The following is a 57,214-nucleotide window of genomic DNA, read 5'->3' as shown; positions in this document are numbered from 1 at the left end:
TTTGGGGATTACTATAAATAATCTTTACAATATCTATTATGAAAATATAGCATTGCGTCCAATGCCAAACAGAAACATTCAAACACAATTAATATTAAATTTTTAAAAATGAAATTCAAACACTTTATGTTAACAGCGGCTATGGCCACATTATTATTTGCATCTTGTAGTGATGATGATGAGCAAGTGCCAGGAACGGTAGGAATATCTACAGTAGAAGATTCTTATGAAGAAGGAGCGGGTACGGTTGCAGTGACTATTACAACTACTGAGGCCTATGATATGGATGTAACCGTTAATTATGAGGTTTCTGGTACAGCTACGTCTGGAGAAGATTTTACTGCTTTATCTGGTTCCGCTATTTTACTTGCAGGAGAAACAACGATAGAGCAAAGTTTAGTTCTTATAGATGATGAAGATGTAGAACCATCAGAAGCGCTTATTTTAACAATTACATCTACTAGTAACACACAAGATGTTATAGGTTCTAATAGTTCGGTGACCTTAACAATTACGGATAATGATTCTTATCCTTTTGAGAATGGAATACTAGTAAGTCATGAAGGTAACTTTGGACAGGGAAATGCTTCTGTGTCTTTTATATCTAACGATTTATCTGATGTACAAAATGGCATTTTTAAATCTGTAAATGGAGTAACTGCGTGGGGAGATAATGCACAAAGTATGGCTTTTAATGGTGATTATGCTTATATAGTAATGAATGGGTCTCAAAAAGTAGAAGTGGTTAATCGCTATACTTTTGAATCTGTTGCTACTATAGGAGGACCAAGTAAGGCCGATTTTTTAAACCCACGTTATATGGCTATTGCTAATGGAAAAGGGTATGTTACTAACTGGGGAGATGGGTCTAATCCTGATGATGATTATGTTGCTGTAATTAATTTAGAAAGTAACACAGTTGAAACTACAATTTCTGTTGTAGAAGGACCAGAGCGTATTGTAGTAAAAGATAATATGGTTTATGTTGCGCAACAGGGAGGTTATAACCAAAATAATGTGGTTTCTGTTATTGATGCAACTACTAATGCGGTTACGACTACTATTGCTGTTGGTGATCGTCCAAATTCATTACAATTAGATGCGGATGGTAATCTTTGGGTTATTTCTGGAGGAAACCCTTCTTGGACAGGAAGTGAGACAGCTGGGCAAATGGATAAAATTAATACAACAAATAATACTGTTGCTAGTACCTTGAACTTTGCAGAAACAGAGCATCCTGGAAGCTTAGAAGTAGATGGAGCAAATCTTTATTATTATATGTCTGGTTCTGTTTATGCTATGGATGCAAAAAGTACAGCATTACCAACTACTTCAGAAATTACGGGACTTAGTTTTTACGACATGGCAGTTATTGACGGAAAGCTTTACGGTGTAGATGCTAAAAATTACGTTAGTAATGGTTCTTTAGAAGTATATGATCTTACAGATAATTCTTTATTAACTTCTAAAGAAGTTTCTATTATACCAGGAGGAATTTATTATAACGGAATAGCGGAAAGATAGTATACTCGTTCTTAATATGCGGAATACTATAAAAACAAAGAGGGCTCTATAGATATAGAGCCCTCTTTTATATTTAAATACTTTTCTTATTGCATACTGCTACCAATATTCAATGGCTTATCTAAGAACATATTGTCTTTTAAAACGCTAAACATTTTAGAATCGGTAAGAACCTTAGCAGGCATTTTTACAGTAAAATCTCTTTTGCCAGATACACCAGTAATTTCTTGAATAGCTCTTGCTAATAAAGGTTCGTTTTGCTCTCCTAATACACCTAAATTTGCTAGATCTTCTTCTAGTTCAATATCTGGTACTAAGCCAGTAGTATAATCAGAGAAGCCATCGGCATTTTCGTTTCTACCAACTAATGGTTGAATAGCCCATCTGTTTTTTGTGTTAATTTTATTTTCTCTTGCTTTACTATAGATATAATTGTTACCAGAATCATCTACCATAGTAATAGAGAATTCATTTTTTCCTTTTGTTTTCTCACCAATATGTACAACATCAATATACGGAGCTAAACCATTCATTACTAATTCACTTGAAGAAGCAGAGCCATTGGTTGCAAGTACATATACTTTAGATAAATTTAGCCTGTTTAAAGCTGCTCCGTTGCTTGTTTTGTCTCCAAATTTATCTACCAATTGATTTTCTGAAAATTCCGATTGCAATTTATTATTCCAGCGTTGTCTTAAAAATACATCGGTAGTATTCGTACCATGAATCATACTAGATAGTAAGCGAGCAGTATTTACAGAGCCACCAGGATTGTATCGTAAATCTAAAACCAAATTGGTAACTCCAGCAGTTTTAAAATCTCCAAAGACATTGTTTAGGCCTTCATCATATTCATTAGTAAACCCATTATAAACTAGGTACCCTATTTTTTCACCGTTAATCTCAAAAGTTTTAGATAGGAATACTGGGTTTTCAGCAAGGCCTTCTAATTTAGTTAAAGTAACCTCTTTGTCGTTAGGCTCAACTTCGTTATTGGTATTAATAGAAGCCATATTCAGTGTATAGGTATCTGCATCTCCAAAAAGTAGATCTACATAATTTGTTCTAGTAAGTGTTGTTCCATTTACTCCAGTAAATAATTCACCCCTATTAATATCTTTTGTAGCGGCATCAGAATTTGGAATTATATAGCGAACATATCCAAAGATATTTTCTCCTTCACTAAAGGCTACAAGTCCAAATTCTAAGCCGTTGCTTTTAGAAATACCAGAAAGGGCTTGTGTAAGTTCTGTATAATCGTCAGAGTAAAAACTAAAACGATCTTCAGAGAAAGATAGTTTGTTATCGAAGAAGTTTCCTGGATCAGTTTCACTAGCTAAAAAATCTAGATAAGCCTGGTCATTTCCTGTGTTAGAAAATTTATCATCTGCCAAATTAGCTACATCTGCTTGCCAAAAATACCAGTAATTCATTGCTTTCCACATAAAATCTTGTACAACAATCTCGTCTGGGGCGAAATTATCATCATCATTGTTGCATGAGGTAAATAGGAGCCCTACAGAAAGGAATAGTAAAAAATACTTTTTCATAGTTTTTATTTTATCATAAAAATACCTTCAAATACTATTCCAACAATGTAATAAGCAGATGTGGAGGCACTTTTTTATTTGTATACTTACGTATATATAGGTGTAAATAGTTGTCCAAAATAGGCACATAAATAGAAATAAAAAATTTTTTGTAACAAAAATCGTTGTACTTCGTCTTCCTTATGTAGACCAATTAATAGGTTTGCAACCAACCAGCTAAAATGAAACAGTCAGAATTTACTAATCTGGTAATGCCTTTTAAAGACAAGTTATTTAGACTTGCTAAGCGTTTACTAGTATCTACAGAGGAAGCAGAAGATGCTACTCAAGAAGTACTATTAAAGCTTTGGTCTAAAAAAGCTAAGATGGAGAACTATAATAATGTAGAGGCTTTTGCCATGACTATGACTAAGAATTTCTGTTTGGATAGATTAAAATCGAAACAGGCGTCGAATTTAAAGTTGGTGCATAGTAATTATGGAGATGATAATAACTCGCTTCAAAAGAATATTGAAGCTAAAGACAGTGTTAATTGGGTAGAGAAAATAATGAATGAATTACCCGAGCAACAAAAAATGGTATTGCAGTTGAGAGATGTAGAGCAATATACCTTTGAAGAAATAGAAAAATTATTAGATATGAAGCCAACAGCAATACGAGTGGCGTTATCTAGAGCAAGAAAAACAGTTAGAGAAAGATTAACACAAAAGCATAACTATGGAATTAAATAACATAGAAAAATTATTAGAAAAGTATTTTGATGCTACCACAACGGTTGCAGAAGAAGAAACATTACGAACGTATTTCTCTCAAGAAAGTGTAGCTACACATCTGGAGCAATACAGACCCATGTTTCAATATTTTTCTACTACCAAAGAAGAGCAGTTTACCAAGCAGCTAGCATTAAAACCTAGAAATAACTATAGTAAATGGATTAGCGTTGCAGCAGTAGCAGTTATTGCCTTTGGTCTTTATTTTGGGAATACATACCAAGAACAGAAATTAGCGGAGCAAAAAGAGGCTCAATATGCTTATAATGAAACAAAAAAAGCATTAGACCTTTTAGCGCAAAACTTTAGTAAGGGTACCCAAAAAGTAGCTTACTTAAATGAATTTGAAGCAACAAAACAAAAAATTTACAATTACAAATAATAATAAATCATGAAAAAGTTCCTAATAATAGCAGTAATAGCACTAATACCTTTAACAGGTTTCTCACAATCTTTGTTTGATAAATACGAAGATTTAGATAACGTAAGTGCTGTAGTAGTTAATAAGAGTATGTTTAACCTATTAAGTAAAATAGATGTTGAAGTAGATGATCCCGAAGCGAAAGACTTTATGGATATAGCTAAAAGTCTTAATAATTTAAAAGTATTTATTACAGAAGACAAAGCAGTATCAGCAGACATGCTTAAATCTATGAATGCGTATTTAAAATCAGCAAAGCTAGAAGAGTTAATGCGTATAAAGGATAAAGATGCTAATATTAAGTTCTACATTAAGGAAGGTAAGGATGAGGATCATGTAAGTGAATTGCTAATGTTCGTAACTGGTATGAAGAATGTAGATGTAGATGTAAACGGCAGAAAATTTGAAACCGTATTATTATCTCTTACCGGAGATATAGATTTAAACAAAATAGGTTCATTAACAAATAAAATGAATTTACCTCAAGAATTAAATAAAGCAGGGAAAAAGCAGTAATTAAATAATCATCAATCAATTAATTAATAATTCATCCTATAAAGTCCCCTTATTAATCAAAGGGGCTAGGATAAAAACAGAAAAGTCATGAGAAAATTTAGTTTAGTAGTAGCAATTGCCTTATTACCTGTATTTGGGTTTTCGCAATCTATCTTCGATAAGTATGAGGATATGGATAATGTAGGTACCGTAGTCGTTAATAAAGGAATGATTGATTTGGTCAGTAAGATAGGAAGTATGACCGATGATCAAGAGGCAAAAGATTTTGCCGATGTTGCGAAGGGTATTAAAGGAATTAAAGTATTTATAACTGAAGACAAAGGGGTTTCCGCAAATATGGCTTCTACGGTTAAAAAATATTTAAAATCATCTTCCATGGAAGAATTAATGCGCGTTAAAGACAAAGATGTTAACGTAAAATTTTATATTAAAAGTGGTAAAGACGAAGATCATGTAAAGGAGCTTTTAATGTTTGTTTCTGGTATAAAAAATGTAGATGTGGATGTAAACGGCAGAAAATTTGAAACGGTTTTGGTTTCCATGACTGGGGATATAGATTTAAACAAGATAGGAGCGATTACCAATAAGATGAATCTTCCAAAAGAATTAAACAAAGCAGGAAGGAAATAATAAAAATAGAATTGCAGTTATCCGTTTTAAAAGGATAACTGCTTTTTTTTAATCAATCAAAAAAAATGATAGCGATAATAAAAAATATATTAGCTTTTGGGATTCTTTTTTTATTGGGTGCATGCGCATCAACACAAAGCCTTCAAGAATACTATGTGGACAATTATGAGAACCCTAATTTTATTTCTTTTGATGTGCCAACTAGTGTGCTAAATTTAGAAGAAGCAGATTTATCAGCTACTCAAAAAGAGGCTGTTAGCTCTTTAAAGAAATTGAATATTTTGGCTTTTAAAAAAACTCCCGAAAATATAGCAGACTATGCAGCTGAGAAATTAAATGTAAAGGGGATTTTAAAAAATAAAAAGTATACCGAGTTAATGAAGATGAATACAAGCTTTGGAAAGGCAACCATAAAGTATTTAGGCCATGAAGATGCTATTGATGAGGTTATTATATATGGAGCTAATGATGAAAAAGGGTTTGCTTTAATCCGAGTTTTAGGAAATAATATGAATCCGGCACATTTGGTACAAGTAATAAAAGCTATGGAGAAATCTAATTATAATGGGGAAGGTTTAGGGCAACTGAAAGATTTTCTTAAATAGTTGGTAAGTTTTCGTGTAAAATATATCCTGTTATGATGTAAATCGTAATGGGATTTTTTCATTTTATATAAAATAGTTTAGTGACCTTCTATTTATATTCGTGTCTAAATTACTAAACACTAAAAATTTTAAAATTATTATGGAGAACACAGATGTAAACTCATGGTTGAGTAAAGGAATGGATTTTATTATGGATTATGGACCTAAGGTAATAGGTGCAATATTAATCTATATCATTGGTTCATGGGTTATAGGGAAAATAGTAAAGCTTGCTGGTAAGGCTATGAGTAAGAAAGATTATGATGAGTCTCTTCAGAAATTTCTTTTGAATCTAATTTCTTGGGCATTAAAGATTTTCTTGATAATTACAGTTATTTCTACGTTAGGTGTAGAAACTACAAGTCTTGCAGCAGTAATAGCAGCGGCAGGTTTGGCAATTGGTTTGGCTTTACAAGGGTCATTATCTAATTTTGCTGGAGGAGTTTTATTAATCATATTTAAGCCATACAAAATTGGGGATTTAATTGAAGCTCAAGGAACATTAGGAGTGGTTAAGGAGATTGAAATTTTCACTACTAAACTAGTTACGCCAGATAATAAATTAGCAATTGTACCTAATGGACCAATGGCTAACGGAAACATTGTTAATTATACGGCAGAAGGTAAAATGCGTGTAGATCTTACTATTGGTGTAGGTTACGGTGAAGATATTAAAAAAGCAAAAGAAGTTTTAATGCGTGTTTTAACTTCAGATCCAAAGGTATTAAAGGATCCAGCTCCATCTGTAAATGTATCCGATTTGGCAGATAGTTCTGTGAATTTTGCTGTACGTCCATATGCTACACCAGATGATTACTGGGATGTTTATTTTGGAACCTTAGAGAATTGTAAAATAGCATTAGATAATGCAGGTATTGAAATTCCTTATCCACATTCTGTTGAAATTCATAAAGAAGGATAGGTTATAAGTTAGTTCTTATATAACACAAAAAAGCCTTTGAAGTAAAACCTCAAAGGCTTTTTTGTGTTATATAAATAAGAATTGATGAATTAAATACCAGTGTAGTTACTAGGTGTTATCGCTTTTAATTCTGCTTTAATAGCATTAGACACTTCTAAGGAATCTATGAAGTTAGCCATAGAATCTTGTGTTATTTTTTCATTGGTACGTGTTAAGCCTTTTAAAGCTTCATATGGGTTAGGATATGCTTCGCGTCTTAAAATGGTTTGTATTGCTTCTGCAACAACAGCCCAATTGTTTTCTAAATCCTGCTCAAATTTTGCTTTGTTTAGTAGTAACTTATTCAATCCTTTTAAAGTAGATTGAAAAGCAATTAAAGTATGTGCAAAAGGAACACCAACGTTTCTAAGAACCGTACTATCTGTTAAATCTCGTTGTAGTCTAGAAACAGGAAGTTTGGCAGATAAGTGCTCAAAAATGGCATTTGCAATGCCTAAGTTGCCTTCAGAGTTTTCAAAATCAATTGGGTTTACTTTATGCGGCATAGCAGAAGAACCAACTTCTCCTTTTTTTATTTTTTGTTTAAAATAGTCCATGGAAACATAGGTCCAGAAATCTCTATCTAAATCTAATAAAATAGTATTTATTCTTTTTAAGTTATCGAACAAAGCAGCCATATGGTCATAATGCTCAATTTGGGTGGTAGGGAAAGAATGGTGAAGCCCTAGCTTGTCGTGTACAAATTTTTCTCCAAAAGATTTCCAATCAATAGATGGGTAAGCAACTACATGGGCATTATAATTACCAGTAGCGCCACCAAATTTTGCGGCACTTGGGATATCGTTTAGTAAATTAAATTGTTCTTTTAAGCGAGTTACATAAACATTAATTTCTTTTCCTAATCGAGTAGGGGAAGCAGGTTGTCCGTGCGTTCTTGCTAACAATGGAATAGCGTCCCATTCTTTAACCAATACTTTAAGTTTATCTACTACCTCAAGGTATTGCGGCACATAAACTTCGTTCATGGCTTCTTTTATAGAAAGAGGGATTGCGGTGTTATTTATATCTTGAGAGGTTAATCCAAAATGGATAAACTCTTTATGCGCGCTAAGACCTAAAGTATCAAAAGCTTTTTTAATAAAGTATTCTACCGCTTTAACATCGTGGTTGGTTACTTTTTCTATATCTTTTATTTCTTGCGCATCTTTGGCGTCAAAATTTTCATAGATGTCTCTTAAGGCTCCAAATTTAGAAGTGTCAAAATTTGCTAATTGTGGTAGTGGAATTTCGCATAAAGCAATGAAGTATTCAATTTCTACTCGTACTCTATATTTAATTAGTGCTTCTTCGGAAAAAAAAGGAGATAAAGAATTGGTTTTACTACTATATCTTCCGTCTATAGGAGAAATTGCATTTAGTTGCGTAAGTGACATTTGCTTAAGAATTGATTAGTAATTAACAAGCCGCAAATATACTTATAAGTTCAGGAGTTTAAAAGTCTATAAAAGTTTAATCTGTTTTACAATTTTTGGTATATGTTACAAGAGACAATTTACTTTATTTTTTCTAACGTCATTCTAGCTCTTGCTTTATAGGCAGTACTACCGTTGGCATAGTTTTGTTCTAAAACCATACGTAGTTCTGGGTAAATCCAATCGTATTGGCGTCCGAGTAATAATAAGGATGTCATAGAATAAGCTTGTGCAGCCACTTTGTGGTCTCCAATAAGCCAATCAAAACAATTACTTGTAATACGCTCTAAATGCGTATTTGTTAGGTGTTTTTTACAGGGTGTTTCTTTCTTAGAGAAGTAAGATTTTGTTAGATATTCACATATTTTAGCCATAGGACGTACAGAGGAATCTAAATGTACTTTATGTAAGGATATTGTAAAAGTGTTTAGATACGGGAAAATATAACTTAGATTTTCTTTAGCGGTAAACTCTAATATCCAGCAAGCTCTGGAAGAGATTGGGTTATCAACAGTAAAGGCAATAGATAGTAGTGGTTCTATTAAATGTGGATTAGTAAGAATTAAAGTAGCCATTTCTTGTCGTTTCTCTCTAGAGTGGTTCACATAATCTAATGCATTTAAAAGAGCTTCTTTATTCATAAAAAAAATGTAATTTTAAGGAAATTTGTTTCCCCAAATGAAAATACTAAAAAAAATAGCAACTGCTCTGTTGGTTGCTTTTGTAGTTGCCCAGTTTTTTAGACCAACACAAAACAAATCTCTTGGTAACCATACTAAGGTTTTTATAGCAGAGACTAATCCTCCCGAAAAGGTAAGGGTTGTTTTAGAGCAAACCTGTTACGATTGTCATAGTGATAATACGAATTATCCTTGGTATAATAATATAGCCCCAGTTTCTTTTTGGTTGTCTAAGCATGTGAGAGATGGAAAAAAACATTTAAATTTTTCCGATTGGGCTACCTATTCCGATAAGGAAAAAGACCATAAGTTAGAAGAAGTCGTAGAAACTTTAGATAATGGCGAAATGCCATTAAAAGAATATACATGGACACACGAACAAGCTAAACTTACGGAGAATCAAAAGATTTTAATAAAAGAATGGGTATTGCATTCTAGAGCATTGTATCAATTAAAGAATTTACGACAGTAGGAACTCCTTTAGTCGCGGAGTCGGCTATAATAGTTAATAAAGAATAGTCTTTCTCTGTAATACTTGGTTTAGGGTCTATAAAATAAATAGGAGTGTTTTCTGGTGTATAATCTATTAAACCAGCCGCCGGGTAAACTTGCATAGAAGTGCCAATAATTATTAAAATGTCTGCATTTTTTGTAATTTGTATGGCTTCTTCCATCATAGGAACATCTTCTCCGAACCATACAATATGTGGTCTTAATTGAGAGCCCTTACTACATAAATCTCCTAACTCTATGTTTTTATTCCAAGGGGATATTAGATTTTCATCGATAGAGCTTCTTGTTTTTAGTAACTCCCCATGTAAATGAGTAACTTGTTTGCTGCCAGATCGTTCGTGCAGGTCATCTACATTTTGGGTTATAATCTGCACATGGAAATTATCTTGTAAAGATGCCAATGCATAATGGGCAGCATTAGGTTCCACGTCTAATAATTGCTTTCTTCTTTGGTTGTAAAAGTCGAGTACTAATGCTGGGTTATTTTTAAAACCCTGTGGAGTAGCTACCTCCATAATATCATGGCCTTCCCATAATCCATCCGCATCTCTAAAAGTTTTTATGCCACTTTCGGCACTTACGCCAGCACCAGTTAGAACAACTATATTCTTTTTCATAATTATAAAAGTATACTTTTTATTATATTGGAGGCATGATAGATGAAAAGCTTTTGGCTTATTTAGAGGAAATTGTTACTCCAGAACGTATAGAGCGCTTTAAAGTAATACTAGAGGAGCGAACAAAGTATATAACGGTAGCCATTGAAGATGTTTTTCAAAGACATAACATGAGTGCCGTAATACGTAGTTGCGAGGTTTTTGGGATTCAAAATGCGCATGTAATTGAAGGTCGAAACGCTAAATGCTTGGATGAAGAAATTTCTATGGGAGCTCAAAATTGGGTAGATGTTTACGAGTATAAGGATACTATGAACTGTATAGAGAGTTTACGCAAAGAAGGGTATAAAATAATAGCAACAACACCACATAACGATTCCTGTTATTTGGATGATTTTGAGATAAACGGTAAGACAGCTCTTTTTTTTGGAACCGAAAAAGATGGTTTAAGCCAGGAAGTAATAGATAATGCGGACGGATATTTAAAAGTACCTATGGTCGGTTTTACCGAGAGTTTAAATATATCTGTTTCCGCAGCAATAATATTACAAAGTTTAACTAACAAGCTTAAGAGTAGCGACTTAGATTGGGAATTAACGGAAGGAGAAAAGTTAGATAAACGATTAGATTGGAGTAAGAAATCTATTAAAAGTATAGATGCTATTTTGGAACGTTATTCTAAAGAAGGCTAAATTTTTATTACTTTTAGGAGTAATCAACTAAAACCACCACAGAAATGAACACATTAATTTACGTAATTGTAGGGATTGTTTTGCTGCTATTAATTTTAAGTTTAATAGCGCCTAAAGGATATAATGTTTTTAGAAAAATAGAGATTAATAAGCCAATATCGGAAGTTTTTGAACATCTTAAATACTTGCAGAAACAACAAGAATGGTCTCCTTGGGCAAGGAAAGACCCGAATATGGAGAAAAAGCTAACAGGAACAGATGGTGAAGTAGGGGCAATTAGTTATTGGAATGGAAATAAAGAAGTAGGGGAGGGAGAACAAGAAATTACAAAAATCATAGACGGGAAAAGAATAGAAGGAGAGCTTCGGTTTCTTAAGCCTTGGAAATCTACTTCAGATTGTTATTTTGATGTTAAGGAGATAGGTGGCGGGAAAACTGAGGTAACTTGGGGTTTTTCAGGGAAAAATAAATTCCCAATAAGTATTATGATGCTATTTATGAATATGGATAAAGCTGTAGGGAAAGATTTTGAAGAAGGATTACGCACTTTAAAGGAACAATTAGAAAGCTAAATTGCTACATTGAAATATAAAAGAAAAAGGCTATGATTTATCATAGCCTTTTTCTTTTATACAAACCTAAGTTCGTATTGGTTCTATTGTGAAATTTTGTTTATTAAGAATGTTCAGGGCATTTAGGGCACTTGCATTTTCCCTCTTCACATGTACAATCTTTTTTGTCTTTACAAGTACAGGCAGCGTCTTTCTTAGAGTCTTTACTGTGTTTTGTGCATTCACTACTTTTTGCTCCTTTACATTCCTCTTTTTTACAATCTTTCTTCTTGCAGTCTTCTTTCTTGCAGTCTTTCTTTTCGCATTTCCCTTTATGAGGGCATTTACTTTCTTTGCAATCTTCTTTCTTGCAATCTTTCTTTCCTTTTTTACACTCTTTAGCTTTGTGAGCTACTTCTGCTAAATCCATTTTACAAACAGGACAAGAACCTTTTTCAGAGTAAGTTTTTCCCTTTTCGCAATCCATAGGACATTGGTATACAGAGGAAGATATTTCTTTTTTAGTTTCTTCTTTATCAACTTCTTTAGTTTTGTCTTTACAGGATATTGAAAGTGTAGTAAAGAGTATTAGGGTAAAGATTTTAGTGGATAGCAAGTTTAATTTCATTGTAATGGTTTAAGGTTATTTAAATTTTTATATAAAGCTATAGAACAAGGAAGAGAAAAAGAAGTTGTTATGCAATTTTATTTTCTTTTTTTACCTCTGTTGAGTACTTTAAAATCTTCGTAGCATCCGCTGATTGCATCTAAAATTTGCAAATCATTTGCTGTGGTTATAAAAGATTTAGAATAATTACAGTTGTTTAATATATCTTGTATGTCTACTTTTTCAACTTGTAGCAACTCCATTAAAGTTTCTCTATCAAATTTAGAAGCTAATAGATTTCTAATTTCATCATCTTCCTTTATTTGTCTAAGCTTCCGCATTTGGTTTGGTTTTTTACCAAACAAGTTACGGAGTAGGTCTGCGGGGTTTAAGATGGCTCCGAGTACTTTAGTTACAGCGCTAGGATTTTTGTTTCCTGCTTCATAACCAACAGATAAACCAGAAATACTATACTGATACGAATTGTTTATAGGTAGGTTTTTTACATCTATTTCTAAGTAACCTGTAAGTTGGTATGGCCTTACAATTACTTCCTCTAAGGCATAGGCCAGTTCCGTTAGGGATACTTTAGTATCCTTAAACTTAAACATGTCATTAGTTATTCTAATCTTTTGCGATTTAAAACCTAAAAAAGAGAAATATAAAGTATCATTTACTGCAGCTGTAAGTGTAAATTGTCCTTTGCCATTTGTAATGGTACCCTTTACTTGGTTTAGGTTCACAATATGAACACTTTCCATGGGGGCATCCGTCTGTGCATTTATAACAATAGCACTAATTTCTGTTTTAGCAACAATTTTTGTTTCTTCTTGGCTATAAGCAGCACTACAAACAAAACAAAAAATAATAAGTAACTCTTTTCTCATACTTCTAAAATACTGCAATATACATGCAAACAAAAAAAAAATACGCCGAAGCGTATTTTTTAATATAGGTTTAACTAAAAGAAGTCTGTATTTCTTTTTTTTGTTCTCCGTTTACCAGAGAAAGTTCCTCCGCCACCTTGCGAAGAAGAAGAGCCACTATCTCTTCTTTTACTTCTGTCTCTTCCTCCGCTACTATCCCTATCTCTTCCTCTATCACGACCGCCGCCGCCGCCAGTTCTTCTGCCGCCGCCACTGCTACCGCCGCTATTTCTTCTTCCACCACCAGGGTTTTTAGAAACTTCAACATTTACAAAACGACCATCTACTTTAAACTCAGTAAACGTAGAAAGGACTTGTTGAGTTACAGATGCATCTGTATTAAAGAAAGAAAAACTCTCTTTAACATCCACTTTAAAAACATCTTCTTGTCCTAATTGAGCTGTATCTCTAATAAAATCTTTTAGAGACATCCAATCGTAATCATCCTTTTCTCCTACGTTAATGAAATAACGGACAGAGCCACTTGTTGGTATTTCTCCGCCTCTTTCACGACGTTCATCTCTTTCCCCACGGTCAGGAGAGTTTAGGTCTTTAGATTTATTGTAATAGTCATGGAATCTAGTAAATTCTGCAGATATAATCTTTTTTATAAGATCTTCTCTCTCAATGCCTGCAAAAACATCATTTATAGCAGGAAGGTAATTTTCAACCTCTTCATTAATTTCAGCGTCTTTTATTTTATTTGCCAAATGGTATAGCTGAATTTCGCAAATTTCCATTCCTGTTGGAATAGTTTTAAGTATAAATTTTTGATTTATCTTATTTTCAATTGCTCTAATTTTTCTGGTTTCGCTTCTTGTTACAAGAACTATAGAGATTCCAGATTTACCAGCTCTACCTGTACGACCACTACGGTGTGTATACGTTTCTATTTCGTCAGGTAATTGGTAGTTAATTACGTGTGTTATATTGTCTACATCAATACCACGGGCAGCTACATCTGTAGCTACAAGCATTTGTATTTGTTTTTTACGGAAAGAGTTCATTACTAAATCTCTCTGATTTTGACTTAAATCTCCATGGAGAGCTCCAGCATTGTAACCATCCTCTATTAACATTTCTGCTACACGCTGCGTATCTCTTTTGGTTCTACAGAAAACAACAGAGAAAATACCAGGATTAGTATCTGCTAACCTTTTTAAAGCAGGGTAACGATCTCTTCCACTAACTTGGTAGTATTCATGTTGTACCGTCGATGCTCCAGAGTTTTTAGCGCCAACCGTAATTTCTTTAGGAGAGTGCATAAACTTTTTAGCAATGATAGATACTTCTTTAGGCATAGTTGCAGAAAACAACCATGTAGATTTTTCATCGGGAGTGTTAGATAAGATATCTTTAATATCCTCAAAGAAACCCATGTTAAGCATCTCATCTGCTTCATCTAAAATACAATAGTCTATTTTGGTAATGTTTACCAAACCACGACTAATCATATCTTTCATACGACCAGGAGTAGCTACTATAATTTGTGCTCCTCTTTTTATTTGTCTAGCCTGATCTGTAATACTAGCACCACCATAAATGGCTACTACATTTATATTCTTTTCGTATTTAGAATATAATTTTAGTTCATTAGTAATTTGTAAGCAAAGTTCCCGTGTAGGAGATAAAATTAATCCTTGCGTAGTTCTACTATCACTATCAATTTTTTGAATTAATGGAAAACCAAAGGCAGCAGTTTTACCCGTACCTGTTTGCGCTAAGGCAACCAAATCGGTTTCACCTTCTAATAAAATAGGAATTGCTTTTTCTTGTACTTCAGAAGGTGTTTCAAAACCTAAATCTGTAACAGCATCTAATAAGGACTGTTTTAGCCCTAATTCATTGAATTTTGTCATAATGTATAAATGTTAATCGCAAATACGAATGTTGCATAGAGCGATTAACTATTGTAACCCATTTATACTCAGCGCAACACATGCTATACCAGCGGCGTTTTATAAAGCGGCAAAGGTACTGTAATTAATTAGATTGAGGAAATACTATTTTAAATATGAGCTGTAATGTTGTAAAGTGACCGTAAATAGGGAGATTCACCTTTATTTAAGGCTATGTATTTAGGATTAATATTTTTTATTTTCTTTAGAGAAGAAGGGATTCGTTCTTTTTTAGAATATTAATGGAACAGAATATTTAAGTGTTCCATCAATTGTATCATTGCTTTTCCTCTATGGCTAATTAAATTTTTTGTTTTTATGGAGAGTTCAGCAAAGGTTTTATTATACCCTTCGGGTTTAAAAATAGGGTCATAACCAAAGCCTTCTAAGCCTTCTTTGGTTTTTGTTATTTCACCTTTTGCAATTCCTTGAAAAAGAGTTTGTGTATTGTTTATATTCAGTGCAATTACAGTTTTAAAATGCGCGGATCGATCCGTTTTGTTTTTTAATTTTTCTAAAAGGAGATTCATATTATCTTCGGAGGATTTTTGTTCTCCAGCATATCTAGCGGAATATACACCAGGTTCTCCGTTTAAGACGTTTACTAATAATCCTGTATCATCAGCAAAACAAGGTAGGTTGTATTTTTTTGTTATGTAGTTTGCTTTAAGTTGTGCATTACCTTCTAAGGTGTTTGCTGTTTCTGGTATATCTTCTGTACAGCCTATATCTTTTAAAGAAAGTAAGGTTATGTGTTCCGGAACTAAAAGTTGTACTTCTTTTAATTTATTTAAATTATTGGTAGCAAATACAAGTTTCATAAATATAAAATATTAAGAGCGATTTTTGGTTTAGATGTTATCGTCCTAATCAAAAATAGTAATTTTATAGAATGAAATTAAAAATACCACCACCAGTAGTTGTCCTTTCTGTTTCTGGATTACTAATGTATCTTCTTGCTAGATTCTTACCTTTTGGGTATTTTCATTTTTTTGGTAGAATGTATATGATGAACTTCTTATTTGTAATTGCTTTTTTTATTGGAATTCTTACAGTGGTTCAATTTTTTAAGCAAAAAACAACCGTGGATCCAAGAAAACCAGATAAAGTATCTTTTTTGGTCACAAATGGTTTGTATAAATATTCGCGTAATCCTATGTATATGGCTTTGTTATTAGTTCTTTTAGGATGGTGTATGTGGTTGGGAAATACATTTAATTATATTGTTGCTGTGCTTTTTGTGCATTATATGAATCGTTTTCAAATTTTTCCGGAGGAGAAAGCTTTATACGATAGGTTTGGTAAGGAGTATAAAACGTATTGCTCTAAGGTAAGGCGATGGTTTTAGAAAAGCTTATATTTTTATTTATTAGTAATTTTGCTTATATTTTTATATATTAGCATTATAACTTATAATTATGATTGCAATTATAACTGGTGATATCGTAAATTCTGGGAATTATAATTCAGAGGAATGGATACCTATATTAAAGAATCATTTAGCAACAATAGGAGGCACGCCTATGGATTGGGAAGTGTATCGTGGAGATGAATTTCAGGTAAAACTCCCTGTAGAAAAGGCGCTGAAGGAGGCTATTCATCTAAAAGCGTTACTTAAGCATGTTAAAAAATTAGACGTTCGCATGGGAATAGGTTTTGGTGATGAGACGTACGTTGGTAACGGAGTTACGGAGTCTAACGGATTAGCTTATCAACGTTCTGGAAGAACATTGGGGATGCTAAAACAAGCGAAAACCAATATGGCTGTTGCTACAGGAAATGCGGTAACGGATAGAACTTTGAACTTAATGTTAAAGCTAGCATTAGATTTTATGGATGATTGGAGCGTAGTTTCAGCTGAAATTGTCAGTATAGTGCTCCATAATCGAGAAATATCACAAAAGGAAATAGCAAAACAGCTGGGTATACAGCAATCCGCAGTAAGTCAGCGTTTTAAAAGAGCAAGATTAGATTTGGTTTTAGATTTACTAAACTATTATACAGAAATAAGCAAAGAAATATAAGCATGATACTTTGGATTAAATTATTCTTAGCGCATTTAATAGGAGATTTTATTTTACAACCTTCCAAATGGGTAATACATAAAGAGGCCAATAAAATAGGATCTAAATATTTGTATATACATGCATTGGTGCATTTAATAGTTACAATGCTTTTGCTATGGGATATTAGTCTTTGGTATATAGCATTAATCATAGCCTTTTCGCATTTAATAATAGATATATTAAAACTTTATATTACACCAGCATTTAAGAATAAAAGCATCCCATTTTTTGTGGACCAACTTTTTCATTTGATAGTTCTTTATGTCTGTGTTTTTTATGGAAATTTATGTAATCACACATTAAGTTTGTTTCAGGGTATAGATTGGGCCTTAATTACGGCGATGGTATTTGTTAGCTTTCCGGCAGCAATAATAATGTCTAAATTATTAGAGAGTATGTCTAGTCAGATACCCGTTGATCATAAATCTTTACCCAATGCAGGGAAGTATATTGGTATTATTGAGCGACTATTTGTATTGCTATTTATTATTTTGGGTAGATGGGAGGTTATAGGGTTATTGATAACCGCCAAATCTGTTTTTCGTTTTAACGATTTAAAGGAAAGTAATAATAGAAAGCTTACTGAATATATTCTAATAGGTACTCTAGTAAGTTTTGGGATTGCTATTTTAACGGGATTAGTTTATTTACATATAAAATAATAGCTATGAAAAGCAATGTAGCTATCGTATTTTTCTTTTTTTAATCTTTGTTTTTCAGTGTTAAACACAGTATTTATAATCGTTTGATGGAGTAAAGAACGCTTACACTAGTTTGGTAAGTCACAAGGAAATTCGGGGTGTAAAAAGGGTACAGAAATTTAGGATTTAATATCCTTAGTAAATAAGTTTGATGTAAAAAAATAGAAGACCATAGAGCATTCTAAAGGAGGTATAATTTTTATAAAATTATTAACACAAGATGAAATAATAAAAAATAGTAGATATGTTGCTCGATTTTACAAATAAAATTAAGAAAGACGTATAATGTTCCGCTTTAAAACTTACTTTTAATTTATTAATCGAAGATTCAAAAGGTTGTTTGGCTTTTGTTATGAAAATAATGAATTACAAACTTTTCTTTTAATGTGTAAACAAGCAAATCTTGTATCGTTAGTGATGGTTTTAATTAGTAACAATTAAGGATTTTTTTTATGTAAATAATATCAAACTGTAATCATTTTGTTTTATTTACCTTTTCGACTAACATCAGACAGAATTAATTTTTATTTTTACAGCTTAATTTTTTTTAAATAGATATTGCTTTGGAAAGAAAATACGTTTTCGATTTTGATAGTACTTTAACAAGGGTGGAGGCTTTGGATATTTTAGCTGAAATGACCTTAGAAGGGCAATCTAATCGGGAAGAAGTTATAGACGAAATTCAGAAAATAACCAACTTAGGAATAGATGGGGATATTTCCTTTACAGAGTCCTTAGAAAAAAGAATAAAATTACTAAACGCGCACAAGGATGATTTATCGCAGTTGGTAGAAGAATTAAAGCAGAAAATTTCAAAATCTATAGAATCTAATAAAGAGTTTTTCGAAAAATTTTCAGACGATATTTATGTGATTTCTTGTGGATTTAAAGAATTTATAGTCCCCATTGTGGCGGAATATAATATTCCAGTAGATAGGGTTTACGCCAATACGTTTAAATTTGATGAAGAAGGAAAAATAGTTGGTTTTGATAATGATAATGTATTATCACAACACAATGGGAAAATAGAATGCCTAAAGCAAATGAATTTGGAAGGAGAAGTCCAAGTTATTGGTGATGGCTATAGCGATTATGTAATGCGCGAAGCAGGTATAGCACATAAATTTTTTGCATATACCGAAAATGTGCATAGAGAAAAAGCAGCAAGTAATGCGGATTATATTACACCTAACCTAGATGAATTTTTATTTGTGAACGATTTGCCAAGAAATATATCATACCCAAAGAATAGAATTAAAATTTTATTATTAGAAAATGTGCATCCAGATGCTTTTAAAAACCTTTCGGAAGAAGGTTTTACAGTAGAATTGGTAAAGCACAGTATTCCGGAAGAAGAGTTAATAGAAAAGATAAAAGGAGTACATGTGTTAGGAATACGGTCTAAAACACAAGTTACAAAGAAGGTTATAGATGCTGCGGATAAACTATTAGTTGTTGGGGCATTTTGTATAGGTACTACGCAGATAGATTTAGATTATTGTAAAAATAATGGGGTAGTAGTATTTAATGCTCCTTATAGTAATACCCGTTCCGTGGTGGAGCTTGCAATAGGGCAAATAATAATGTTAATGCGTTCTGTTTTTCAAAGAAGTTCAGAAATACATTCTGGTCAATGGAATAAAACAGCAGCTAACTCTAGAGAAGTAAGAGGTAAAAATCTTGGAATTGTTGGTTACGGAAATATAGGCAAACAACTTTCTGTATTAGCAGAAGCTATTGGTATGCGTGTTTATTATTATGATGTAGATGATAAATTAGCCCTAGGTAATGCTGTTAAATGCAATACTTTAGAAGATTTATTATCCGTTTCAGATGTAGTTACTCTGCATATTGATGATAATAAAGCGAATAAAAATTTCATAGGGGAAAGAGAAATTAACCAAATGAAAAAAGGAGCAATGCTTATAAATCTTTCTAGAGGATTTGTACTCGATGTTAAAGCTCTGGCAGAATCTCTTAAGAGTGGTAAATTGGCTGGCGCAGCAATAGATGTTTATCCAGAAGAGCCTAGAAGCAATGGAGGGTTTCTTTCAGAGCTTCAAGGGTTGCCAAATGTAATATTAACTCCTCATGTTGGTGGTAGTACAGAAGAGGCACAACGAGATATAGCTGATTTTGTGCCAAATAAAATAATGGATTATATAAATTCAGGAAATACGGTAGATGCAGTAAATTTTCCTAATATAAGATTGCCAAAACAGAATAAGGCACATAGATTCTTGCATATTCATAAGAATGTACCTGGAATAATGGCTAAAATTAATGAGGTGTTGGCAAAGTATGAGATGAATATTTCAGCGCAATATCTATCTACGGATAATGAGGTTGGTTATGTAATTTCTGACTTAGATAAAGAATACGATAAAGAAGTGCTTAAAGCACTTAAGGATGTTGATAACACTATCAAATTTAGAGTTCTTTACTAGTATAGGTTTTCTTTCAAAATTTTTAAAATCTAAATTGCTTTAGCAATTTAGATTTTTTTTTACGCTGTTTTTTTTTCATTTAAGTGTACACCTTGAAAAAGTAGAATTATACAACATTTTCTTGTTAGAGAAATATTATCGCAATAAATTGTAGGAAAAATCCGATTACATTGAAAATAAATTTAATTACAGCTGTATTGAGAAAATTTTTTAAAAGGAATTTTAAAAAAGGATTCAATGCATATTATTTATTAGTATTAACTATAATTTTGCTAACTGTAGTAACACAGTCTATTGTGCAATATTCCTTGGCAAAACAAAGTTCAGATACTGTGGTTGTAAATATTGCAGGTAGGCAGCGCATGTTAAGTCAGAAAGCAGTAAAAGAATTTTACAATTGTAAAATGGGGAATAATTGCGAATATGGAGATTTAAAGTCAACGTTAACCACTTTGGTTAGAATAAATGAGGATTTGCAAATAGGCAATGAAAAAGTAGGAGTGTACCCTTTAGATACCAAAGAGATACAAATAAATTTTGATAAACTTCAGCCTTTTTTGGATGGTATATTTTATGCTTTGAATGATATAAAGGATATGGATAAAGTTTCCATTAAAGATTTAAAATATAATGAAGAAAATTTTTTAAAAATAATGGATAGAATTGTTGGGCAATTTCAAAAAAAATCAGAAAAGGATATAAAAAACATGATGATTTTAGAGAAGTATCTTGCTATACTTTCCGTAATTGTGGTGTTAATTGAAATTGTTTTTATAGTAAACCCAATAATAAATAGAATAGTAAAGCAGAATAAAAAACTAGAAGAAATAGCTTGGCACCAATCGCATGCATTTGCAAACCATGTAAAAAATATTAAGGACCATCAATATGTTTTACGAGTAGAGAAAAATCCGGAAAGGCAAAAAGAAATAATAAAGTTCGTGGTTGAAGAATTAGATGGTATAGAGGAGGTTTCTCAGTTTATGGTAAAGGCATTAAAAAAGCCTTAATATCTATTTATGATGGTAGGGTTCATTTTTTAAAATTGTAAAACCTCGATATATCTGTTCCACAATAAATAAGCGAACCATTTGATGAGAAAAAGTCATTTTAGAGAGACTTATTTTGTCATTGGCTTTTTGGTAAACAGAATCACTAAAACCATAAGGGCCACCAATAACAAAGACTAATTGTTTGTTGCCTGCATTCATTCTTTTTTGTAGATATAAAGAAAAATCTATAGAGGAGAATTGTTTTCCGTTTTCATCTAATAAAACCAGAACATCTGTAGGGACTATTTTTTTTAATATAAGCTCTCCTTCTTTTTCTTTTTGTTGTTTTTCAGAGAGATTCTTAACATTTTTTATATCCGGAATAACGTCCAAATCAAATTTTATATAATGTTGTAGACGCTTTGTGTAGATAGTAATTAACTCTTGGAGTTGCTTGCTATCTGTTTTTCCAATAGCTATAAGTTTTATTGTCATACTTCAAAGTTAAATCAATTTATTAAATGGTATATGTTTTTAGTATTTTAGCATAAAGCAATATTATTTAAAATGATTTCAGAAGCGCAATTTAATTTAGAGATAGATGGTATCATAAAAAATGCCATTAGGGAAGATGTAGGAGATGGGGACCATAGTTCATTAGCATGTATTCCAGAAACAGCAACAGGTAAGGCTAAACTGTTGGTGAAAGATGACGGAATCATTGCTGGGATAGAATTTGCAAAACAAGTTTTTAATTATGTGGATCCAAACTTAAAGGTAGAAACTCTTTTGGAGGATGGTGCTGAAGTGAAATATGGAGACATAGTTTTTTATGTAGAAGGTAGCTCTCAAAGTATACTTAAATCTGAAAGACTAGTACTAAATGCTATGCAACGTATGAGTGCAATAGCAACTAAAACCAATTATTTTGTAAAACTTTTAGAAGGTACGGGAACTAAAATTTTAGATACCAGAAAAACTACACCTGGGATTAGGGCTTTAGAAAAATGGGCAGTAAAAATTGGAGGAGGTGAAAATCATAGATTCGCTTTGTATGACATGATTATGCTAAAAGATAACCATATAGATTTCTGTGGCGGTTTAACGCAGGCAATAGAGAAAACAAAGAAGTATTTAAAGGAAAATAATAAAGATTTAAAAATTATAGTAGAAGCCAGAAACTTAGATGAAATAAGAGAGATTTTAAAAACGGATGGCGTGTATCGAATTTTAATAGATAATTTTAATTATGAAGATACGCGTACTGCTGTAAATTTAATAGGAGATACCTGTTTTACAGAATCATCGGGAGGTATTAATGAGGAAACCATAAGGCTTTATGCAGAATGTGGCGTTAATTGTATTTCTTCGGGAGCGTTAACCCATTCTGTTTATAATATGGATTTGAGTCTTAAAGCAGTATAAATGTCTGTAGAAATAGAGGAAAAACTAAGTAAAATACCTGTTGTTAATGGGGTTGTTTCTCTATTGAAAAAAATTAAATTGCCAGGTTTTGAAGGTTTATCTATCTATGATTTAGCAGAAATGTACATAGTAGGTATTGGGCAGGGAGCTCTTTCTACAAGAGCCAGTTCAATTGCCTTTAGTTTATTTATGGCATTATTTCCATTGCTTATATTTTTGTTAACGCTTGTGCCTTGGATAATACCATATGCCAGCGTTGGAAATGAAAATTTTGATGCCCAGTTTTTAGTTTTTTTAGAATCCTTTCTGCCATCTGCAACTAGTGACTATTTTGGAGATGTTTACCAGCAAATAAAAGACCAGAAACAAGGAGGAATTCGTTCTTCGGCTTTTTTGGTTTCTATCTTTTTAATGGCAAATGGTGTTAATGCTATTTTTGGAGGATTTGAAAACTCCTATCATGTAAGTTTAACCCGTAACTTTTTTAGGCAATATACATATGCGCTATTAGTAGGCTTGTTATTATCCATCCTATTAATTATAGGAGCTGTAGCTTACGTGTATTTTGAGTTTTATATAATAGATTATTTAAGCGAATTAGCAGCAAAAACAGGAGGTTATGATTTGTCTGAGAATGATATTGTTGGCGCACAAATGGGTAAAATATTATTTTTTATAATTCTTTCCTATTTTACAACCGCCATTCTATATTATTTTGGAACTACTGAGGGTAAAAAAGCACATTTTTTTTCTTTAGGAGCATTAATGACAACTCTATTCTTTATGGTTACGTCTTATTTGTTTGGTGTTTATGTGGAGAAATTTGCTCGTTATAATGAATTATACGGAGCCTTGGGAGGATTACTTATATTAATGGTGTATATCTGGTTAAATTCTAATATATTGTTACTCGGGTTTGAGCTAAACGCATCTTTGAATTCCCTAAGAAAAATATCTAAAAAGAATGGTGAAATTAAATAAAGAAATAGTACTTGTTGTGTTTCTGTTAATGGTTAATTTAAGCCAGTCTCAAAATATTTTTGGTAAATGGAAAACTATTGATGATAGAACAGGATTGCCAAAGGCTGTAATAGATATTTATGAGAAAGATGGCTTAATGTATGGGCATGTAGTAGAAATTCTAGAACCTGGAAAAGAAAATTCTATTTGTGATAAATGTGAAGGCGATTTAAAAGATAAACCTGTTTTGGGAATGACTATAATTGAGGCGGCCGAAGAACATGATGATGGGTATTGGAAAGGAAAAAAACTATTTGATCCTCAACAAGCAATGACCTTTCGTTGTAAAATATGGTTGAACCCTGAAAATGGGGACGAGTTAAAAGTCCGGGGTTATTTGGCTTTTATTTATCGTACGCAAACATGGATTAGAGTGGAGGGGTAATGTATGGAGTATTTTATTAATGTAATTCTACCAATACCTTTAGAAAAACTTTTTACGTACAGTGTTTCTGAGGAAGAGGCGCAAATATTGCAACCTGGAATTAGGGTAGCGGTACCTTTTGGGAAATCAAAAATATTTACAGGTTTAGTGCATGAGGTGCATAATACGGCGCCCGAAGTTTATGAAGCTAAAGAAATCCATCAAATTTTAGATGATAGTCCAATGGTTAACCTCCATCAAATTAAGCATTGGATGTGGTTGGCAGATTATTATATGTGTACAATTGGGGAAGTATTTCGTGGTGCGGTTCCTAGTGCTTTTTTGTTAGAGAGTGAGACACTCATATTAAAAAATGAAAATGTAGAAATTGAGGATACAGATTTAAAGGATGAGGAGTTTTTGGTTTATGAAGCCTTACAGCATCAGCCCATATTAAAAGTGCATGAAGTAGCGGCTATAGTAGACCGTAAGAATGTTTTACCTATTTTAAATAGATTACTCGCTAAGGAGATTATATTATTAAAAGAGGAAATATATGCACAATACAAACCAAAATTAGTAGCGTATGTTGCTTTGGGAGATGTATATAATTCAGAAAAAGAATTAGAGGTTTTATTGCAATCATTAACAAGGGCACCAAAGCAAAGTCAGGTAGTATTGTCTCTTTTTCAATTACAGGCGGTTACTAAAAAAACAGTAAAAGTATCCGATTTGGTCGCGCATAGTGGTAGTTCTAATACTATTATAAAGACCTTGATAAAAAAAGGAATTCTTAAGGATTATAAAATACAAACAGATAGAGTTTCTTTTGATAAGGAAGCAAGTCTTTTAGAATTAAAAAAATTAAACGAATGTCAGAAAACAGCACTCGATAGTATAATAACTTCTTTTAACGAAGGCAAGGTTACTTTATTAAAAGGGGTAACTTCTTCTGGTAAGACAGAAGTGTATGTAGAGCTAATTCAGAAATGTTTAGAAGAAGGAAAGCAAGCTTTGTATTTGCTTCCAGAAATTGCATTAACAACGCAACTTATAAGTAGGTTGCAAAAATATTTTGGAGAAAAAGTTTCTGTTTATCACTCTAAATATAGCATTCATGAAAGGGTAGAGGTGTGGAATAATGTTTTAGAGGTCAAGTCTAAAGCGCAAATAGTAATTGGTGCAAGATCTTCTTTGTTTTTGCCTTTCTCCAATTTAGGATTGGTTTTGGTAGATGAAGAACACGAAAGTTCTTTTAAGCAATTTGACCCTGCTCCACGTTATCATGCTAGAGATGCAGCTATTGTTTTAGGTAAATTGCACAAAGCAGATATTCTTTTAGGTTCTGCTACCCCAAGCGTGGAGAGTTACTACAATGCGCAAATTGGTAAGTATGGTTATGCAGAAATAAATAAACGCTTCGGAAATGTTTTAATGCCAGAAATAGAATTGGTAGATATTAAGGAGGAAAGTCGTAAGCGAAAAATGAAAGGCCATTTTTCGGAACGAATGATAGAAAAGATAACAGAAGCGCTAGATTTAGGTGAGCAAGTAATTTTGTTCCAAAACAGGAGAGGGTATGCGCCTATAATGGAATGTAACAGTTGTGGATATACACCACAATGTCCCAATTGCGATGTTAGTTTAACATACCATCAGCATAGAAAACAATTGCGTTGCCATTATTGCGGATATTATATACCGCTACAAGAAAGCTGCCAGGCTTGTGGTAGTTCTAAATTAGATACCAAAGGTTTTGGTACAGAGCAGGTAGAGAAAGAACTTAATACATTATTCCCAGAAACTAAAGTGGGGAGAATGGATTTGGATACTACTAGGGGGAAATATGGTTACGAGAAAATAATAACAGCCTTTGAGCAGCAAGAATTAGATATTTTAGTCGGTACGCAAATGCTAACCAAAGGGTTAGATTTTAGGAATGTGAGTTTGGTAGGGATTATGAATGCAGATTCCTTATTAAATTTCCCGGATTATAGAGCGCATGAGAGAACGTTTCAATTACTAACTCAGGTTGCAGGTAGGGCAGGGCGAACCAAAAAAAGAGGAGAGGTTCTTATTCAGACGTATAATCCGCATCATCAAATACTAAAGCAAGTTTCTGTACATGATTATGAAGGAATGTATAAGGAACAGTTGTATGAACGTAGACAATTTAAGTACCCGCCTTTAGATAGAATCCTAAAAATAACTTTTAAGCATAAGGATTATAATAAGCTTAATGAAGCTTCGGAATGGTTTGGGAAAGGATTGCGTAATATTTTTGGAGAAAATGTTTTAGGTCCCGAATATCCGGCAGTTGCAAGAATCCGTAATCAGTATATAAAACATATTACTATTAAAATAGATAAGGAAGCCCCATTGGGTAAAACAAAAAATAGCATTAAAAGAATGGAAAAATCTTTTAATGCTATTGCACACTTTAGAAGTGTAAGAGTAATCTACAATGTAGACCACATATAGTTTAAACGTTACTAAGCGCTTCCGCTAGTTCTGTTTTTTTGTTTCTGCTTAATGGTATGGATCTGCCGCTAACTTCAACATTTTTACTATTAAATTTTTCAACTTTTTCTAAATTCACAATGTAGGATTTGTGAATTCTAAGAAATTTATCTTCTGGCAATTGCTTTTCAAAAGACTTCATTGTTGATAAGATTACGATATTAGCTTCATCTGTAACTAATTTAATGTAGTCACCAAGCGCTTCTATCCACTTAATATCGTTAAGTATAACTTTTCTCTTTTTAAGATTACTCTTAACAAAGATATGCTCTTCGTCTTCGTGTACTCTATTCTCTTGTTCAAATTTGGCTACGGCTCTTTTTACAGAAGCATCGAAACGAGCCATAGTAATTGGCTTGTGTAAATAATCTGTTACGTCGTAGTCAAAAGCTCTAAGAGCGTAATCGGGTTTTCCAGTAATTAATATTACCTGAGGACTGTTTTCTAGGGACTCGAGTAGGTCGAACCCTGTAATGATTGGCATCTCAACATCAAGAAAAATTAGGTCAATCTCGTTGTTTTTAATACCATTCTTTGCCTCAATTGCGTTGCTGTATTCGGCCACTAATGCAAGGTTAGGATGGTTGTTTACCAGCTTGGCAACGGCCATCCTCTGCATAGAGGAATCGTCTACAATAATACTTCTTAATTTCATAAAACGGCTGATTTGTGGGGTTAAATCATCGACAAATAACAGGAAAAACAAAATGAATTGCAACAAAAGATGTAAACAATGCATTGTTTATTGTGTAATTTACAATGACCATATATTAAAGATTTGGTTAAGTTTTATTTTTATGATTCCTAGTAATAACGCAATATTTTCTATTTTCGTGTAATAAGACGTAAATATTATTAATATATGTGATATGTGAAATAATATTATTATTTTTGCAGACCTAAAAAATAAAGTATTATGAATCATTACGAAACTGTTTTCATTTTGAATCCCGTTCTATCTGATGTACAGATAGAGGAAACAGTTAAGAAATTTGAAGATTTCTTAATTAAGAATGGTGCCAAAATGGTAGCCAAAGAAAACTGGGGGCTAAAGAAATTAGCTTACCCTATTCAACACAAAAAGAGTGGTTTTTACCACTTGTTCGAATTTTCTGGTGAAGGAGATATTGTAACTCCTTACGAGCAAGAATTTAGACGTGACGAACGTATCATGCGTTTTTTAACTGTGAAGTTAGATAAGCACGCAATTTTATGGGCAGAAAAAAGAAGAACAAGAAACAAAACTACTAAAGCGTAAGGACTATGGCATCTATAGAACAACAGGCAAAAGGAAAAAAAGACGGAGAAATCAGGTATTTAACTCCGCTTAATATTGAAACAAATACTCGTAAGAAGTATTGTCGTTTTAAGAAATCAGGTATCAAGTATATAGATTACAAAGATGCAGATTTCTTAATGAAATTAGTAAACGAACAAGGTAAATTGCTTCCAAGAAGACTTACAGGAACTTCCTTAAAGTATCAAAGAAAAGTGGCCCAAGCTGTTAAAAGAGCACGTCATATAGCATTAATGCCTTATGTTGGTGATTTATTAAAATAATAAAGAAAAAGGACCATGGAACTTATATTAAGAGAAGACGTACAAAACTTAGGTTTTAAAGACGACATAGTTAATGTGAAAAATGGATTTGGAAGAAACTTCCTTATTCCTAAAGGTTTAGCTTCTTTAGCAACACCATCTGCAAGGAAGGTATTAGCTGAAAATTTAAAGCAAAGAGCACATAAAGAAAAGAAAATTGTTGACGCTGCTAACAAAACAGCTGAGGCTCTTAAAGGACTTGAGTTAAAAATAAAGGCTAAGACTGGTGCTGGTGACAAATTGTTTGGATCTGTTACTACTATTGATTTAGCTGCTGCTTTAGAAAAAGAAGGTCAAGCGATTGATAAAAAATACATTAGTATTAATGGTGGTGCTGTTAAAAGAACAGGACCATACAATGCTCAGATAAGATTACATAGAGAAGTTATTTTTGATTTCCCTTTTGAAGTAATTGCTGACAAAAAATAGTATTAACAAAACGTTAATAACTTAAAGAGCTATGCCTGCATAGCTCTTTTTTTTTGGATTAAATTTGTGTGACTCAAAAAATACATCTTTATGAAAAAACTCGTGCTTTCAGCCTTTTTGCTGCTATTTGCATTTACTTCTGTAATTGCCCAAGTAACAACCTCTAATATTAGAGGTAGTGTTTTAGATAACGAAGGAGTTCCTTTATTTGGAGCTAATATCGTAGCTGTACATACACCTACAGGAACTAAATACGGTTCTATAAGTAACGAAGATGGTCGTTATAATTTACTTAACCTTAGAGTGGGTGGGCCATATGAACTGACTATTTCCTATGTAGGGTTTCAGGATTATAATCAGACAAATATTCAATTAAGTTTAGGTAAAACTTTCAATGTAAATGCAAAGCTTTCTAGTGCAGCACAATCTTTAGATGAAGTTGTTGTTGTTTCTAATCGCAGTGGAACATTTGGGAGTGATCGTACTGGAGCAGAAACAAGCATAGGTAGTAGAGAGTTAACACGTTTGCCAACAATCTCTAGATCGGCACAAGATTTTACAAGGTTAGAGCCTACAGCGGACGGTAATTCTTTTGGAGGACGTAATAAACAATACAATAATTTCTCTTTAGACGGAGCAATTTTTAATAACCCATTTGGTTTAGACTCTCCAACTCCTGGTGGACAATCGGGCGCACAGCCAATTTCTTTAGATGCTATTGAGCAAATACAAGTATCTACAGCACCTTACGATGTTACCCAATCCGGATTTACAGGAGCTACTGTAAATGCAGTTACTAAAAGCGGAACCAATGAATTTCATGGAACTGTATATGGTTTTAGTAGAAGTGAAAGTTTAACAGGAGGTAAAATAAAAGGAGAAGATGTTACTAAGCCAGACCTTAACCAAAGTCAGTATGGTGTTAGTATCGGAGGGCCAATAGTTAAAGACAAATTGTTCTTTTTTGCGAATTTTGAAAAAGATGAAAGAGATGATTTAGGTTCTAACGGTTGGATACCTAATACAGGTTCTGGGGCAATTAATGAATCTAGAGTTTTAGAAAGTGATTTATTAGCAGTCCAATCTGGTTTAGCAGGTTTAGGATATGATACCGGAGCTTATGAAGGTTTTACCTATGCATCAGAATCTACAAAGGGTATTTTTAAATTAGATTGGAATATTAATGACAAAAATAGACTAGCAGTTATTTATAATTTCTTAAATGCTTCAAGAGAGCAACCTGCGCACCCAACAGCAATTACAGCTAGAGGACCAAATTTTACAACGCTACAATTTCAAAATACAGGGTATCAGATTAATAATAAGTTAAATTCTATTCAGTTAGAATTAAACTCTACGTTGTCAGATGAAGTAACTAATAAATTGCAAGTTGGTTATACGCATTTTGATGATTTTAGAAACCCTCTTTCTGCTCCTGCGCCATCTATCAATATAACTAAAGATGGTATAAATTATATTATTGCTGGTCACGAACCTTTTTCTGTGCATAACCGTTTAGATCAGAAAGTATTTCAGTTAACGAATAATATGAATATTTTTAAGGGTAATCATACATATACTGTTGGTTTTTCTTTTGAGAAATTTCAATTCGCGAATTCATTTAACTTAACAAATTATGGTTTCGATTTATTTGGAAGTGTAGATATAGCTAATTTTGATGCTAATAATTATGCAGGTGCGTTTGCAGGTGCGCAAGCAACATTTAATGATAATAATAATTTTGAAGATGGTGAGCCAGGAAAATGGTCTTTAGCTGAAACTAGTGTTGGTCAACTTTCTTTTTATTTACAAGATGAATGGAGTGCTACAGATAATTTTAAATTAACCTATGGCATACGTTTCGATAAACCTTTATTTTTTGATACCCAAGATAAAATTGCGGATAATATAGAAAGAAAGGGTACGTATCAGCCAGATAATCAGTATTTTAATCCAAATACAGGAGAGGCAACGACTATAGATTCAGAACAACTACCAAGTAACGATTGGTTAATTTCTCCAAGAGTTGGTTTTAATTGGGATGTTAAAGGAGATAATACTACGCAATTACGTGGTGGTACAGGAGTATTTACAGGAAAACTTCCTTTTGTGTGGTTGGGTAACCAAGTGCAAGGGGTAGACTTTTTCTTTTACCAGGCGGTAGATCCTGAGTTTAAGTGGCCACAGGTGTGGAGAACTAATATTGGTGTAGACCAAGCTTTTGAGAATGGACTAGTGTTAACGGCAGATGTATCTTATACTAAAGATTTAAATGCAGCTCACGTACAAAATTGGGCGTATAGTACACCAACAGGTAATTTAAATGCACCAGGGGATAACCGTCCAAGGTACCAAGCAAGTGATATTTCTACGAATGCTTTTGGAGGTAATACTAGTGCGTATGTGTTCACAAATTCAGATAAAGGAAGAATCTGGAGCATGTCTTTAAAAGCACAGAAAAATTTTGATAATGGTTTGTATGCTAGTGTAGCGTATAGTTATTTGAACGCTAAAGACATTAACTCTGTAGAAGCAGAAATTACAGGAGATGCTTTCGATTTTAATCCAAATTTAGGAGATGCCAATGCAGATGTCTTATCTTTTTCTAAGTACGGTAATACACATCGTTTTATCGGAGTTGGTTCTAAGCAGTTTGTATATGGAACTAATGATAAATGGGCAACGACTATTTCTACTTTCTTTGAATATGCTCAAGGAGGGAGATTTAATTATACCTATGCGGGTAATATAAATAACGATAGTTCTTTTCAGAATAACGATCTGTTATATGTACCAACTTCAGCAGAAGTACAGCAAATGCAGTTTAGTGGTGTTGGGCAAGCCGAGGCTTTTGAGTCTTATATTCAACAAGATGATTATTTAAATGATAATAGAGGTTCTTACTCAGAACGCTATGGTGCTTTAGCTCCATGGAGAGGTAAGTGGGATATTAAAATTTTACAAGATTATAATTTTAATGTAGCAGGTAAGAAACATACTATTCAGTTAAGTTTTGATGTTTTAAATTTTGGAAACTTACTTAATTCCGATTGGGGAGTTATTCAACAACCAAATAATTTAAGTCCTTTGGCCGTTTCTGTAGATCCAAATACAAATATACCAACGTATACTTTTAATCCAGAGTTAACGGAAACGTTTGGTTACGATGCAAGTTTATTGTCTAGATGGCAAGGACAATTTGGAGTTAGATATATTTTCTAGCTTTAAAAATTGTATTTTATACTATAAAGGCCGTACTTATTCGTACGGTCTTTTTATTTTTGCAGAATTAAAAAGAAAGCACATTGAAATATACAAGACTTACTAAAGAGCAATTAGAAGAACTGCAACCAGAATTTATTAATTTTTTGGCAACACAAACTATAACAGGGGAGGAGTGGAAAAAACTAAAAGAAGATAAGCCAGAAGTAGCGGAGGATGAAGTAGATGTTTTTAGTGATTTAATTTGGGAAGGAGTTTTAACTAAGGTTACTCATTTAGAAAATATTTCTGCTGATCAGATGCATTTGTTCTCTTTGGAAGAGAAAGAAATGAAATTAATCTCTGTAAAAATTAGAAACCCAGAAGTAGATTTAACCAATAAGGAAGGGTTTTCTTGGTTTAAAAAGAATTGGCAGTCCGATTTTGTAGACTATTTAACAGCATCTAAAGCCTATACAGGAGATAAAAATTTAGATAAGTTTCAATTGATAAAACAAGGGGCAACTATAACAAAAGGGGACTTGTACAATTGGTTCGATACCGTTATTCAATAAATACATATTTGTTATCTTCTATTTTTAAAAGATAATACACATAAAAAAGGAAGTAAATTACAATCCCAATATAGCATTACATGGCACAGAAACCATCCATACCAAAAGGAACAAGAGATTTTTCACCGTCCGAAGTTGCAAAACGTAACTTTATTTTCGATATCGTAAAAAAGCACTTTAAGACCTTTGGTTTTCAGCCCATAGAAACTCCTTCTTTTGAGAATTCTAATACCTTAATGGGTAAATATGGGGAGGAAGGAGATCGTCTTATTTTTAAAATTTTAAATTCTGGTGATTTTATTGGTAAGGTAGATGATGTTACGTATAGCTCTAAAGATTCTAAATCGCTTACACCTAAGATTTCAGAAAAAGCATTGCGTTATGATTTAACCGTACCTTTTGCTCGGTACGTGGTAATGCATCAAAATGATATAGATTTTCCTTTTAAGCGCTATCAAATTCAACCAGTATGGAGGGCAGATCGTCCTCAGAAAGGTAGATTTAGAGAGTTCTTTCAGTGCGATGCCGATGTTGTTGGAGCAAATTCTTTATTACAAGAAGTAGAATTTATTCAGTTGTATGATGCTGTTTTTACCGAGTTAGGCTTAAATGGTGTAAACATTAAACTAAACAATAGAAAAATATTAGCAGGTATAGCGGAAGTAATAGGTGCTAAACATTTACTAATAGATTTTACAGTTGCCCTAGATAAGTTAGATAAAATAGGAGAAGACGGTGTTAAGAAAGAAATGCTGTCTAAAGGAATATCCGAAGCTTCTATAGAAAAGGTAGCACCATTATTTACGCTGTCGGGTACTAATTTAGAACAACTAGAGAGTTTAAAAGAATTATTGGCAGATTCAGAAGAGGGTACCAAAGGAGTAGAAGAGCTTATTTTTATAATAGAGTCTATCTCTGCGTTAGGATTACAATCTGCGAAACTTTCGATTGATGTAACCTTGGCTCGCGGTCTTAATTACTATACAGGAGCTATTTTTGAAGTAGGTGCGCCAGAAGGTGTTAAAATGGGTTCTATTGGTGGCGGTGGTCGTTACGATGACTTAACCGGAGTATTTGGGTTAAAAGATGTGAGTGGTGTTGGAATTTCTTTTGGCCTAGATCGTATTTATTTGGTGTTAGAAGAATTAAATCTATTTCCAGCAGCCATTGATAAATCTTTAGATGTATTGGCTTTAAATTTTGGAGACAAGGAAGCCATGGCGGCCTTAAAATTAATAACCCAATTAAGAGCTTCGGGTATTAAAGCAGATGTGTACCCTTCTAGTGCAAAAATGCAGAAGCAGTTTAAATATGCCAATAATAGAAAAGTTCCTTATGTAATTTTATTGGGAGATACCGAATTAGAAAATAATTCTTTTGTAGTTAAAAATATGGAAGCAGGAACACAAGAAACATATAGTTTAAATGCTGTGGAGGATTTTATGAATGCATTATAGTTTACTTAAAATAGTTTCTGTTATGGTGTTGTAATATGCCGAGCCATGAGGTGCAAATTTGTTTGTGGTCTTTTGGTTTTGAATTATTTTTTTTAAGAGGTTTATGGGTATTATATCGAGCCTCTTAATCTCACTATCTTTTTTGGTTAAATCTTTTAAAGGAACTTTAAACTCTACAATAAATGTATGGTGAAATTCATAATCTATTAAAGTGTCACTATGTTTTTGAAAGGATTTAAAAATTCCGATTTTTTGTAATTCATTTTGAGAAATTATAAGCCCTATTTCTTCTTCCACTTCTCTAAGAGCGGAAATTTCTATGGCTTCTCCTGCACCAATATGCCCAGCAACAGAAACATCCCAAAGTAGAGGATGTATGGTTTTGTTTTTTCCTCTTTGTTGTATAAGGATATCACCATTTTTGGTATAAAACCATACGTGAATAGTTTGGTGAAAAAGCCCTTTTCTATGAGCAACAGATTTCATTACGGTTTCTCCAGTCAGGTTACCATCCATGTCCAGAATATCAATTAACTCATCCATTTAAGAGGTATAAAAAAAATCCCTCCGAAAAAGGAGGGATTAAAAGTTTTACTCAAAATAACTAAAGGTTTCACCTTCTTTTATTGTTAAGAGTGTTTCATATATAAGTTTTATCACATTCTCTACATCATCCTGGTGTACCGTTTCTACAGTAGTATGCATGTAACGTAATGGTAAAGAAATTAAAGCAGAAGCAACACCACCATTACTATATGCAAAAGCATCGGTATCCGTTCCAGTAGCTCTTGAGGCTGCCATTCTTTGGAATGGTATTTTTTTGCTTTCTGCTGTTTCGATAATACGCTCCCTTAAGTTATTCTGTACCGCTGGAGCATAAGAAATAACTGGTCCTGCGCCAATTTCAGTATGGCCTTGTACTTTTTTGTCGATCATCGGAGTTGTTGTATCATGACACACATCTGTTATGATGGCAACATCTGGTTGAATAGTATGGGTAATCATTTCTGCACCACGTAATCCTATTTCTTCTTGTACCGAGTTGGTAATGTATAAACCGAAAGGTAGTGTTTCTTTATTCTCATGTAATAAACGAGCAACTTCAGCAATCATAAAACCACCTGCTCTATTGTCTATTGCTCTACAGACGAATTTGTTTTTATTTAGAACCTGAAATTCATCTGGGTAGGTTATTACACAGCCAACATGAACGCCCATTTTTTCTACTTCTTCTTTAGTTGTAGCGCCAACATCAACAGTAATATTTTCAATTTTAGGAGGTTCTTCTTTAGCTTTATTTCTTGTGTGTATTGCTGGCCAGCCAAAAATACCTTTTACAATCCCTTTTTTTGTATGAATATTTACCCATTTAGAAGGTGCTATTTGGTGATCACTACCGCCATTACGAATAACATGAATAAGACCATTGTCTGTAATATAGTTAACGTACCAAGAAATTTCATCGGAATGTCCTTCGATAACCACTTTGTATTTGGCATCTGGATTAATAACACCAACTGCTGTTCCGTATGTATCTGTAATAAAGGTGTCTACGTATGGTTTTAAATATTCCATCCATATTTTTTGCCCTTCCCACTCATATCCAGTAGGAGCGGCATTGTTTAAATATTTTTCAAAAAAATCAAGAGATTTCTTAGTAAGTATTTTCTTTGAAGCCATAAACTTTTGTTTTGTATACAAACTTAATAATATTAGGTAATTTTAAGTAATAACGAACGGTTTTTATCGTTAATTTTGGCAGGGCTTTTACTTTATTAAGAAAGATGAAAAAGATATTCTTATTTTTTATAGCGTTGAATATGGTCGTTTCTGTTTCTGGTCAAGACCAGGAATTGGCTGTAGATTCTATTCCAGAAAAATTAATAAAAATTGAAGGAGACTCTGTCTTTCATAGTTCTATTTCTTTACGTGAGGCATATGTTTTTGGTAGGTTAAAGTTTGATGATTACGACACAAAGCTTAAATATTACATTCTTAGACGTAAAACCCTAAAAGTATATCCTTATGCAAAAATGGCAGCAGAACGTTTGGTAGAATTAAAAGACACTCTGGCTACCATAAAGAAAAAGGGGAAACGTAAAAAATATACAAGAAAGATTCAAAAATATATAGAAGACGAGTTCTCAGAAAAACTTAAAAAATTAACAAGAACAGAAGGTCAAATTCTAGTAAAGTTGGTGCATAGACAAACAGGGAACACAAGTTTTGGTCTAGTTAAGGAGCTTCGTAGCGGATGGCGAGCATTTTGGTATAATACTACTGCAGGGTTTTTTAATATTAGTATTAAGGCGGAATATAACCCAGAAAATGTACACGAAGATTACCTTATTGAAGATATTTTACAGCGTGCCTTTGCTGCAGGAAAATTAGAGAGGCAAAAATCTGTTTTAGATTATGACTATGGCACTTTAATTAATAAATGGAAATCTCCGTCTAAGAAAAAATAGCTACGATTTTGGTTTTTTACCAAATAAACTATCCATTATTATTTTAATACTATAAAAACACATTACTATAGCTCCTATAGCTAAAGCAAAGCCTACAATAAGTACGGGCCAGAAAAAGGGGTGTCCTTCGTTTTTAAAAGCTTGGTACAGAGCAAGTGGGGCCGTAAACATTAGCATAAAGGCGATTCCCATATATTTAATACCTTTCACCATTAATTCTTTATCCGTTCTCCTTTGCATTATTTTTGTATTTGTTATTCTAAAGTTATAGTGGCACTATATGTTTGGCATATAGCGAAATAACCTAAAGCAAAATTATTGGTATTTTCAGTACTATCCAAGCCAGTATTTGTAATATTAATAATGTTGCCTTTTACCGTTGCTATAGGTGTTTGGAAAGGTCCTTGGGTGCCACCGCTTTGTATTATGAGTAAATCTATGTAGTTATAAAAGTCTTGATCTACTCCAAGAATACTTACGTTTACTTGCATTCCTGATTTTGCCTCATCATCGTAAAAATAGGAAAATTTAAAAGTCTGGCCTGGGTAAAATTCGTCTTCGGAAACTAAATATTTATTAAAATCGAAATCGAATAAATAGTAATCTTGTCTATTGGCTTCGTCTACAAAGGTTATTACTATTTCTGTTTCATTGCCTTCAAATAAAGTTCCATCTCCTTGTTCTAATTTTGTTATTGGAACAGAAGGCACATAGGAAGTGTTTGCTATATAGGTTTGATTGTTATGTTTTATGGATAGCTCTAGTCTGCCTTCTGTAAAAAAAGAAGTGTCTTTAAAGATGTCATAAACTCCGGGTTCAGATTGTGTTAAAATTATAAAGTTTGGATTGCTTGCTGTATTTTGAAGATCCTTATTCGTGATTTTAATTTCTTTTACTTCTGCTGGTATATTTTCATCAAAAAAAGAACTTGTTTCGCTGACTTTAATTTTAGCTTGCGAGAAAATATTTTTTTCATCTATTCTTATAAGAGCATCTACAGATAGTCTAGAGGCTTCGGTAGGTGTTTCTACTTCTATGACATCTTCGCAAGAAAGTAAGAAACTAAAAATTACAATATATAGTAAGTTGTGCTTCATGACTTTAAAATTTAAAATTATAAGTAACGGCAGGAACGATACCAAAAATAGAGGTTCTTACAGCTTCATTTACGCCTGTTTCAGAATTACGGCTAAAGTTAATAGAAGCCGCATTCCTTCTATTGTATAGGTTATAAATACTAAAAATCCACTCTGTTTGCATCTTTTTATTTGCTCTAGAGGGTTTTAGTGTCGCGGATAAATCTATTCTGTGGTAGTTTGGTAGGCGTTCTTTATTTCTAAGGCCATAATATGGAACGGTAAGCCCTTGGAATTCAAATTGGCCAACAGGGTAGTTGGTAGGTTGTCCTGTCTGGAAAACTATGTTTGTGTTAAAACTCCATTTTTTATTCCATTCGTAACTAGCATATAAAGATATATCGTGTGTTTTGTCATAAGGAGTATTGTACCATTCTCCAAAATTTATTCCAGTTTCTAGGTTTGGTAGTCCGGTATTTGCAATGTCTTCTCTGGCTGGAGTTTGCTGTTCTGATTTGGATAGGGTGTATGCTAACCAGCCTGTAAGTTTCCCTTCATTTTTTCTAAATAGAAACTCAATTCCATACGCTCTTGCTTTACCGTTTAATATGACTTGTTCGATAGCGTCGTTGGCTATTAAGTTGGCACCATCGATGTAGTCAATTCTGTTTTGTGTTTTCTTGTAATATACTTCAGATTCAATGGAATATTGTTGTTCCTTAATGTTTTTAAAGTAGCCAATAGCAAACTGATCTAGCAGCTGTGGTTTAATAAATGGGCCACTGGGTGTCCAGACATCTAATGGGGTAGGGGAACTTGTATTGGAAAGTAAATGTAAGTATTGAGATAAACGAGTATAGCTAGCTTTAATAGAGCTATTGTTTTTAAAAGTATATGCCAAGCCAATTCTAGGTTCAAAATTCGTAAAGCTCGCTATAGAGCCTTTTCTTCCAGGGTTTATTATTTCAGAAGGCTCTGTTTCTTGATATATTAATAGGGTGGGGTTAAATGATACAGGCTCGTTATTTAAGTATTTGTTTAATTGGTTCTGCCCTAGTCTATTAAAATAACTAAACCTTAAGCCATATTGTAGACTTAGACTTTTGGTTACATTATGTTCTATGTCTATATACGCTGCAAATTCATTGGCATATTTTTGTGTTAATTGTTCTTCTATTATTCCAGATTCTACGTTGCTAGGTTCAATTTTTCCTGGGTTAAATTGATAGTATATATTATTAATACCGTAGTTAACTTGTAGATTATCATTTAGGTAATGTTTTAAGTCGTACTTAATGTTGAAGTTTTGAATGCCAGAATTCCAGTTAAATCCAACAAAATCTAATTTTAAGCCGTAATAGTAGTCAGAATATATAATAGATAAATTAGAAAATAACTTATCCGAGAATAAGTGATTCCATCTAAAATTGCCAACAGAATTTCCGTAGGTATTTACAAAACTGTCGCTAATACCAAAAACATCTCTTCCAAAATAGCCAGATAAATATAGATTGTTTCGTTCGTTAATTTTGTAATTAAACTTCGTATTTAGGTCGTAAAAATATGCCGTATTATCCAAGTCAAATATGGGTAGAAAAAGATGTGCATAAGAGCCTCTTCCTCCAATTAAAAATGCAGCTTTGTCCTTTACAATAGGGCCTTCTACTAAAAGTCTACTGGCTACAAGTCCAAGTCCGCCATTTACTTTGAACTCTTTGCTGTTACCTTCTTTTTGAAAAATATCTAGAACAGAAGAAACTCTACCGCCATAACGAGCAGGAATTCCTCCTTTGTATAGTTTAATATCTTTTATAGCATCTGGATTAAAAACGGAGAAAAAACCAAATAAATGCGAAGAATTAAAGATAGTAGCCTCATCTAATAAAATTAAATTTTGATCAACAGAGCCGCCTCTTACATTAAACCCTGAAGCTCCTTCACCAGCATTAGTAACTCCGGGTAGAAGTAGTATAGATTTTATAATATCTGCTTCTCCGAGAATTACGGGTATTTTCTTTATGGTTTCCACTTTAAGAGTATTGACACTCATTTGTGGTTTACGAATGTTTGGTCTTTCTTTATTTTCGGTAACGATTACTTCTTGTAATTGTTCTGCAGATTCTGTTAATTGAAAATTTATTTTTTGATTTTCGTTTAGAGTGATATTCTTTTTTATTTCTTTAAACCCCAAATAGCTAACTTCTAGGTCATAGGTGCCTTGTGGTAACGTTATAGAGTAGAAACCGTATTCATTAGTTGTACCACCAGTTTTAAGTTCTGGAATAGCAATGGTTACTCCAATTAATGTTTCGTTACTAGCGGCTTGCGTTATTGTTCCGCTTAAAGTAAATTTCTCTTGCCCATGAGATGGTATGGAGTAGTGAAGGAGAAGGAAAAGAAATACCCTAACAAATAATTTCATCAATATATGTTTTTATAAAAGTAGTTAGGAAATAAATAAAAATCTTACGCTTGACAATTATTTATAAAGAAAAAACCCTTGTTTGTGATAAACAAGGGTTTTTTTATAAAATAGAAGATAACTTTACATTTTATCTATTATATTGTTTAAGGTTTTGCTTGGTCGCATTGCTTTAGCTGCTAAGTCTGCATCTGGAATGTAATATCCGCCAATGTCATTTGCATTTCCTTGGGCGTCTATTAATTCTTGAGCAATAGTACTTTCATTAGCTAACAATTCTTGATAAACCAATCCAAAAAAGCTTTTTAATTCCGCATCTTCATTTTGGTTAGCTAAAGCCTCTGCCCAGTATAGGGAAAGGTAAAAATGACTTCCTCTTGTATCTGTTTGGTTTACCTTTCTAGAAGGAGACTTATCGTTAATTAAGAACTTTTCAGTGGCCATATCCAAAGTGTCTCCTAAAATTTTAGCTTTTGCATTATTATTTTTTTCTCCAAAAAATTCTAAAGAAACTCCTAAAGCTAAAAACTCACCTAAAGAATCCCAACGTAAGTGGCCTTCTTCTTCAAACTGTTGTACGTGCTTAGGGGCAGAACCTCCTGCTCCAGTTTCAAATAATCCACCACCATTCATTAATGGAACAATAGATAACATTTTAGCACTTGTGCCAACTTCTAATATTGGGAATAAATCTGTTAAGTAATCTCTTAATACGTTTCCGGATACAGATATAGTGTCTTCCCCTTTTATTATCCTCTCTAAGGTAAACTGCGTAGCTTTAATCGGAGATAAAATTTGAATATCTAATCCTGTAGTATCATGATTGGGTAAATATGCATTTACCTTTTTAATGATTTGTGCATCGTGTGCTCTGTTCTTATCTAGCCAAAAAATAGTTGGAAGTTTAGTTGCTTGCGCTCTAGAAACGGCTAGTTTTACCCAGTCTTGAATAGGAGCATCTTTAACTTGGCACATTCTCCAAATATCTCCTTCTTCTACGGCATGTTCAATTAAAGTGTTTCCAGTAGTAGTATCTATAACTTTTACCGAACCTTTAGAATCTATTTTAAATGTTTTGTCATGAGAGCCATATTCTTCAGCCTTTTGAGCCATTAGACCTACATTAGGAACTGTACCCATTGTAGTAGGGTCAAAAGCACCGTGTTTTTTACAAAAATCTATGGTAGCTGTGTAAATACCAGCGTAGCTACTATCTGGGATAACAGCTTTAGTGTCTTGTGCTTTGCCTTTTGCATTCCACATTTGACCAGAATTACGAATCATTGCTGGCATGGAAGCATCGATAATAACATCACTAGGAACATGAAGGTTGGTAATTCCTTTGTCCGAATTTACCATGGCTAAATCTGGACCGTTTGCAATTTCTGCTGCGATATCTGCTTCTATTTCTGCTTTTTTTGCGGCAGGAAGCTCATTTAGTTTATTGTATAAGTTGTCTAAGCCATCACTTGCTCGAATTCCTATTGCATCAAAAGTAGCTTGGTGTTTTGTAAATACGTTTTCAAAGAAGGCTTCTACGGCATGACCAAAAATAATAGGGTCAGACACTTTCATCATCGTAGCTTTCATATGCAAAGAAAATAGTACTCCTAGCTCTTTTGCATCTGCAATTTGTTCCTTTAAAAAAGCAATAAGAGCTTTTTTATTCATTACAGTAGCATCTATAATTTCCCCATCTAAAAGTGCTATTTTTTCTTTAAGTGTGGTAATAGTTCCGTTTTCTGCAACTAATTCAATTTTGACATTAGTGGTAGACGGTATAGTTACAGATTTTTCATTTGCTTGGAAATCTCCAGCTCCCATTGTGGCAACATGCGTTTTAGAATCGGAACTCCAAGCACCCATAGAATGGGGGTTTTGCTTGGCGTAGTTTTTAACTGCTTTTGGGGCTCTACGGTCCGAATTTCCTTCTCTTAAAACAGGATTTACTGCGCTTCCTTTAATTTTGTCGTATCTAGATTTTATATCTTTATCCGCATCTGTAGAAGCTTCATCAGGATAACTAGGTACTTTGTAACCTTTATTCTGTAATTCTTCAATGGCTTCTTTTAATTGAGGGATAGAGGCGCTAATATTAGGTAATTTAATAATATTTGCTTCTGGCATTTTTGCCATCTGTCCTAATTCCGCTAAATCATCTGTTATTCTTTGGTTTTCCTTAAGGAATTCTGGAAATGTAGCTCTTATTCTTCCTGCTAATGAAATATCTTTGGTTTCAATAGTGATTCCAGAAGTTTTTGTAAAAGCTTTTACGATAGGTAAAAATGATTGTGTTGCTAAAGCTGGTGCTTCATCCGTTTTTGTGTAGAAAATTTTAGGCATGTAGTATGGGTTTCATTTTATTTAAGCGCAGCAAATATACGATATAAAAAGGTTTTAGTAAATGTGGTAGTTGTACTAAGCGTTATGATTTTTGTGAAATTTATAAACAATAAAAGCCATATCATGTACAAGTACAGGATATGGCTTTCTAGAAATAGTTTTCAAACATGTTGTTCTAGTATTTAAATAGAACGGCAACCATTGATTGCATTTGTGTAACTATTTTCAACGTTTAAAATAATAAGTTTTTTACTAATTGAGCAAGCAACTTTATTGTTTCTTCTTATTGTGTTTATATATTTATTTAGATTATCAACTAAAAAGCCTACTACCAAATTAAAAATATATTCATACTACCATAACCAAAGCGACAGCCTTGTAGGAATACTCATCTTTATTGATGTTTTGTATTTAATAATACGAAACTCACTTTAAGATTACACAATAATATAAAGAACGTAAACTTTATAATGATTTAATTTGATGGTCTCAAGACTACCCGAGATTACCTCCTTTTATAATCATACTTAAAGATAATAAATATATTTTAAAATTATGCTTTTTTGTATGTATTTAGTAATCAACAGCTTGTTAACTACGGTTATTAACAATTGTTCATAAAAAAGCACTACCCATAGGAGTAGTGCTTTTTTTATAAGTCTAAGCTAGTAAGTTTACTTACGAATCTCTTTGATTCTTGCTTTCTTACCAGTTAATTCTCTAAAGTAGACAGTTCTAGCTCTACGTACTTTACCTTGCTTATTAACTTCTACTTTTTGTAAAGCAGGTAAGTTAATAGGGAATATACGTTCTACACCAACAGTACCAGACATTTTACGGATAGTAAATGTTTCTGTAGCTCCAGAACCTCTTCTTTGGATAACAACTCCTTTAAAGAACTGTGTACGTGTTTTTTCGCCTTCTTTAATCTCATAGTATACTGTAATAGTATCTCCTGCTGAGAAATCAGGGAAATCTTTTTTAGGAACGAATTCGTTTTCTACAAACTTAATAAGTGATTCCATTTTTATTTTTTGACATTATATTTAAATAACATTCACGATTTTCGTCAGAGGTTATTTTAATAGTGCGCAAAAATACGCTATTTATTAAAATTAACAATAAATTTTAATTATTATTTTAAATTTGTAATTACTTGTTTTACTCTAACAAATCTGGCCTAAGTTTTTCTGTCCTTTCTAGAGCCTTATTTTCTCTCCATTCTTCTATTTTAGGGAAGTTACCGCTTAGAAGTATATCAGGAACCTTGTGCCCTTTGTACTCAGCTGGTCTTGTATATATTGGAGGTGCTAAAAGATTGTCCTGAAAGGTATCGGTTAGGGCAGAGGTTTCATTACTTAATACTCCTGGGATTAGTCTAATTATAGCATCACATAAAATGGCTGCTCCAAGTTCACCACCAGATAGCACATAATCGCCAACGGATATTTCTTTAGTTATAAAAAGGTCTCTTACGCGTTGATCTACGCCTTTGTAGTGTCCGCATAGTATAATAAGATTACCAACGAGAGATAATCTATTCGCCATTTTTTGGTTTAATGTATCCCCATCGGGAGTCATATATATAACCTCGTCATAATCTCTTTCTGCTTTTAGTTTAGAGATACATTTGTCTATTGGTTCTATCATTAAAACCATTCCTGCGCCACCTCCAAATTGATAATCATCTACTTGATTGTAGCTTTTATCTGTGTAATCTCTAATGTTATGAAAATGCACTTCTACCAATTCCTTTTCAATAGCTCTTTTTAATATAGAGGCTTCAAAAGGGCTTTTTAATAGTTCGGGGAGTACGGTTATAATGTCTATACGCATAAAAGCTACTTATTGATATTTGGCGCGGTAAAATTAAGCAAAAACAATGGTATTTTGTTTTGCTTTTTAGGAAGTTCCTTTTTAAATAAAAAAAGCCCCGAAAGGAGCTTTTAGTTATTTAGATTTTTTGTATTTATTAATCTCGTCTTGCAGTTGTCTGCTTATTTTTTGTTCTCTTTCTAGTGCCCTTCTTCTGTGGTCTTCATATTCCGTTTCTACTTCTGATAAGGACGTTTTTGCCTCTTGCGTTAATACGTTACTTCTTCTGAACTTATAAATGAATCCAATAAGAAATAATAAGAGAGAGCCTATGATGGTCCATAGAATAACATTGTAGGTTCCTTTAGATACAAGGATACCTAAAAAAGACATGCTGTCTTTTTCTTCCGTTACGGCGGATAGGTTGTTGCTGGTTTCTGCTAATTTTTTTTCTAAGGAAGTAATAGTAGTTTCGTGGCCTTTTATAGTGGCTTTAAGACCATCTTCTTTTTTGTTGTAAACATTTAGAGAATCTAGTACGTTTTGTTTTAATTTGTCTAGGGAAATAACTCTTACAACTTCGTATTTTTTTCCGTCAGCTCTGTAGTTGCCAGATTTTTTGTAGATAAAGTCAAACTGGCTCTTGATGTTTCCTTTGTCTAGAGATAAATCTTGTTGATCTTTCTCTTCTTCTTGTCCAAATTGTAGGTTAATTGTGAACAAGGCGATTACTGCAAATAGTATTCTTAAACCTTTCATTTGTTAATGGTTTGTATATTAATTAAAAAGTGATTTAGAGGGGGACTAAAATACTTCAATAATATCAATAAAGAAAAAAAAAAGAAAAAAGGTTTTATTTTAAATGGATTAGCATTAAAATAAAACCTCTTAAATACAGTGTTAGTCCTAGTAGTACGTATACCTTCTTACTTTAGATATATATTTGGCTAATCGAATAACTTGGTGAGAATAACCATATTCATTATCATACCATATATAAAGTATAATATTTTTTCCTGATTTTTCTACTATTGTGGCTTTGCTATCATAAATAGAAGGAGCAGAAGTCCCAATAATATCGGATGAAACCATCTCTTTGCTTAAAGAATATTTTATTTGTTCTACTAAATCGCCTTCTAAAGCGTATTTTTTGATAATAGTATCAATGCCATTTATAGATGTTTTGTTTTTAATTTCTAAATTTAATATGGCTAGGGACCCATTAGGGACAGGAACTCTTATGGCATTAGAAGTTAATTTATTTTCTAATGCAGGTAGTGCCTTTGCTACAGCTTTTCCGGCTCCTGTTTCTGTTATTACCATGTTTAAAGCGGCAGCCCTTCCTCTTCTGTATTTTCCGTGCATATTGTCTACCAAGTTCTGGTCATTGGTGTATGCGTGGATGGTTTCTAAATGCCCTTTGGTTATTCCTAAAGAGTCATCAATTACTTTTAGTATTGGGGTAATTGCATTAGTTGTACAGGAAGCTGCAGAAAATATTTTAATGGTGTCAGGGCTGTATTCATTATGGTTTACACCATGAACAATATTAGGAATTTCTTTTGCAGGTGCGGTTAAAAGGACTCTAGATGCACCTTTAGATTTTAAGTGTCTACTTAGTTCTTTTTTATCTCTAAAGGCTCCGGTATTATCAATAATTAATGCGTCTTTAATGCCATAGTTAGTATAATCTATGTCTTCTGGTTGTGCTGCATTGATAATATGCACCGTAGTCCCATTGATGATTAGTGCATTATTTTTAACATCGATGTCTACAGTTCCATTGAACTTTCCATGAACAGAATCGGTTCGTAATAAATTAGCTCTTTTTTCCAAAATTTCTTCACTGGTAGCCCCGCGAGTAACTATAGCTCTTAGTCGCATTTGGGTTCCTTTTCCAGTTTTGGCCATAAGTTCTCTGGCAAGAAGTCTACCTATTCTGCCAAAACCATATAAAACTACATCTTTAGGTTTTATTTCATCAGAATTATTGGCGTCTTTAAGTTTGTTGATAACAAACGATTTTACGTTACTAGAATCATTATTGTCGGAATGATACTCATAAGTAAGTTTACCGATATCTAATTTAGAAGGGGGTAATTTTATGTCGTTTATAGCTCTTAAAATCTCTACAGAATCAAAAATTGATATTGGTTTTTGAACAAATTCACCTGCGTACTCATGTAAGTTGATGATGTCGCTTACATTTTTATCAATTACTTGGTTTTTAAATAAAACTATTTCTATGGATTTATCATACCACAAATCACTTGTTAGTTTGATAAATTCGGTAGTTGCCTTCCTTCTATCGGCTTGAAAAGCAAGCTCTTTTTCGTACATTTTATTTTTTGCCATAATGACTTTATGATTGTTTATTGGTTTGCAAAAATACTTATTTCAAACGTTTTCGTAAAAATATTATTGCATAAAAAAAACGCTCCGTTTATGGAGCGTTTTTTTAAGAGTACTGTTATTGAAAAATAAGCCTTTCTCGTTCGCCTTTTTTATTGAGCATTGTAATACTTGTTTTGCCATATCTAGAGATACGTCCAAACAATGTTTTTGCCTCTTGGATATTATTTATTTTGTCTTCGCCTACAGATAATAAAATTTTCCCTTTTAACCCATATCCTCTATATAGTTCGGGAACCTCAATTATTTTAACCCCAGTTTCGGTTTTAAATTGTTTTTTGTCCTCCTCGGTAAGGTTTTTTACTTTTATTCCCATCTCAGCTATAAATAGTGCTTGTCTTTCTTTAAGGGTAACGGGTACTATTAGTGTTTCATTAGAACGTATTAGGGTTAATTCTACTTCGTCTTTTGGTCTTTTTGTAGAAATGTATCCTATTAGATCAGAAAATTTACGAACATCAATATTATCTACTTTTTTAATTATATCCCCAGATTGAATATTGGCATCTTCGGCTCCTGATCCGGCTTCCACACCATCAACATATACACCTTCAATTTCATTTATTCCATTTTCAATAGCGTAAGGAGAATTCATTGGAGGGGAGGTAATACCAATAATTCCTTTTAAAACATTGCCATATTCCATAATGTCTTCTACGACTTTTTTGGCAATATTACTTGGAACGGCAAAAGAGTATCCAACATAAGAGCCTGTTTGTGATGTTATTGCAGTGTTAATTCCGACTAAATCACCATTGGTGTTAACTAAAGCTCCTCCGCTGTTTCCGGGGTTAACGGCAGCATCTGTTTGTATAAAAGACTGGTCTATTTGTCCAAGGGCTCTTGCTTTTGCACTTACAATGCCAGCAGTTACAGTAGAGGTAAGGTTAAAAGGGTTGCCTACGGCTAATACCCATTCTCCTATCTTTACATTGTCTGAGTCGCCAAAAGCAAGGTATGGAAGTTGTTTTTTCGCATCAATTTTTAATAAGGCAATGTCGGAGTTAGGGTCTGTGCCAACTAATTCTGCATCATATATTTTATTATTATTCAGAGTTACCTGTAGTTTATTTGCTTTTGAAATAACATGGTTATTGGTAACTATGTAGCCATCAGGTGATATGATTACGCCAGAGCCAGTTCCTATTTGTGGTGTTTGGCTAGATTTAGACCCATAGAAGAACTCCATGATATTTGTAGGCCCGGAACCTAGGGTCACATTTTTAACGTGTACTACTGCGTTTACTGTAATTTCTGCAGCTGTAGTAAAATCTAATTCATTTATTCCGGCTCCTTTAGGGGAAGTAGGAGTGTAGTTTGTTTGAAAAGTATTTGCTTTAGGTTCTTGAGTAATAACGGTATAATTGGTGTTTTCAAAAAAAAGCTTATAAGTACCAAGTGTAATTGCGCCTGCAAAAACGGCGACTAATAGTAAGTTGCTAATTTTTTTCATTTGTATGTGTTTTAAAATATGCATGTAAAATTAATAGATTTAGTCATTAGTAGATTGTCTTTAACGACTTTTTAACTGCCAAAAAAAACTTAATAATTTCTATCTTTGTTATATTATGAAGAAAAAGGATATTACGTTTTATAAATACCAGGGAACAGGTAACGATTTTGTAATGATTGATAATAGGGATTTAAAATTCCCAAAAGAAAATACAAGATGGATTGCTTTTCTTTGTGATAGAAGACTTGGGATAGGGGCAGATGGCCTTATTTTATTAGAAGAAGATGCTGTTTCTGATTTTAAGATGGTTTATTATAATTCCGATGGAAAAGAGAGTACCATGTGTGGTAATGGAGGAAGGTGTCTTGTTGCTTTTGCGCGATTTTTAAATGTAATTAAAGATAAAACTTCTTTTATGGCTGTAGACGGGTTGCATAGTGCTACTATGGATGGTGATGTAGTGAGTTTGCAAATGATAGAGGTGAACGATGTTAAAACAAAACCAGGAGCTATGTTTTTAAATACAGGTTCTCCACACCATGTACAAATGGTAGAAAATCTTTCGGAATTTAAGGTGAAGAAAGAGGGAGAGAAATTAAGATATGGTTTATATGGTGAAACGGGAAGTAATATTAATTTTGTGGAACCTATAGGGGAAAATATGTTTGCTGTACGAACCTATGAACGCGGTGTTGAAGATGAAACGTTGTCGTGTGGAACAGGTGTTACTGCGGTTGCAATTGCAATGCATAAAGCGGGTAAAGTGCATAAGAATCATGTTTATGTAGATGTTTTAGGAGGTAAGTTAGAGGTTACATTTCATTACGAAAATGGAACGTATAGTCAGGTGTTTTTAACTGGCCAGGCTAAGCAGGTTTTTAAGGGAGAAATATCATGTTAAATCTAGAGGGTAATAGAATATATTTAAGAGCTCTGGAAATGGGTGATTTAGATTTTTTGTATGCCTTAGAGAATAATACAGACTTATGGGAGATTAGTGGAACAACAACACCTTATTCTAAAAAGGTTTTACAGTTGTATTTAGAGAGTGCGCATAGAGATATTTACGATGTTAAACAATTGCGATTGTGTATATGTACTAAAGAAAAAGAAGTTGTTGGGTTGATAGATTTGTTCGATTTTGACCCAAAAAATAAAAAAGCAGGTATAGGTATTGTTGTTTTGCAGAAAGAGCATAGGAATGAAGGAATAGGGGCTGAGGCTATTGCTATTCTGTGCGATTATGCTTTTACGGTATTAGATTTACATCAATTATATGCTAATGTTTTAGAAGATAATATGGCAAGTATTCATTTGTTTAAAAAGTTAGATTTTAAGCAAATAGGAGTCAAAAAAGATTGGATTTATTCCAGCGGAAATTATAAGAATGAAATTTTGTTTCAAAAAATAAGCACATGTATATAAAGAAAATATTAGTAGCAATCGTTTTAGTGGGATTGGTTGCAGGGGGAATATTAGCCTATACGGTTTATGATGCCTTCTTTACACCAAACACTAAATTTAATAATGATAAAGCGTATGTTTTTATACCAACAAATTCTAATATTAACGATGTTGAAGTGCTTTTGGAGCCTATTTTAGAAGATATTTCTTCTTTTTTATCAGCTGCAGAACGAAAAAAGTATTCTGTAAATGTTAAGGCAGGGAAGTATGCTTTAAAGAAAGGGATGAATAATAATGAAATTATTGGTGTGCTAAGAAGTGGAAATACCCCAGTTAAAGTAGCATTTAATAATCAAGAGACTATAGCTGATTTAGCAGGGAGGATATCTAAACAGATAGAGGCGGATAGTTTAAGTCTTTTAAGCGCTTTTACCGATGCTTCTTTTTTAAAGGAAAATGGATTTAATGCGGATACTAATTTGGCAATGTATATAGCTAATAGTTATGAGTTTTTTTGGAATACCTCTCCAGAGGGTTTTAGAAATAAAATGCTTAAGGAGTACGCAAAATTTTGGAATGAAAACCGCTTGAAAAAGGCTAAAGCGTTAAATCTAACTCCTATTGAAGTGGTGTCATTGGCTGCGATTGTACACAAAGAGACTGCGAAAATAGATGAAAGGCCTCGAGTAGCTGGCTTATATCTAAATAGAATACGAAAAGGAATGCTTCTTCAGGCAGATCCAACTGTAATTTATGCGCTAAAAAAGGATCAGAACAACTTTGGTCTTGTAATTAAAAGAGTTCTTTATAAAGATTTAGAGATTGATTCCCCTTATAATACTTATAAATACACGGGTGTTCCTCCAGGCCCTATAACTATGCCAGATATATCTGCAATTGATGCTGTTTTAAGCTCAGAAAGACATGAATATATCTATATGGTAGCCAATGTAGAGAATTTTGGGTATCATAAATTTGCTAGAACCGCAGCTCAACATAACCGGAATAAGGTGCAATATGTCCGTTGGATAAATGCGAAAAAAATAAATAGATAGCATGTTGTCCTTGTTTTCGTGCTTGTTGACTAAAAATGAATATTTTAACAAAGTCTTCTAAAAATAGAAGGGGAATTAGGTCTAACTTTGCCAACTGAAATTTAAGCATGCTTTATTTTTAGTAGTCAGTCTTAAGAAAACAATTATATGAGAAGATGGATGTACGTAAGTTGTCCTCTTATCTTGACATTTATTTTTGTAAGTTTTGGTTTTAAGACCCAACAGGTTAAAGTCCCAAAAACTTTAAAAGTAAATGAACCTACTGAAGTTTTGTTTCCCAAAAGCAAGACTGTTTTTAATGGTGCAATTGTAGTACCTCCTTTTTTAGGAAGTTGTTACATTGGTTTTAAAGAGGCTCTGGCATTTAAAGAATCTCAAGGTAATTATTTTACCACAAATACTTTAGGGTATTTAGGTAAGTATCAATTTGGTGTGGGAACATTGCAATTGATGGGTGTTTATAATACAACACGTTTTTTGAACGACCCTATTTTGCAAGAAAAAGTTTTTCAAACCAATATATCAAGAAATAAATGGATTCTCAGAAGAGATATTCAGCGTTTCGTTGGTAAGAAAATAGGAGGCGTTATTGTTACCGAGTCTGGAATGTTAGCAGCGGCGCATTTAGCTGGCCCAGGAAACGTAAAGAAGTATTTGCGTTCGTATGGTAGTGATGATGTTATGGATGCTTATGGAACAACGGTATCTAAGTATTTAAAAAAGTTTTCAGGATATGATATATCGCATGTTACGCCGATAAGAAATCCAAAAGTATAGAAGAGTAAGTTTAATATGAAAATGGTAAGCCTTGATAGATAGAACCGTCAAGGCTTTTTTTTATGCTTGTATTATAAATATGGTAGGTCTTTTGTGTAAGTCTACCTTTGTTTTTTTCCAATCAGAAACTTTTTTGGTTGCTATAAATTCGGTAGGTAATGTAATATCGCAAGCAACACAGATATAGGAATTATCAGCTAGAGTTTTTGTTAGTTCTTGAAGCATTTTGTCATTCCTATAGGGTGTCTCAATAAATATTTGAGATTGTTTTAGTTCCCTGGATTTTTTTTCCAAAGTTTTAATGATTTTTTTTTTGTCGGAACTGTCTATTGGTAGGTATCCATTAAAAGCAAAATTTTGTCCATTGAATCCACTAGCCATAAGAGCTAATAATATAGAAGATGGTCCAACTAAAGGAACTACTTGTATGTTTTTTTCGTGTGCAATTTTAACAACATCTGCACCAGGGTCTGCAATACCTGGGCATCCTGCTTCAGATAAAATGCCAACATTTATACCATTTAAGCATGGGTCTAAAAAGCTAGGAATTTCATGGGCTTCAGTAAATTTGTTAAGTAAGTTTATTTCTAGACTTTGTTGTGATTTTCTAGGGTTTATTTTTTTAATAAAGTGACGAGCAGTCTTTTCGTTTTCTACTATATAATGATTAACACTCTCAATTGTTTGTTTAATAGAAATTGGTAAAACTTCTAAAGGTTCGTTATTGCCAAGAGTAGTTGGTATTAAATAAAGTTTTCCTTTAGTGGTTGTGGTTTCCATTATTGTAGTTTTTTAGCAATCTCGTTACAGGCTTTGTCTATTAATTGAAAAACATGCTCAAACCCTTCGTCTTTATCATGATATGGGTCGGGTACTTCCGTTGTTTTTAAATCAATTTCAGAAAGTAATAATCTTACTTTGGCGATATCTTGTTTGTTTGATGTTTGGGTAATTATGTTTTCATAATTACTTTTGTCCATAACATATATAATATCAAATTCTTTAAAATCTTTGGAAGAAAATTTTCTACACTTCTGTTGGTGAATATCAATTCCGTATTTCTGAGCAACTGCAATAGAGCGTATATCTGGCATGTTGCCTACATGGTATCCTGCAGTTCCGGCGGAATCAACAAAAATTTCAGCAGGGTTAATTTTGCTTTTTAGTATACCTTCTGCTAATGGAGACCTGCAGATGTTTCCGAGGCATACCATTAATATTTTGGTTTTCATCTAAAAGAGATTATGAAAATTTCTTTGTTAAATCATCAATGTACTTACGGAACTGTTTATCTGTTTCGGCAAGGTTATCAACGGTTTTGCAAGCATGTAATACCGTAGCATGATCTCGTTTTCCTATTTGGGAACCAATACTAGCAAGAGAGGCTTTTGTGAATTTCTTAGCGAAAAACATAGCTAATTGTCTTGCTTGTACAATATGACGTTTTCTAGTCTTAGATTGTAAGGTTGCAACATCCATTTCAAAATAATCAGAAACTACTTTTTGAATGTAGTCTATGGAAACTTCTCTTTTGGTATTCTTCACAAATTTCTCCACTACTTGCTGAGCAAGGTCTATGGTTACCTCTTTTTTATTGAAAGAGGATTGTGCTATAAGAGAAATAATAGCTCCTTCTAATTCTCGGATATTAGATTTTATGTGTTTTGCAACATAATCAATAATATCATTAGGCATCTCTACGCCATCTCTATATAATTTATTCTTCAGTATAGAAATACGTGTTTCGTAATCAGGGTTTTGTAGCTCTGCGGATAATCCCCATTTAAAACGAGATAATAAACGCTGTTCTATGTCTTGCATATCAACAGGAGCTTTATCAGATGTTAGGATTACTTGTTTTCCATTCTGGTGTAAGTGGTTAAAAATGTGGAAAAATACATCTTGAGTACCAGATTTTCCAGAAAGAAATTGTACGTCATCAATTATTAAAACATCTATTAATTGATAAAAATGAATAAAATCATTTCTAGTATTCTTTTTAACAGACTCTATGTATTGCTGTGTAAATTTCTCTGCAGAAATATATAGTACGGTTCTTTCTGGGTATTTGTCTTTTATCTCAACACCTATAGCGTGGGCTAAATGGGTTTTTCCTAATCCAACACCACCAAAAATCAGTAATGGGTTAAATGAAGTTCCTCCTGGTTTGTTGGCAACCGCCATTCCTGCAGAACGAGCCAATCTATTAGAGTCCCCTTCTAGGAAATTTTCAAAATTATAATTAGGGTTTAGTTGAGATTCTATTTTTATATTTCTAATTCCTGGAATTACAAAAGGATTTCTTAATTCTGGGTTTTTAGATTTAATAGGGACATTTAGCTCTTGTGATGCTAGATTTCCTCGATTTGTACTAGGAATTTTTTCGGTAAAGGGCTCTTTGTTTCCGTATGTGTTTTCCATACGAATAATGTAAACTAGCTTAGCTGTTTCCCCTAGTTCTTTTGTTAGGGCTACTTTAAGTAGTTTTACATAATGTTCTTCTAGCCATTCGTAGAAAAATTTACTAGGAACTTGAATGCTAAGAGCTTTTTCAGAAAGCTTTATAGGCTTAATAGGCTCGAACCAAGTTTTAAATGCCTGCGGTTGGATATTATCTTTGATAAAAGCCAGACAATTGTCCCAAACAGAATTAGCAGTAACACTCATTGTATTATTTCCCTCTTTTTTGGTTAGTGATTTCGTTTTTGCAACTTGTGTTTATTAAGTCGTAAATAGTGCGTTTATAGTTCAGCAAATATGTGAACAAATTATGTAATAAAAAAATGAAATTCCTTTGAATTTTAGATATTTTTTTCTCATGTTCGTATGCCCAAATTACGAACTTTTTAAATATAGAATATTTACCTGAAATAATATGAATTTTAACGAAATTTCTTTTCGAGCTAGATATAGCGAAACGGACCAAATGGGAGTTATTTATCACGGAAACTACGCACAGTACTTAGAGATGGGTAGAGTAGAGTGGTTAAGGGGTGAGGGTATTTCTTACAAGAGTATGGAGGAAAATGGTATAATTCTACCAGTTATTTCTTTAAATACAAAATTTAAAAAATCTGCGTTTTATGATGATTTAATAATTGTGCGTACTATTTTAAAGAAAAAGCCCTCTGTTAGGATTGAATTCGACTTTATTATTTATAATGAAAAAAGGGAAATTTTAGCAGAGGCTAATGTAGAATTAGTTTTTATGGATAAAGAAAAAAGAAGACCAATTAAATGTCCAGATTATATTCTCGAAAAATTAGATTTAGAGTAATATAACTTTACAAGTCGATTTTTTTGAGTGTTATTTCGTGATGGGCTTTAATAATTGTTTCGATTTTTTTAGAGTCTTTTTGTCTAACAGAGAATTGTATAGAGCAAGTCATCTCCATTTGTTGCGAATTAATTTTTAGTTGGTGTTGTTTTATTATGCGCATTACTTTGTCCATTTCTTTATAACTAAAAGCAACTTCATAAGCATCCATAATTATTTGTTCCACAATAGTAGCTTCTTGTAATGCTATTTCTGCTGTATTTCGGTAGGCGCTTATTAGGCCGCCAACACCAAGTTTTGTTCCTCCAAATACCCTAACTACGGCAACAAGGACGTTTGTAATATCAAAAGATTTTATTTGTCCATATATTGGCATTCCTGCGGAATTGTTTGGTTCACCATCATCATTTGCTCTGTAAGTAGGTTGTTTAACTCCCAATTGCCATGCATAGCAAACATGATTGGCGGTATGGTGTTTTTTGCGTAAAGTCTCTATAATTGGTTTAACTTCCTGTTCTGTAGTAATAGGATATGCATAACCAAAAAATTTACTCTTCTTTTCTTTTAAAAGAATTTCCTTAGAAGGAGTTAATATCGTTTTATATGTGTCTTTAGGAGTTTGCATTATGTTAGTGCTACAAGAGATATGCTGATAATAGCTAGTGCGATTCCGATCCAGTTTTTAAGGCTAATTTTTTCTTTAAAAAGAAGAATACCTAATAAAGTAGAAAACATAACTATAGCAACATTGTTTATAGTAAAAATCGAAGCGCTGTTAAAGTTGGGATTGTTAAGGGCTTTTAGTAGGAAGAAAATGGAGAAAAAATTAGGGACTCCTAAAACAATTCCGCCCACAATATTTTTTATATTGATTTTTAAAGGATTTTTTTTCGATTGTAATAGAATAAAAAGAAGACCTACAACTGCAGCAGAACCAAAAATAACAGAAGAAAAAAGCGAGAATTCAGCTGGGGCAACGTGCTTTTCTTGAAAATACTTTATGGTTGCATCTATGGTTCCTGAGCCAAGAAAAACTAGAACAGGTAATAGTAAAACATTTATATTGAAAGAGGTTTTGCTTTCTTTCATAGAGGCAAAGTAGACCGCTCCCATGGCTAAAAGTATTCCTAATACTTTTAAAAAACTCAGATGTTCATTGTAGGCAATGACACCTATAATGACAGGGATAACAAAAGACATTTTAGTAGCTACTGATGCAACAGATATCCCAACTTTTTGGGCGGTAGCTGCCATTAAATTAAAAACTACAATAAATAAGAGCCCAAGTGCTAATGTGCCAAAGAACCATGGTTTTTCTGGCACAGAAGAAATAGAGACAGGTCCTTGGTAGAGAAAAAGGCCAACAGTGCACGCTACCACGTAATTTGTAATAATCGCGTATAAGGTCTGTATTTTATAGATGCTAAATAGTTTAAAAATAACAAATATTAAACTAGAAAATAAGATGCTTAAAGTAAGGTTTAACATTGTGGTAGTTTATTTTTTAAATCAATGATGTCTTCAAGGCCCACTTGTAAATTCCAGCAATGAATACCTAATTCTTCAGCTGCATCGGTATTTTCTTTGGTATCATCAATGAAAATTGTTTCTGTAGCGGTAAGATTATTTTGTTTTAATACATATTCGTAAATATCCGCATTTGGTTTACGCAATTGTATTTCATGGGAGAGGTAGAATTCTTCAAAACAATTTTTAAAACGTTGGAAGTTATCTTTTCCCATAGTTTCTATTACGGAAGAAATATGCATTTCATTAGTGTTACTTAATAGAAAAAGACGGTATTTGTTTTCCTTTGCAAGGTTTTCTAAAAACTCTAAACGATTCAAAGGAAAATCTAACAAAATAGAATTCCATGCATTTTTTATTTTGGTTTCATCCGTGTTTGGAAAAATAGTGATTAGATTAGAAATAAAGATTTTGGAGGATACTAAACCTTGCTCGTAACTTTTAGCCAAAGAATCTAATTCGGAAGTTAAAGAGGTAAAGCCATATTTTGCTAATTCTTTAAAAACAGCTTCTTTGTCTAGGTTGATGAATATGTCACCAAAATCAAAAATAATATTTTTAATCATTTTTTATTAGGTTTAATAGGTCTGTTGCTATTTGCATGGTTTGTATTATTTTATTCTTAATAACAGGAGCTTTAGTACCTTGTTTAAAATAAGAGTTCCCTATAAAAACACGAGCTTCATCCCATAGGTTAGCATCTAAAAAAGTTTGTATTGTTTTAGTGCCGCCCTCAATAATTATACTGTTGATGTTTCTTTTGTACAGAGAGTTACATACATGCTTTGCTAATGATTTATTAAAAGGAATAACTTCATAATTAATCCCCTTAACTATTTTTTTTGCATCCTTGTTTTCTGTAAAAACAATCGTTTTTATGGAGTTATCTAGTAAGTGAGTGTTTGGTTTTAGTTTTAAATTTTTATCTAAAACAACCCGGATAGGATTGTTTCCTTTCCAAGTTCTAGCGTCTAGTTTTGGATTATCTTGTTTAGCGGTATTTGTACCTACAAGTATGGCTTGTTCTTCAGCGCGCCATTTGTGAACTAACTGCCTAGAATAAGGACTTGTAATCCAATATGGCTCTGGGTTTTCTTTTCGAGCAGAGATATCAGGAGCTATAAATCCATCCTTTGTTTCTGCCCATTTTAAAATAATGTACGGACGTTTTTTTGTAAAAAAAGTTAGGAAACGTTTATGGTGTTCTTTGCATTCTTTTTCTAGAACAGGAGTAATAACATTGCAACCTGCATCTTTTAATTTTTTAATGCCTTTGCCTGCTACTTTTTCATTAGGGTCTAGGGTGCCAATAACTACCGTTTTAATTTGGTATTTTAGTATTAAATCAGCACATGGAGGTGTTTTTCCATAATGAGAACAGGGTTCTAGAGTAACATATATAGTGGCGTCTTTTAAAAGGGAAGTGTCTGTAACCGAGTTTATTGCGTTCACCTCG

The 57,214-nt window shown here is 33.0% G+C and carries 60 protein-coding genes (2 of these 60 only partly in view); 32 read left to right on the top strand and 28 right to left on the bottom strand.

The features are described 5' to 3' along the window. Nucleotides 1-106: the 3' portion of a TonB-dependent receptor gene (locus QZZ51_RS00570; protein ID WP_291864428.1), read on the top strand. Its footprint begins 1,727 nt before the window's first position; 106 of the gene's 1,833 nt are visible here — the last part of the coding sequence; its start codon lies beyond the left edge, outside the window; it ends in the stop codon at nt 104-106. A gap of 2 nt (nt 107-108) precedes the next feature. Then, complete coding sequence (locus QZZ51_RS00565; protein ID WP_291864427.1) at nt 109-1,524, top strand: Calx-beta domain-containing protein; 1,416 nt, start codon at nt 109-111, stop codon at nt 1,522-1,524. 86 nt (nt 1,525-1,610) lie between these two features. Here the strand turns inward: QZZ51_RS00565 and QZZ51_RS00560 are convergent, their stop codons facing one another. Further along, nucleotides 1,611-3,074 (bottom strand): S41 family peptidase, encoded by a 1,464-nt coding sequence (locus tag QZZ51_RS00560; protein WP_291864424.1) that lies wholly within the window; start codon nt 3,072-3,074, stop codon nt 1,611-1,613. A gap of 221 nt (nt 3,075-3,295) precedes the next feature. Here QZZ51_RS00560 and QZZ51_RS00555 point away from each other — a divergent pair, with 221 nt between their 5' ends. From QZZ51_RS00555 to QZZ51_RS00530, 6 genes are all read left to right on the top strand, one after another. Next, complete coding sequence (locus QZZ51_RS00555) at nt 3,296-3,805, top strand: sigma-70 family RNA polymerase sigma factor (protein WP_291864421.1); 510 nt, start codon at nt 3,296-3,298, stop codon at nt 3,803-3,805. After that, nucleotides 3,792-4,226 (top strand): hypothetical protein, encoded by a 435-nt coding sequence (locus QZZ51_RS00550; RefSeq protein WP_291864419.1) that lies wholly within the window; start codon nt 3,792-3,794, stop codon nt 4,224-4,226. Before QZZ51_RS00555 ends, QZZ51_RS00550 begins: the two co-directional genes overlap by 14 nt. A gap of 9 nt (nt 4,227-4,235) precedes the next feature. Then, nucleotides 4,236-4,781 (top strand): DUF4252 domain-containing protein, encoded by a 546-nt coding sequence (locus QZZ51_RS00545; protein WP_291864417.1) that lies wholly within the window; start codon nt 4,236-4,238, stop codon nt 4,779-4,781. Nucleotides 4,782-4,868: 87 nt separating this feature from the next. Further along, the gene (locus QZZ51_RS00540; protein WP_291864414.1) at nt 4,869-5,411 is read left to right on the top strand and encodes a DUF4252 domain-containing protein; all 543 of its coding nucleotides are present in this window, start codon (nt 4,869-4,871) and stop codon (nt 5,409-5,411) included. Between the two features lie 65 nt (nt 5,412-5,476). Beyond that, nucleotides 5,477-6,016 (top strand): DUF4252 domain-containing protein, encoded by a 540-nt coding sequence (locus QZZ51_RS00535; RefSeq protein WP_291864411.1) that lies wholly within the window; start codon nt 5,477-5,479, stop codon nt 6,014-6,016. A 139-nt stretch (nt 6,017-6,155) separates the two neighbouring features. Further along, nucleotides 6,156-6,977, top strand: coding sequence for a mechanosensitive ion channel domain-containing protein (locus tag QZZ51_RS00530; RefSeq protein WP_291864409.1), 822 nt, complete (start codon nt 6,156-6,158; stop codon nt 6,975-6,977). A gap of 89 nt (nt 6,978-7,066) precedes the next feature. Here the strand turns inward: QZZ51_RS00530 and purB are convergent, their stop codons facing one another. Next, nucleotides 7,067-8,410, bottom strand: a complete 1,344-nt coding sequence (gene purB / locus QZZ51_RS00525; protein WP_291864407.1) for an adenylosuccinate lyase — start codon at nt 8,408-8,410, stop codon at nt 7,067-7,069. 119 nt (nt 8,411-8,529) lie between these two features. Continuing rightward, nucleotides 8,530-9,090, bottom strand: coding sequence for an adenylosuccinate lyase (locus QZZ51_RS00520; RefSeq protein ID WP_291864404.1), 561 nt, complete (start codon nt 9,088-9,090; stop codon nt 8,530-8,532). A gap of 37 nt (nt 9,091-9,127) precedes the next feature. On the opposite strand from QZZ51_RS00520, the gene QZZ51_RS00515 reads away from it, so the two are divergent. Continuing rightward, a complete protein-coding gene (locus QZZ51_RS00515) occupies nt 9,128-9,601 on the top strand; it encodes a heme-binding domain-containing protein (protein ID WP_291864400.1) in 474 nt (157 codons plus the stop codon). Here the strand turns inward: QZZ51_RS00515 and QZZ51_RS00510 are convergent. Then, on the bottom strand, nt 9,564-10,259 hold the full coding sequence (locus tag QZZ51_RS00510; protein ID WP_291864398.1) for an NAD-dependent deacylase: 696 nt from the start codon (nt 10,257-10,259) through the stop codon (nt 9,564-9,566). The two genes, QZZ51_RS00515 and QZZ51_RS00510, sit on opposite strands and share 38 nt — an antisense overlap. 35 nt (nt 10,260-10,294) lie before the next feature. On the opposite strand from QZZ51_RS00510, the gene QZZ51_RS00505 reads away from it, so the two are divergent. Continuing rightward, entirely contained in the window at nt 10,295-10,951 is a 657-nt protein-coding gene (locus tag QZZ51_RS00505; protein ID WP_291864395.1) for an RNA methyltransferase, read from the top strand. Nucleotides 10,952-10,995: 44 nt separating this feature from the next. After that, entirely contained in the window at nt 10,996-11,523 is a 528-nt protein-coding gene (locus QZZ51_RS00500) for an SRPBCC family protein (protein WP_291864392.1), read from the top strand. Between the two features lie 103 nt (nt 11,524-11,626). Here the strand turns inward: QZZ51_RS00500 and QZZ51_RS00495 are convergent, their stop codons facing one another. The 4 genes from QZZ51_RS00495 to QZZ51_RS00480 form a co-directional block, all read right to left on the bottom strand. Continuing rightward, complete coding sequence (locus tag QZZ51_RS00495; RefSeq protein WP_291864389.1) at nt 11,627-12,130, bottom strand: heavy metal-binding domain-containing protein; 504 nt, start codon at nt 12,128-12,130, stop codon at nt 11,627-11,629. Between the two features lie 77 nt (nt 12,131-12,207). Next, the gene (locus tag QZZ51_RS00490; RefSeq protein WP_291864386.1) at nt 12,208-12,996 is read right to left on the bottom strand and encodes a carboxypeptidase-like regulatory domain-containing protein; all 789 of its coding nucleotides are present in this window, start codon (nt 12,994-12,996) and stop codon (nt 12,208-12,210) included. 74 nt (nt 12,997-13,070) lie between these two features. Then, nucleotides 13,071-14,894 carry a DEAD/DEAH box helicase gene (locus QZZ51_RS00485; protein WP_291864383.1) on the bottom strand — a complete coding sequence of 608 codons (1,824 nt, stop codon included), beginning with the start codon at nt 14,892-14,894 and terminating at the stop codon, nt 13,071-13,073. Between the two features lie 278 nt (nt 14,895-15,172). Next, nucleotides 15,173-15,754, bottom strand: coding sequence for a non-canonical purine NTP diphosphatase (locus tag QZZ51_RS00480; RefSeq protein WP_291864381.1), 582 nt, complete (start codon nt 15,752-15,754; stop codon nt 15,173-15,175). Nucleotides 15,755-15,825: 71 nt separating this feature from the next. Here QZZ51_RS00480 and QZZ51_RS00475 point away from each other — a divergent pair, with 71 nt between their 5' ends. The 5 genes from QZZ51_RS00475 (at nt 15,826) to QZZ51_RS00455 (ending at nt 21,157) form a co-directional block, all read left to right on the top strand. Then, nucleotides 15,826-16,281, top strand: coding sequence for an isoprenylcysteine carboxylmethyltransferase family protein (locus QZZ51_RS00475; protein WP_291864378.1), 456 nt, complete (start codon nt 15,826-15,828; stop codon nt 16,279-16,281). 70 nt (nt 16,282-16,351) lie between these two features. After that, nucleotides 16,352-16,957, top strand: coding sequence for a SatD family protein (locus QZZ51_RS00470; protein WP_291864376.1), 606 nt, complete (start codon nt 16,352-16,354; stop codon nt 16,955-16,957). Nucleotides 16,958-16,959: 2 nt separating this feature from the next. Then, nucleotides 16,960-17,661 carry a DUF3307 domain-containing protein gene (locus tag QZZ51_RS00465; RefSeq protein WP_291864374.1) on the top strand — a complete coding sequence of 234 codons (702 nt, stop codon included), beginning with the start codon at nt 16,960-16,962 and terminating at the stop codon, nt 17,659-17,661. Nucleotides 17,662-18,263: 602 nt separating this feature from the next. Continuing rightward, on the top strand, nt 18,264-20,147 hold the full coding sequence (serA, locus tag QZZ51_RS00460) for a phosphoglycerate dehydrogenase (protein ID WP_291864371.1): 1,884 nt from the start codon (nt 18,264-18,266) through the stop codon (nt 20,145-20,147). A gap of 170 nt (nt 20,148-20,317) precedes the next feature. Beyond that, nucleotides 20,318-21,157, top strand: coding sequence for a type IV pili methyl-accepting chemotaxis transducer N-terminal domain-containing protein (locus QZZ51_RS00455; protein WP_291864370.1), 840 nt, complete (start codon nt 20,318-20,320; stop codon nt 21,155-21,157). Between the two features lie 3 nt (nt 21,158-21,160). Here QZZ51_RS00455 and rlmH read toward each other — a convergent pair whose 3' ends face one another. After that, a complete protein-coding gene (gene rlmH, locus QZZ51_RS00450; RefSeq protein WP_291864365.1) occupies nt 21,161-21,634 on the bottom strand; it encodes a 23S rRNA (pseudouridine(1915)-N(3))-methyltransferase RlmH in 474 nt (157 codons plus the stop codon). A gap of 72 nt (nt 21,635-21,706) precedes the next feature. Here rlmH and nadC point away from each other — a divergent pair, with 72 nt between their 5' ends. Genes nadC through priA form a run of 4 tightly spaced genes read left to right on the top strand, consistent with a single transcriptional unit; the run spans nt 21,707 to nt 26,429 of the window. After that, nucleotides 21,707-22,564, top strand: a complete 858-nt coding sequence (gene nadC, locus QZZ51_RS00445) for a carboxylating nicotinate-nucleotide diphosphorylase (RefSeq protein WP_291864363.1) — start codon at nt 21,707-21,709, stop codon at nt 22,562-22,564. Then, a complete protein-coding gene (locus tag QZZ51_RS00440; RefSeq protein ID WP_291864360.1) occupies nt 22,565-23,545 on the top strand; it encodes a YihY/virulence factor BrkB family protein in 981 nt (326 codons plus the stop codon). Further along, nucleotides 23,529-23,969: a DUF2147 domain-containing protein gene (locus QZZ51_RS00435; protein WP_291864357.1), complete on the top strand. Its 441-nt coding sequence runs from the start codon at nt 23,529-23,531 to the stop codon at nt 23,967-23,969. The genes QZZ51_RS00440 and QZZ51_RS00435 overlap by 17 nt, the downstream gene beginning before the upstream one ends. A 3-nt stretch (nt 23,970-23,972) precedes the next feature. Beyond that, nucleotides 23,973-26,429, top strand: coding sequence for a primosomal protein N' (gene priA / locus QZZ51_RS00430; RefSeq protein WP_291864355.1), 2,457 nt, complete (start codon nt 23,973-23,975; stop codon nt 26,427-26,429). A 1-nt stretch (nt 26,430) separates the two neighbouring features. On the opposite strand, the gene QZZ51_RS00425 is transcribed toward priA, so the two are convergent. Then, a complete protein-coding gene (locus tag QZZ51_RS00425; RefSeq protein ID WP_291864352.1) occupies nt 26,431-27,123 on the bottom strand; it encodes a LytTR family DNA-binding domain-containing protein in 693 nt (230 codons plus the stop codon). Between the two features lie 261 nt (nt 27,124-27,384). Between QZZ51_RS00425 and rpsF the strand changes: the two genes are divergently transcribed. The 6 genes from rpsF to hisS all read left to right on the top strand — a co-directional run bounded on the left by rpsF (nt 27,385) and on the right by hisS (nt 33,729). Then, nucleotides 27,385-27,726, top strand: coding sequence for a 30S ribosomal protein S6 (rpsF, locus tag QZZ51_RS00420; protein ID WP_291864349.1), 342 nt, complete (start codon nt 27,385-27,387; stop codon nt 27,724-27,726). 5 nt (nt 27,727-27,731) lie between these two features. Next, nucleotides 27,732-28,028, top strand: a complete 297-nt coding sequence (gene rpsR / locus QZZ51_RS00415) for a 30S ribosomal protein S18 (protein WP_121067570.1) — start codon at nt 27,732-27,734, stop codon at nt 28,026-28,028. A 15-nt stretch (nt 28,029-28,043) separates the two neighbouring features. Then, nucleotides 28,044-28,496: a 50S ribosomal protein L9 gene (gene rplI, locus QZZ51_RS00410; protein WP_291864338.1), complete on the top strand. Its 453-nt coding sequence runs from the start codon at nt 28,044-28,046 to the stop codon at nt 28,494-28,496. Nucleotides 28,497-28,586: 90 nt separating this feature from the next. Continuing rightward, on the top strand, nt 28,587-31,718 hold the full coding sequence (locus QZZ51_RS00405) for a TonB-dependent receptor (RefSeq protein ID WP_291864336.1): 3,132 nt from the start codon (nt 28,587-28,589) through the stop codon (nt 31,716-31,718). Nucleotides 31,719-31,801: 83 nt separating this feature from the next. Next, nucleotides 31,802-32,272, top strand: a complete 471-nt coding sequence (locus tag QZZ51_RS00400; RefSeq protein WP_291864335.1) for a DUF6495 family protein — start codon at nt 31,802-31,804, stop codon at nt 32,270-32,272. 80 nt (nt 32,273-32,352) lie between these two features. Then, nucleotides 32,353-33,729, top strand: a complete 1,377-nt coding sequence (gene hisS / locus QZZ51_RS00395; protein WP_291864333.1) for a histidine--tRNA ligase — start codon at nt 32,353-32,355, stop codon at nt 33,727-33,729. Here hisS and QZZ51_RS00390 read toward each other — a convergent pair. Next, nucleotides 33,724-34,272, bottom strand: coding sequence for an NUDIX domain-containing protein (locus QZZ51_RS00390; RefSeq protein WP_291864330.1), 549 nt, complete (start codon nt 34,270-34,272; stop codon nt 33,724-33,726). The two genes, hisS and QZZ51_RS00390, sit on opposite strands and share 6 nt — an antisense overlap. Nucleotides 34,273-34,320: 48 nt before the next feature. Continuing rightward, nucleotides 34,321-35,409, bottom strand: a complete 1,089-nt coding sequence (locus QZZ51_RS00385) for a M42 family metallopeptidase (protein WP_291864328.1) — start codon at nt 35,407-35,409, stop codon at nt 34,321-34,323. A gap of 104 nt (nt 35,410-35,513) precedes the next feature. Here QZZ51_RS00385 and QZZ51_RS00380 point away from each other — a divergent pair, with 104 nt between their 5' ends. Next, nucleotides 35,514-36,197, top strand: coding sequence for a DUF4294 domain-containing protein (locus QZZ51_RS00380; RefSeq protein ID WP_291864326.1), 684 nt, complete (start codon nt 35,514-35,516; stop codon nt 36,195-36,197). On the opposite strand, the gene QZZ51_RS00375 is transcribed toward QZZ51_RS00380, so the two are convergent. From QZZ51_RS00375 to QZZ51_RS00335, 9 genes are all read right to left on the bottom strand, one after another. Then, a complete protein-coding gene (locus QZZ51_RS00375) occupies nt 36,198-36,437 on the bottom strand; it encodes a DUF6095 family protein (RefSeq protein ID WP_291864323.1) in 240 nt (79 codons plus the stop codon). It abuts the gene before it with no gap. A gap of 14 nt (nt 36,438-36,451) precedes the next feature. Next, entirely contained in the window at nt 36,452-37,294 is an 843-nt protein-coding gene (locus QZZ51_RS00370) for a DUF4249 family protein (protein ID WP_291864319.1), read from the bottom strand. A 4-nt stretch (nt 37,295-37,298) separates the two neighbouring features. Then, on the bottom strand, nt 37,299-39,695 hold the full coding sequence (locus QZZ51_RS00365) for a TonB-dependent receptor (RefSeq protein WP_291864317.1): 2,397 nt from the start codon (nt 39,693-39,695) through the stop codon (nt 37,299-37,301). 123 nt (nt 39,696-39,818) lie between these two features. Then, on the bottom strand, nt 39,819-42,038 hold the full coding sequence (locus QZZ51_RS00360) for an NADP-dependent isocitrate dehydrogenase (protein WP_291864315.1): 2,220 nt from the start codon (nt 42,036-42,038) through the stop codon (nt 39,819-39,821). A 674-nt stretch (nt 42,039-42,712) separates the two neighbouring features. Beyond that, a complete protein-coding gene (rplS, locus tag QZZ51_RS00355) occupies nt 42,713-43,063 on the bottom strand; it encodes a 50S ribosomal protein L19 (protein WP_291864312.1) in 351 nt (116 codons plus the stop codon). A gap of 136 nt (nt 43,064-43,199) precedes the next feature. Further along, nucleotides 43,200-43,874 carry a tRNA (guanosine(37)-N1)-methyltransferase TrmD gene (trmD, locus tag QZZ51_RS00350; protein WP_291864310.1) on the bottom strand — a complete coding sequence of 225 codons (675 nt, stop codon included), beginning with the start codon at nt 43,872-43,874 and terminating at the stop codon, nt 43,200-43,202. A 114-nt stretch (nt 43,875-43,988) separates the two neighbouring features. Then, a complete protein-coding gene (locus QZZ51_RS00345; protein WP_291864307.1) occupies nt 43,989-44,612 on the bottom strand; it encodes a tRNA (guanine-N1)-methyltransferase in 624 nt (207 codons plus the stop codon). Nucleotides 44,613-44,759: 147 nt separating this feature from the next. Further along, a complete protein-coding gene (locus tag QZZ51_RS00340; RefSeq protein WP_291864304.1) occupies nt 44,760-46,208 on the bottom strand; it encodes a glyceraldehyde-3-phosphate dehydrogenase in 1,449 nt (482 codons plus the stop codon). Between the two features lie 115 nt (nt 46,209-46,323). Further along, entirely contained in the window at nt 46,324-47,718 is a 1,395-nt protein-coding gene (locus tag QZZ51_RS00335; protein WP_291864302.1) for a trypsin-like peptidase domain-containing protein, read from the bottom strand. A 115-nt stretch (nt 47,719-47,833) separates the two neighbouring features. Between QZZ51_RS00335 and dapF the strand changes: the two genes are divergently transcribed. From dapF to QZZ51_RS00315, 4 genes are all read left to right on the top strand, one after another. Next, nucleotides 47,834-48,619: a diaminopimelate epimerase gene (dapF, locus tag QZZ51_RS00330; protein WP_291864301.1), complete on the top strand. Its 786-nt coding sequence runs from the start codon at nt 47,834-47,836 to the stop codon at nt 48,617-48,619. Further along, nucleotides 48,613-49,143, top strand: coding sequence for a GNAT family protein (locus tag QZZ51_RS00325; protein WP_291864298.1), 531 nt, complete (start codon nt 48,613-48,615; stop codon nt 49,141-49,143). The genes dapF and QZZ51_RS00325 overlap by 7 nt, the downstream gene beginning before the upstream one ends. Then, nucleotides 49,134-50,177, top strand: a complete 1,044-nt coding sequence (gene mltG / locus QZZ51_RS00320; protein ID WP_291864296.1) for an endolytic transglycosylase MltG — start codon at nt 49,134-49,136, stop codon at nt 50,175-50,177. The genes QZZ51_RS00325 and mltG overlap by 10 nt, the downstream gene beginning before the upstream one ends. A 147-nt stretch (nt 50,178-50,324) precedes the next feature. Continuing rightward, nucleotides 50,325-50,954 (top strand): hypothetical protein, encoded by a 630-nt coding sequence (locus QZZ51_RS00315; protein WP_291864295.1) that lies wholly within the window; start codon nt 50,325-50,327, stop codon nt 50,952-50,954. Between the two features lie 60 nt (nt 50,955-51,014). On the opposite strand, the gene QZZ51_RS00310 is transcribed toward QZZ51_RS00315, so the two are convergent. From QZZ51_RS00310 to dnaA, 3 genes are read right to left on the bottom strand one after another with little or no spacing between them, the layout of a single operon-like run. Beyond that, on the bottom strand, nt 51,015-51,734 hold the full coding sequence (locus QZZ51_RS00310; protein ID WP_291864291.1) for an SAM-dependent methyltransferase: 720 nt from the start codon (nt 51,732-51,734) through the stop codon (nt 51,015-51,017). Further along, nucleotides 51,734-52,186, bottom strand: coding sequence for a low molecular weight protein-tyrosine-phosphatase (locus QZZ51_RS00305; RefSeq protein ID WP_291864289.1), 453 nt, complete (start codon nt 52,184-52,186; stop codon nt 51,734-51,736). The genes QZZ51_RS00310 and QZZ51_RS00305 overlap by 1 nt, the downstream gene beginning before the upstream one ends. 10 nt (nt 52,187-52,196) lie before the next feature. After that, nucleotides 52,197-53,621 carry a chromosomal replication initiator protein DnaA gene (gene dnaA, locus QZZ51_RS00300; RefSeq protein ID WP_291864287.1) on the bottom strand — a complete coding sequence of 475 codons (1,425 nt, stop codon included), beginning with the start codon at nt 53,619-53,621 and terminating at the stop codon, nt 52,197-52,199. Nucleotides 53,622-53,829: 208 nt separating this feature from the next. Between dnaA and QZZ51_RS00295 the strand changes: the two genes are divergently transcribed. Then, the gene (locus QZZ51_RS00295) at nt 53,830-54,231 is read left to right on the top strand and encodes a thioesterase family protein (RefSeq protein WP_291864284.1); all 402 of its coding nucleotides are present in this window, start codon (nt 53,830-53,832) and stop codon (nt 54,229-54,231) included. Between the two features lie 7 nt (nt 54,232-54,238). Here the strand turns inward: QZZ51_RS00295 and QZZ51_RS00290 are convergent, their stop codons facing one another. The 4 genes in view from QZZ51_RS00290 to ribD are tightly spaced (each overlapping or abutting the next) and all read right to left on the bottom strand, a layout consistent with a single transcriptional unit that may run on beyond the window. Further along, entirely contained in the window at nt 54,239-54,856 is a 618-nt protein-coding gene (locus QZZ51_RS00290; protein WP_291864281.1) for a YigZ family protein, read from the bottom strand. After that, the gene (locus QZZ51_RS00285) at nt 54,856-55,719 is read right to left on the bottom strand and encodes a DMT family transporter (protein WP_291864279.1); all 864 of its coding nucleotides are present in this window, start codon (nt 55,717-55,719) and stop codon (nt 54,856-54,858) included. Before QZZ51_RS00285 ends, QZZ51_RS00290 begins: the two co-directional genes overlap by 1 nt. Next, nucleotides 55,713-56,324: an HAD family phosphatase gene (locus QZZ51_RS00280; protein WP_291864277.1), complete on the bottom strand. Its 612-nt coding sequence runs from the start codon at nt 56,322-56,324 to the stop codon at nt 55,713-55,715. The genes QZZ51_RS00285 and QZZ51_RS00280 overlap by 7 nt, the downstream gene beginning before the upstream one ends. After that, nucleotides 56,317-57,214, bottom strand: partial view of a bifunctional diaminohydroxyphosphoribosylaminopyrimidine deaminase/5-amino-6-(5-phosphoribosylamino)uracil reductase RibD gene (gene ribD, locus QZZ51_RS00275; RefSeq protein ID WP_291864440.1) — the 3' portion only. Its footprint extends 155 nt past the window's final position; the window shows 898 of its 1,053 coding nt (coding positions 156-1,053); its start codon lies off the right edge, out of view; it ends in the stop codon at nt 56,317-56,319. Before ribD ends, QZZ51_RS00280 begins: the two co-directional genes overlap by 8 nt.

The sequence above is a fragment of the Maribacter sp. genome, from assembly GCF_016744255.1.
In the GTDB taxonomy this organism is placed as follows: domain Bacteria; phylum Bacteroidota; class Bacteroidia; order Flavobacteriales; family Flavobacteriaceae; genus Maribacter_B.
This window is presented reverse-complemented; position numbering and strand designations above follow the sequence as displayed.

Bases quoted from the DNA above. Each gene is read 5' to 3' on its own strand.
- QZZ51_RS00505 (WP_291864395.1), top strand. From the start codon at position 10,295: ATGATAGATGAAAAGCTTTTGGCTTATTTAGAGGAAATTGTTACTCCA.
- QZZ51_RS00530 (WP_291864409.1), top strand. From the start codon at position 6,156: ATGGAGAACACAGATGTAAACTCATGGTTGAGTAAAGGAATGGATTTT.
- QZZ51_RS00495 (WP_291864389.1), bottom strand. From the start codon at position 12,130: ATGAAATTAAACTTGCTATCCACTAAAATCTTTACCCTAATACTCTTT.
- QZZ51_RS00375 (WP_291864323.1), bottom strand. From the start codon at position 36,437: ATGCAAAGGAGAACGGATAAAGAATTAATGGTGAAAGGTATTAAATAT.
- QZZ51_RS00485 (WP_291864383.1), bottom strand. From the start codon at position 14,894: ATGACAAAATTCAATGAATTAGGGCTAAAACAGTCCTTATTAGATGCT.
- QZZ51_RS00535 (WP_291864411.1), top strand. From the start codon at position 5,477: ATGATAGCGATAATAAAAAATATATTAGCTTTTGGGATTCTTTTTTTA.
- QZZ51_RS00465 (WP_291864374.1), top strand. From the start codon at position 16,960: ATGATACTTTGGATTAAATTATTCTTAGCGCATTTAATAGGAGATTTT.
- QZZ51_RS00360 (WP_291864315.1), bottom strand. From the start codon at position 42,038: ATGCCTAAAATTTTCTACACAAAAACGGATGAAGCACCAGCTTTAGCA.
- QZZ51_RS00480 (WP_291864381.1), bottom strand. From the start codon at position 15,754: ATGAAACTTGTATTTGCTACCAATAATTTAAATAAATTAAAAGAAGTA.
- hisS (WP_291864333.1), top strand. From the start codon at position 32,353: ATGGCACAGAAACCATCCATACCAAAAGGAACAAGAGATTTTTCACCG.
- rpsR (WP_121067570.1), top strand. From the start codon at position 27,732: ATGGCATCTATAGAACAACAGGCAAAAGGAAAAAAAGACGGAGAAATC.
- QZZ51_RS00425 (WP_291864352.1), bottom strand. From the start codon at position 27,123: ATGAAATTAAGAAGTATTATTGTAGACGATTCCTCTATGCAGAGGATG.
- trmD (WP_291864310.1), bottom strand. From the start codon at position 43,874: ATGCGTATAGACATTATAACCGTACTCCCCGAACTATTAAAAAGCCCT.
- rplS (WP_291864312.1), bottom strand. From the start codon at position 43,063: ATGGAATCACTTATTAAGTTTGTAGAAAACGAATTCGTTCCTAAAAAA.
- QZZ51_RS00435 (WP_291864357.1), top strand. From the start codon at position 23,529: ATGGTGAAATTAAATAAAGAAATAGTACTTGTTGTGTTTCTGTTAATG.
- QZZ51_RS00295 (WP_291864284.1), top strand. From the start codon at position 53,830: ATGAATTTTAACGAAATTTCTTTTCGAGCTAGATATAGCGAAACGGAC.
- rpsF (WP_291864349.1), top strand. From the start codon at position 27,385: ATGAATCATTACGAAACTGTTTTCATTTTGAATCCCGTTCTATCTGAT.
- QZZ51_RS00280 (WP_291864277.1), bottom strand. From the start codon at position 56,324: ATGATTAAAAATATTATTTTTGATTTTGGTGACATATTCATCAACCTA.
- QZZ51_RS00290 (WP_291864281.1), bottom strand. From the start codon at position 54,856: ATGCAAACTCCTAAAGACACATATAAAACGATATTAACTCCTTCTAAG.
- QZZ51_RS00550 (WP_291864419.1), top strand. From the start codon at position 3,792: ATGGAATTAAATAACATAGAAAAATTATTAGAAAAGTATTTTGATGCT.
- QZZ51_RS00555 (WP_291864421.1), top strand. From the start codon at position 3,296: ATGAAACAGTCAGAATTTACTAATCTGGTAATGCCTTTTAAAGACAAG.
- QZZ51_RS00545 (WP_291864417.1), top strand. From the start codon at position 4,236: ATGAAAAAGTTCCTAATAATAGCAGTAATAGCACTAATACCTTTAACA.
- QZZ51_RS00345 (WP_291864307.1), bottom strand. From the start codon at position 44,612: ATGAAAGGTTTAAGAATACTATTTGCAGTAATCGCCTTGTTCACAATT.
- QZZ51_RS00475 (WP_291864378.1), top strand. From the start codon at position 15,826: ATGAAATTAAAAATACCACCACCAGTAGTTGTCCTTTCTGTTTCTGGA.
- QZZ51_RS00500 (WP_291864392.1), top strand. From the start codon at position 10,996: ATGAACACATTAATTTACGTAATTGTAGGGATTGTTTTGCTGCTATTA.
- QZZ51_RS00285 (WP_291864279.1), bottom strand. From the start codon at position 55,719: ATGTTAAACCTTACTTTAAGCATCTTATTTTCTAGTTTAATATTTGTT.
- QZZ51_RS00310 (WP_291864291.1), bottom strand. From the start codon at position 51,734: ATGGAAACCACAACCACTAAAGGAAAACTTTATTTAATACCAACTACT.
- priA (WP_291864355.1), top strand. From the start codon at position 23,973: ATGGAGTATTTTATTAATGTAATTCTACCAATACCTTTAGAAAAACTT.
- purB (WP_291864407.1), bottom strand. From the start codon at position 8,410: ATGTCACTTACGCAACTAAATGCAATTTCTCCTATAGACGGAAGATAT.
- QZZ51_RS00325 (WP_291864298.1), top strand. From the start codon at position 48,613: ATGTTAAATCTAGAGGGTAATAGAATATATTTAAGAGCTCTGGAAATG.
- QZZ51_RS00470 (WP_291864376.1), top strand. From the start codon at position 16,352: ATGATTGCAATTATAACTGGTGATATCGTAAATTCTGGGAATTATAAT.
- QZZ51_RS00440 (WP_291864360.1), top strand. From the start codon at position 22,565: ATGTCTGTAGAAATAGAGGAAAAACTAAGTAAAATACCTGTTGTTAAT.
- QZZ51_RS00405 (WP_291864336.1), top strand. From the start codon at position 28,587: ATGAAAAAACTCGTGCTTTCAGCCTTTTTGCTGCTATTTGCATTTACT.
- QZZ51_RS00305 (WP_291864289.1), bottom strand. From the start codon at position 52,186: ATGAAAACCAAAATATTAATGGTATGCCTCGGAAACATCTGCAGGTCT.
- QZZ51_RS00520 (WP_291864404.1), bottom strand. From the start codon at position 9,090: ATGAATAAAGAAGCTCTTTTAAATGCATTAGATTATGTGAACCACTCT.
- QZZ51_RS00560 (WP_291864424.1), bottom strand. From the start codon at position 3,074: ATGAAAAAGTATTTTTTACTATTCCTTTCTGTAGGGCTCCTATTTACC.
- QZZ51_RS00540 (WP_291864414.1), top strand. From the start codon at position 4,869: ATGAGAAAATTTAGTTTAGTAGTAGCAATTGCCTTATTACCTGTATTT.
- QZZ51_RS00365 (WP_291864317.1), bottom strand. From the start codon at position 39,695: ATGAAATTATTTGTTAGGGTATTTCTTTTCCTTCTCCTTCACTACTCC.
- QZZ51_RS00370 (WP_291864319.1), bottom strand. From the start codon at position 37,294: ATGAAGCACAACTTACTATATATTGTAATTTTTAGTTTCTTACTTTCT.
- QZZ51_RS00335 (WP_291864302.1), bottom strand. From the start codon at position 47,718: ATGAAAAAAATTAGCAACTTACTATTAGTCGCCGTTTTTGCAGGCGCA.
- rlmH (WP_291864365.1), bottom strand. From the start codon at position 21,634: ATGACAATAAAACTTATAGCTATTGGAAAAACAGATAGCAAGCAACTC.
- nadC (WP_291864363.1), top strand. From the start codon at position 21,707: ATGATTTCAGAAGCGCAATTTAATTTAGAGATAGATGGTATCATAAAA.
- QZZ51_RS00490 (WP_291864386.1), bottom strand. From the start codon at position 12,996: ATGAGAAAAGAGTTACTTATTATTTTTTGTTTTGTTTGTAGTGCTGCT.
- dnaA (WP_291864287.1), bottom strand. From the start codon at position 53,621: ATGAGTGTTACTGCTAATTCTGTTTGGGACAATTGTCTGGCTTTTATC.
- dapF (WP_291864301.1), top strand. From the start codon at position 47,834: ATGAAGAAAAAGGATATTACGTTTTATAAATACCAGGGAACAGGTAAC.
- QZZ51_RS00565 (WP_291864427.1), top strand. From the start codon at position 109: ATGAAATTCAAACACTTTATGTTAACAGCGGCTATGGCCACATTATTA.
- QZZ51_RS00380 (WP_291864326.1), top strand. From the start codon at position 35,514: ATGAAAAAGATATTCTTATTTTTTATAGCGTTGAATATGGTCGTTTCT.
- QZZ51_RS00390 (WP_291864330.1), bottom strand. From the start codon at position 34,272: ATGGATGAGTTAATTGATATTCTGGACATGGATGGTAACCTGACTGGA.
- mltG (WP_291864296.1), top strand. From the start codon at position 49,134: ATGTATATAAAGAAAATATTAGTAGCAATCGTTTTAGTGGGATTGGTT.
- QZZ51_RS00510 (WP_291864398.1), bottom strand. From the start codon at position 10,259: ATGAAAAAGAATATAGTTGTTCTAACTGGTGCTGGCGTAAGTGCCGAA.
- QZZ51_RS00515 (WP_291864400.1), top strand. From the start codon at position 9,128: ATGAAAATACTAAAAAAAATAGCAACTGCTCTGTTGGTTGCTTTTGTA.
- QZZ51_RS00385 (WP_291864328.1), bottom strand. From the start codon at position 35,409: ATGGCTTCAAAGAAAATACTTACTAAGAAATCTCTTGATTTTTTTGAA.
- QZZ51_RS00315 (WP_291864295.1), top strand. From the start codon at position 50,325: ATGAGAAGATGGATGTACGTAAGTTGTCCTCTTATCTTGACATTTATT.
- rplI (WP_291864338.1), top strand. From the start codon at position 28,044: ATGGAACTTATATTAAGAGAAGACGTACAAAACTTAGGTTTTAAAGAC.
- QZZ51_RS00340 (WP_291864304.1), bottom strand. From the start codon at position 46,208: ATGGCAAAAAATAAAATGTACGAAAAAGAGCTTGCTTTTCAAGCCGAT.